The 55,546-nt window shown below is 62.1% G+C and carries 56 protein-coding genes and 1 pseudogene (2 of these 57 running past the window's edge); 30 read left to right on the top strand and 27 right to left on the bottom strand.

What is annotated here, in order from left to right; all coding sequences use genetic code 11:
• On the top strand, positions 1-2,304 hold the 3' portion of the coding sequence (gyrB, locus tag ACN0RJ_RS00960) for a DNA topoisomerase (ATP-hydrolyzing) subunit B (protein ID WP_417723141.1). 114 nt of this gene lie to the left of the window's left edge; 2,304 of the gene's 2,418 nt are visible here — the last part of the coding sequence; the start codon falls outside the window, past its left edge; the stop codon is at positions 2,302-2,304.
• Between the two features lie 246 nt (positions 2,305-2,550).
• Here gyrB and ACN0RJ_RS00965 read toward each other — a convergent pair.
• The 6 genes from ACN0RJ_RS00965 to ACN0RJ_RS00990 all read right to left on the bottom strand — a co-directional run bounded on the left by ACN0RJ_RS00965 (position 2,551) and on the right by ACN0RJ_RS00990 (position 6,784).
• A protein-coding gene (locus ACN0RJ_RS00965) for an IS3 family transposase (protein WP_417723142.1) occupies positions 2,551-3,704 on the bottom strand; the annotation gives its coding sequence in 2 pieces (ribosomal slippage) (positions 2,551-3,452 and positions 3,452-3,704; 1,155 coding nt in all).
• Between the two features lie 94 nt (positions 3,705-3,798).
• Positions 3,799-4,203, bottom strand: a complete 405-nt coding sequence (gene flbT / locus ACN0RJ_RS00970) for a flagellar biosynthesis repressor FlbT (RefSeq protein WP_417718810.1) — start codon at positions 4,201-4,203, stop codon at positions 3,799-3,801.
• Positions 4,200-4,577: a flagellar biosynthesis regulator FlaF gene (flaF, locus tag ACN0RJ_RS00975; RefSeq protein ID WP_417718809.1), complete on the bottom strand. Its 378-nt coding sequence runs from the start codon at positions 4,575-4,577 to the stop codon at positions 4,200-4,202. The genes flbT and flaF overlap by 4 nt, the downstream gene beginning before the upstream one ends.
• An 83-nt stretch (positions 4,578-4,660) precedes the next feature.
• Positions 4,661-5,956: a flagellin gene (locus tag ACN0RJ_RS00980; protein WP_417723143.1), complete on the bottom strand. Its 1,296-nt coding sequence runs from the start codon at positions 5,954-5,956 to the stop codon at positions 4,661-4,663.
• Between the two features lie 209 nt (positions 5,957-6,165).
• Positions 6,166-6,525, bottom strand: coding sequence for a flagellar protein FlgN (locus ACN0RJ_RS00985; RefSeq protein ID WP_417723144.1), 360 nt, complete (start codon positions 6,523-6,525; stop codon positions 6,166-6,168).
• Entirely contained in the window at positions 6,512-6,784 is a 273-nt protein-coding gene (locus tag ACN0RJ_RS00990; protein ID WP_417723145.1) for a rod-binding protein, read from the bottom strand. The genes ACN0RJ_RS00985 and ACN0RJ_RS00990 overlap by 14 nt, the downstream gene beginning before the upstream one ends.
• 108 nt (positions 6,785-6,892) lie before the next feature.
• On the opposite strand from ACN0RJ_RS00990, the gene ACN0RJ_RS00995 reads away from it, so the two are divergent.
• The 14 genes and pseudogenes from ACN0RJ_RS00995 to ACN0RJ_RS01060 all read left to right on the top strand — a co-directional run bounded on the left by ACN0RJ_RS00995 (position 6,893) and on the right by ACN0RJ_RS01060 (position 23,868).
• Positions 6,893-10,447: a flagellar hook-length control protein FliK gene (locus tag ACN0RJ_RS00995; RefSeq protein WP_417723402.1), complete on the top strand. Its 3,555-nt coding sequence runs from the start codon at positions 6,893-6,895 to the stop codon at positions 10,445-10,447.
• Positions 10,448-10,458: 11 nt separating this feature from the next.
• Positions 10,459-11,142, top strand: a complete 684-nt coding sequence (locus ACN0RJ_RS01000) for a flagellar hook capping FlgD N-terminal domain-containing protein (protein WP_417718805.1) — start codon at positions 10,459-10,461, stop codon at positions 11,140-11,142.
• Between the two features lie 136 nt (positions 11,143-11,278).
• Positions 11,279-12,210: pseudogene (locus ACN0RJ_RS01005) on the top strand (IS5 family transposase).
• A gap of 581 nt (positions 12,211-12,791) precedes the next feature.
• The gene (gene dctP / locus ACN0RJ_RS01010) at positions 12,792-13,793 is read left to right on the top strand and encodes a TRAP transporter substrate-binding protein DctP (protein ID WP_417723146.1); all 1,002 of its coding nucleotides are present in this window, start codon (positions 12,792-12,794) and stop codon (positions 13,791-13,793) included.
• Between the two features lie 212 nt (positions 13,794-14,005).
• Positions 14,006-14,515: a TRAP transporter small permease gene (locus ACN0RJ_RS01015; RefSeq protein ID WP_417723147.1), complete on the top strand. Its 510-nt coding sequence runs from the start codon at positions 14,006-14,008 to the stop codon at positions 14,513-14,515.
• Positions 14,512-15,807, top strand: a complete 1,296-nt coding sequence (locus ACN0RJ_RS01020; RefSeq protein WP_417718802.1) for a TRAP transporter large permease — start codon at positions 14,512-14,514, stop codon at positions 15,805-15,807. The genes ACN0RJ_RS01015 and ACN0RJ_RS01020 overlap by 4 nt, the downstream gene beginning before the upstream one ends.
• A gap of 22 nt (positions 15,808-15,829) precedes the next feature.
• Complete coding sequence (locus ACN0RJ_RS01025) at positions 15,830-16,663, top strand: shikimate dehydrogenase family protein (RefSeq protein ID WP_417723148.1); 834 nt, start codon at positions 15,830-15,832, stop codon at positions 16,661-16,663.
• Positions 16,660-17,508 carry an amidohydrolase family protein gene (locus tag ACN0RJ_RS01030; RefSeq protein WP_417723149.1) on the top strand — a complete coding sequence of 283 codons (849 nt, stop codon included), beginning with the start codon at positions 16,660-16,662 and terminating at the stop codon, positions 17,506-17,508. Before ACN0RJ_RS01025 ends, ACN0RJ_RS01030 begins: the two co-directional genes overlap by 4 nt.
• A gap of 409 nt (positions 17,509-17,917) precedes the next feature.
• Complete coding sequence (locus ACN0RJ_RS01035) at positions 17,918-19,132, top strand: mandelate racemase/muconate lactonizing enzyme family protein (RefSeq protein ID WP_417723150.1); 1,215 nt, start codon at positions 17,918-17,920, stop codon at positions 19,130-19,132.
• Positions 19,132-19,899, top strand: a complete 768-nt coding sequence (locus ACN0RJ_RS01040; protein WP_417723151.1) for an SDR family oxidoreductase — start codon at positions 19,132-19,134, stop codon at positions 19,897-19,899. The genes ACN0RJ_RS01035 and ACN0RJ_RS01040 overlap by 1 nt, the downstream gene beginning before the upstream one ends.
• A gap of 74 nt (positions 19,900-19,973) precedes the next feature.
• Positions 19,974-20,990 carry a TRAP transporter substrate-binding protein gene (locus tag ACN0RJ_RS01045; protein WP_417718797.1) on the top strand — a complete coding sequence of 339 codons (1,017 nt, stop codon included), beginning with the start codon at positions 19,974-19,976 and terminating at the stop codon, positions 20,988-20,990.
• An 85-nt stretch (positions 20,991-21,075) separates the two neighbouring features.
• Entirely contained in the window at positions 21,076-21,693 is a 618-nt protein-coding gene (locus ACN0RJ_RS01050; protein ID WP_417723152.1) for a TRAP transporter small permease subunit, read from the top strand.
• On the top strand, positions 21,690-23,006 hold the full coding sequence (locus ACN0RJ_RS01055; RefSeq protein WP_417718795.1) for a TRAP transporter large permease: 1,317 nt from the start codon (positions 21,690-21,692) through the stop codon (positions 23,004-23,006). Before ACN0RJ_RS01050 ends, ACN0RJ_RS01055 begins: the two co-directional genes overlap by 4 nt.
• Before the next feature lie 133 nt (positions 23,007-23,139).
• Positions 23,140-23,868 (top strand): FadR/GntR family transcriptional regulator, encoded by a 729-nt coding sequence (locus ACN0RJ_RS01060; RefSeq protein ID WP_417723153.1) that lies wholly within the window; start codon positions 23,140-23,142, stop codon positions 23,866-23,868.
• Positions 23,869-23,898: 30 nt separating this feature from the next.
• Here the strand turns inward: ACN0RJ_RS01060 and ACN0RJ_RS01065 are convergent, their stop codons facing one another.
• Entirely contained in the window at positions 23,899-25,284 is a 1,386-nt protein-coding gene (locus tag ACN0RJ_RS01065; RefSeq protein WP_417723154.1) for a FliI/YscN family ATPase, read from the bottom strand.
• An 85-nt stretch (positions 25,285-25,369) separates the two neighbouring features.
• Here ACN0RJ_RS01065 and ACN0RJ_RS01070 point away from each other — a divergent pair, with 85 nt between their 5' ends.
• Genes ACN0RJ_RS01070 through ACN0RJ_RS01110 form a run of 9 tightly spaced genes read left to right on the top strand, consistent with a single transcriptional unit; the run spans position 25,370 to position 29,953 of the window.
• A complete protein-coding gene (locus tag ACN0RJ_RS01070) occupies positions 25,370-25,747 on the top strand; it encodes a FlgB family protein (RefSeq protein WP_417718792.1) in 378 nt (125 codons plus the stop codon).
• A 17-nt stretch (positions 25,748-25,764) separates the two neighbouring features.
• Positions 25,765-26,157 (top strand): flagellar basal body rod protein FlgC, encoded by a 393-nt coding sequence (gene flgC, locus ACN0RJ_RS01075; RefSeq protein ID WP_417718791.1) that lies wholly within the window; start codon positions 25,765-25,767, stop codon positions 26,155-26,157.
• 21 nt (positions 26,158-26,178) lie between these two features.
• A complete protein-coding gene (gene fliE / locus ACN0RJ_RS01080) occupies positions 26,179-26,469 on the top strand; it encodes a flagellar hook-basal body complex protein FliE (RefSeq protein WP_417718790.1) in 291 nt (96 codons plus the stop codon).
• Positions 26,470-26,472: 3 nt separating this feature from the next.
• Positions 26,473-26,742 carry a flagellar biosynthetic protein FliQ gene (locus ACN0RJ_RS01085; RefSeq protein WP_417723155.1) on the top strand — a complete coding sequence of 90 codons (270 nt, stop codon included), beginning with the start codon at positions 26,473-26,475 and terminating at the stop codon, positions 26,740-26,742.
• A 1-nt stretch (position 26,743) separates the two neighbouring features.
• Positions 26,744-27,454 (top strand): flagellar hook-basal body complex protein, encoded by a 711-nt coding sequence (locus ACN0RJ_RS01090; protein ID WP_417718788.1) that lies wholly within the window; start codon positions 26,744-26,746, stop codon positions 27,452-27,454.
• An 11-nt stretch (positions 27,455-27,465) separates the two neighbouring features.
• Positions 27,466-28,251: a flagellar basal-body rod protein FlgG gene (flgG, locus tag ACN0RJ_RS01095; protein WP_417718787.1), complete on the top strand. Its 786-nt coding sequence runs from the start codon at positions 27,466-27,468 to the stop codon at positions 28,249-28,251.
• Positions 28,251-28,676 carry a flagellar basal body P-ring formation chaperone FlgA gene (flgA, locus tag ACN0RJ_RS01100; protein ID WP_417723156.1) on the top strand — a complete coding sequence of 142 codons (426 nt, stop codon included), beginning with the start codon at positions 28,251-28,253 and terminating at the stop codon, positions 28,674-28,676. The genes flgG and flgA overlap by 1 nt, the downstream gene beginning before the upstream one ends.
• A 3-nt stretch (positions 28,677-28,679) precedes the next feature.
• Entirely contained in the window at positions 28,680-29,405 is a 726-nt protein-coding gene (gene flgH, locus ACN0RJ_RS01105; protein WP_417723157.1) for a flagellar basal body L-ring protein FlgH, read from the top strand.
• Positions 29,406-29,416: 11 nt separating this feature from the next.
• Entirely contained in the window at positions 29,417-29,953 is a 537-nt protein-coding gene (locus ACN0RJ_RS01110) for a flagellar basal body-associated FliL family protein (protein ID WP_417723158.1), read from the top strand.
• A gap of 15 nt (positions 29,954-29,968) precedes the next feature.
• Here the strand turns inward: ACN0RJ_RS01110 and ACN0RJ_RS01115 are convergent, their stop codons facing one another.
• The 11 genes from ACN0RJ_RS01115 to ACN0RJ_RS01165 form a co-directional block, all read right to left on the bottom strand.
• A complete protein-coding gene (locus ACN0RJ_RS01115; protein WP_417723159.1) occupies positions 29,969-30,391 on the bottom strand; it encodes a hypothetical protein in 423 nt (140 codons plus the stop codon).
• An 8-nt stretch (positions 30,392-30,399) separates the two neighbouring features.
• On the bottom strand, positions 30,400-31,494 hold the full coding sequence (locus tag ACN0RJ_RS01120; protein WP_417723160.1) for an EscU/YscU/HrcU family type III secretion system export apparatus switch protein: 1,095 nt from the start codon (positions 31,492-31,494) through the stop codon (positions 30,400-30,402).
• A gap of 6 nt (positions 31,495-31,500) precedes the next feature.
• Complete coding sequence (locus ACN0RJ_RS01125; protein ID WP_417718781.1) at positions 31,501-32,268, bottom strand: flagellar biosynthetic protein FliR; 768 nt, start codon at positions 32,266-32,268, stop codon at positions 31,501-31,503.
• Positions 32,265-34,289, bottom strand: coding sequence for a flagellar biosynthesis protein FlhA (gene flhA / locus ACN0RJ_RS01130; RefSeq protein ID WP_417718780.1), 2,025 nt, complete (start codon positions 34,287-34,289; stop codon positions 32,265-32,267). Before flhA ends, ACN0RJ_RS01125 begins: the two co-directional genes overlap by 4 nt.
• A 269-nt stretch (positions 34,290-34,558) precedes the next feature.
• On the bottom strand, positions 34,559-36,793 hold the full coding sequence (locus tag ACN0RJ_RS01135) for a tetratricopeptide repeat protein (protein WP_417723161.1): 2,235 nt from the start codon (positions 36,791-36,793) through the stop codon (positions 34,559-34,561).
• Entirely contained in the window at positions 36,790-37,659 is an 870-nt protein-coding gene (gene motA / locus ACN0RJ_RS01140) for a flagellar motor stator protein MotA (protein WP_417718778.1), read from the bottom strand. The genes ACN0RJ_RS01135 and motA overlap by 4 nt, the downstream gene beginning before the upstream one ends.
• Positions 37,660-37,743: 84 nt before the next feature.
• Entirely contained in the window at positions 37,744-38,820 is a 1,077-nt protein-coding gene (locus ACN0RJ_RS01145) for a flagellar basal body P-ring protein FlgI (RefSeq protein WP_417718827.1), read from the bottom strand.
• Positions 38,821-38,852: 32 nt separating this feature from the next.
• A complete protein-coding gene (locus tag ACN0RJ_RS01150) occupies positions 38,853-39,860 on the bottom strand; it encodes a flagellin (protein WP_417718777.1) in 1,008 nt (335 codons plus the stop codon).
• A 4-nt stretch (positions 39,861-39,864) separates the two neighbouring features.
• Complete coding sequence (flgK, locus tag ACN0RJ_RS01155) at positions 39,865-41,325, bottom strand: flagellar hook-associated protein FlgK (RefSeq protein ID WP_417718776.1); 1,461 nt, start codon at positions 41,323-41,325, stop codon at positions 39,865-39,867.
• A gap of 34 nt (positions 41,326-41,359) precedes the next feature.
• Positions 41,360-42,661, bottom strand: a complete 1,302-nt coding sequence (locus ACN0RJ_RS01160) for a flagellar hook protein FlgE (protein WP_417718775.1) — start codon at positions 42,659-42,661, stop codon at positions 41,360-41,362.
• 102 nt (positions 42,662-42,763) lie between these two features.
• Entirely contained in the window at positions 42,764-43,603 is an 840-nt protein-coding gene (locus ACN0RJ_RS01165) for a flagellar motor protein MotB (RefSeq protein ID WP_417723162.1), read from the bottom strand.
• Positions 43,604-43,816: 213 nt separating this feature from the next.
• Here ACN0RJ_RS01165 and ACN0RJ_RS01170 point away from each other — a divergent pair, with 213 nt between their 5' ends.
• Entirely contained in the window at positions 43,817-46,003 is a 2,187-nt protein-coding gene (locus ACN0RJ_RS01170; protein ID WP_417718773.1) for a YjbH domain-containing protein, read from the top strand.
• Complete coding sequence (locus ACN0RJ_RS01175) at positions 46,000-46,671, top strand: YjbF family lipoprotein (protein ID WP_417723163.1); 672 nt, start codon at positions 46,000-46,002, stop codon at positions 46,669-46,671. The genes ACN0RJ_RS01170 and ACN0RJ_RS01175 overlap by 4 nt, the downstream gene beginning before the upstream one ends.
• Positions 46,672-46,698: 27 nt before the next feature.
• Here ACN0RJ_RS01175 and ACN0RJ_RS01180 read toward each other — a convergent pair whose 3' ends face one another.
• On the bottom strand, positions 46,699-47,310 hold the full coding sequence (locus ACN0RJ_RS01180; protein WP_417723164.1) for a sugar transferase: 612 nt from the start codon (positions 47,308-47,310) through the stop codon (positions 46,699-46,701).
• Positions 47,311-47,652: 342 nt separating this feature from the next.
• On the opposite strand from ACN0RJ_RS01180, the gene ACN0RJ_RS01185 reads away from it, so the two are divergent.
• On the top strand, positions 47,653-48,744 hold the full coding sequence (locus tag ACN0RJ_RS01185) for a polysaccharide biosynthesis/export family protein (RefSeq protein ID WP_417718770.1): 1,092 nt from the start codon (positions 47,653-47,655) through the stop codon (positions 48,742-48,744).
• A gap of 79 nt (positions 48,745-48,823) precedes the next feature.
• Here ACN0RJ_RS01185 and ACN0RJ_RS01190 read toward each other — a convergent pair whose 3' ends face one another.
• A complete protein-coding gene (locus ACN0RJ_RS01190) occupies positions 48,824-49,258 on the bottom strand; it encodes a c-type cytochrome (protein ID WP_417723165.1) in 435 nt (144 codons plus the stop codon).
• Positions 49,259-49,413: 155 nt separating this feature from the next.
• Here ACN0RJ_RS01190 and idi point away from each other — a divergent pair, with 155 nt between their 5' ends.
• Positions 49,414-49,935, top strand: coding sequence for an isopentenyl-diphosphate Delta-isomerase (idi, locus tag ACN0RJ_RS01195; protein ID WP_417723166.1), 522 nt, complete (start codon positions 49,414-49,416; stop codon positions 49,933-49,935).
• Between the two features lie 6 nt (positions 49,936-49,941).
• Here idi and ACN0RJ_RS01200 read toward each other — a convergent pair whose 3' ends face one another.
• Genes ACN0RJ_RS01200 through ACN0RJ_RS01210 form a run of 3 tightly spaced genes read right to left on the bottom strand, consistent with a single transcriptional unit; the run spans position 49,942 to position 52,225 of the window.
• The gene (locus tag ACN0RJ_RS01200) at positions 49,942-50,529 is read right to left on the bottom strand and encodes a Smr/MutS family protein (protein ID WP_417723167.1); all 588 of its coding nucleotides are present in this window, start codon (positions 50,527-50,529) and stop codon (positions 49,942-49,944) included.
• Positions 50,526-51,569, bottom strand: a complete 1,044-nt coding sequence (locus ACN0RJ_RS01205; protein WP_417723168.1) for a murein transglycosylase A — start codon at positions 51,567-51,569, stop codon at positions 50,526-50,528. Before ACN0RJ_RS01205 ends, ACN0RJ_RS01200 begins: the two co-directional genes overlap by 4 nt.
• Positions 51,566-52,225: a Tim44/TimA family putative adaptor protein gene (locus ACN0RJ_RS01210; protein WP_417718765.1), complete on the bottom strand. Its 660-nt coding sequence runs from the start codon at positions 52,223-52,225 to the stop codon at positions 51,566-51,568. The genes ACN0RJ_RS01205 and ACN0RJ_RS01210 overlap by 4 nt, the downstream gene beginning before the upstream one ends.
• Positions 52,226-52,331: 106 nt before the next feature.
• On the opposite strand from ACN0RJ_RS01210, the gene ACN0RJ_RS01215 reads away from it, so the two are divergent.
• Positions 52,332-52,826, top strand: a complete 495-nt coding sequence (locus tag ACN0RJ_RS01215; RefSeq protein ID WP_417718826.1) for an FxsA family protein — start codon at positions 52,332-52,334, stop codon at positions 52,824-52,826.
• Positions 52,827-52,881: 55 nt separating this feature from the next.
• Complete coding sequence (gene secB / locus ACN0RJ_RS01220) at positions 52,882-53,403, top strand: protein-export chaperone SecB (protein WP_417718764.1); 522 nt, start codon at positions 52,882-52,884, stop codon at positions 53,401-53,403.
• Positions 53,404-53,415: 12 nt separating this feature from the next.
• On the opposite strand, the gene dnaQ is transcribed toward secB, so the two are convergent.
• The 4 genes in view from dnaQ to ACN0RJ_RS01240 are tightly spaced (each overlapping or abutting the next) and all read right to left on the bottom strand, a layout consistent with a single transcriptional unit that may run on beyond the window.
• On the bottom strand, positions 53,416-54,105 hold the full coding sequence (gene dnaQ, locus ACN0RJ_RS01225) for a DNA polymerase III subunit epsilon (RefSeq protein ID WP_417723169.1): 690 nt from the start codon (positions 54,103-54,105) through the stop codon (positions 53,416-53,418).
• Positions 54,098-54,688, bottom strand: coding sequence for a dephospho-CoA kinase (gene coaE, locus ACN0RJ_RS01230; RefSeq protein WP_417723170.1), 591 nt, complete (start codon positions 54,686-54,688; stop codon positions 54,098-54,100). The genes dnaQ and coaE overlap by 8 nt, the downstream gene beginning before the upstream one ends.
• Entirely contained in the window at positions 54,685-55,518 is an 834-nt protein-coding gene (locus ACN0RJ_RS01235) for a shikimate dehydrogenase (RefSeq protein WP_417718761.1), read from the bottom strand. The genes coaE and ACN0RJ_RS01235 overlap by 4 nt, the downstream gene beginning before the upstream one ends.
• On the bottom strand, positions 55,515-55,546 hold the final stretch of the coding sequence (locus ACN0RJ_RS01240; RefSeq protein ID WP_417718760.1) for a Maf family protein. 568 nt of this gene lie beyond the right edge of the window; the window shows 32 of its 600 coding nt (coding positions 569-600); its start codon lies beyond the right edge, outside the window; the stop codon is at positions 55,515-55,517. The genes ACN0RJ_RS01235 and ACN0RJ_RS01240 overlap by 4 nt, the downstream gene beginning before the upstream one ends.

Here is a 55,546-nt window from a genome sequence, read left to right on the forward strand (position 1 = left end):
GGCTCCGGCCTGCACCACATGGTGTACGAAGTCGTGGACAACGGCATCGACGAGGCACTGGCCGGTCATGCCGACGCCGTGAACGTCAAGATCCATGCCGACAACAGCGTCTCGGTGCGCGACAACGGCCGCGGCATCCCCGTCGACATGCACACCGAAGAAGGCGTTTCCGCGGCCGAAGTCATCATGACCCAGCTACACGCGGGCGGGAAATTCGATCAGAATTCCTACAAGGTCTCCGGCGGTCTGCACGGCGTCGGAGTCTCGGTCGTGAACGCGCTGTCGGTCTGGCTGGAATTGCGCATCTGGCGCAACGGCAAGGAGCACTACGCCCGTTTCGAGCATGGAAACACGGTCGAGCATCTGCGCGTCGTGGGCGATGCCGTGGGCGAAAAGGGGACCGAAGTGCGGTTCCTCGCCTCCACCGGGACCTTTTCCAACCTCGACTACAGCTTCGAGACCCTGGAGAAGCGCCTGCGCGAGCTGGCCTTCCTGAATTCCGGCGTGCGGATCATCCTGGAGGACGAGCGCCCCGCGGAACCGCTGCGCTCGGAGCTGCACTACGATGGCGGCGTCCGGGAGTTCGTGAAATATCTCGACCGCTCCAAGCATTCGGTGATGCCGGAACCGATCTACATGACCGGGGAGCGGGACGGCATCGGCGTCGAGGTGGCGATGTGGTGGAACGACAGCTACCACGAGAACGTCCTGCCCTTCACCAACAACATCCCGCAGCGGGACGGCGGCACCCATATGGCCGGATTCCGGGGCGCGCTGACGCGGACCCTGACCCGCTACGCCACCGACAGCGGCATCGCCAAGCGCGAGAAGGTCACCTTCACCGGAGACGACGCCCGCGAGGGTCTGACCTGCGTTCTGTCGGTCAAGGTGCCCGATCCGAAGTTCTCATCCCAGACCAAGGACAAGCTCGTTTCGTCCGAGGTGAGGCCTGCGGTCGAGAACCTCGTGAACGAGAAGCTGACCGAATGGTTCGAGGAGCACCCGGGCGAAGCCAAGATCATCGTCGGCAAGATCGTGGAGGCCGCGCTTGCGCGCGAAGCCGCCCGCAAGGCCCGCGAACTGACCCGGCGCAAGACCGCGATGGATGTGAATTACCTGGCCGGCAAGCTCAAGGATTGTTCCGAGAAGGATCCGTCCAAGACCGAACTGTTCCTGGTCGAGGGGGACTCCGCCGGAGGTTCGGCCCAAACCGGCCGCGATCGCGGCACCCAGGCTGTTCTCCCGCTTCGGGGAAAGATTCTCAACGTGGAACGGGCGCGCTTCGACCGCATGCTCGGCAGCCAGGAGATCGGCAACCTCGTGATGGCGCTCGGCACCGGCATCGGCCGGGACGAGTTCAACATCTCCAAGCTGCGCTACCACAAGATCGTCATCATGACCGACGCCGACGTCGACGGCGCCCATATCCGAACGCTGCTTCTGACCTTCTTCTACCGGCAGATGCCGCAGCTCATCGAAGGGGGCTTCCTCTACATCGCACAGCCGCCGCTGTTCAAGGTGACCCGCGGCAAGTCCGAAGTCTACGTGAAGGACCAGACGGCGCTGGACGACTACCTGATCCAGCAGGGCACCGACGGGGCGCAGCTTGCGCTCGGCAACGGTGAAGTCATCACCGGCCAGGATCTGGTACGGGTGATCGAAGAGGCTCGGCAGCTCAAGCGCGTGCTCGATGCCTTCCCGACCCACTATCCCCGCCATATCCTCGAACAGGCGGCGATTGCCGGGGCTTTCACTCCGGGGGCCGTCGACCAGGATCTGCAGGGCGTGGCCGACAAGGTCGCGACCCGCCTCGATCTGATCGCCGTGGAATATGAAAAGGGCTGGCAGGGCCGCATCACCCAGGATCGCGGCATGCGTCTGGCGCGGATCCTGCGCGGCGTGGAAGAGGTCCGCACCCTTGACGGTCCGATGCTCCGCTCCGGCGAGGCGCGCAAGACCGGCAGTTTCACGAAGGCGCTGCAGGCGATCTACGAAACGCCGGTCGTCCTGGAACGCAAGGACCGGCGCCAGGCGGTGCACGGGCCACTCGGACTGCTCGCCGCGGTCCTCGAAGAGGGCGAGAAAGGCCTCGCGCTGCAACGCTACAAGGGTCTGGGAGAGATGAACCCCGGCCAGCTCTGGGAAACCACGCTGGACCCGGACGCGAGAACCCTGCTTCAGGTGCGCATCGACGACATGGCCGAAGCGGACGACCTCTTCACCAAACTGATGGGAGACGTGGTCGAACCGCGCCGGGAATTCATCCAGCAGAACGCGCTAAGTGTCGAAAATCTGGACTTTTGAGGGGCTGTAGGTGCGCGCAAAGTTTTTCGCGTGCCGCGGTCGGGATGTGACCGCGCTTTATATATTTTTCAAGTGGTTAGCGCGAAATCCAGACCTTCGCGGTTTTTTGGACTGCTTCGCGCAGGGCACGTAAGTTAGCCTCTGAAAAACGAACGAGCTTTGCGTTTCTGTCTCGGTTGATGCGCATTGCCCATCAACCGAGCCAGCTGAGCTACTCCCCATCTCTTGGACAGGATCTGGCGTAAATTAAGCTACTCGTTGCACCTGCTGATCGGGTTGGTTGATATCATTTCTCTGCCAGTAGACCAGCGCCGGGGGCTGGCCGCCCAAGGCTGAATGCGGGCGCTGGTGGTTGTAGAAGGTCATCCATTTCCGGATCGCCGCTTTCGTCTCCGATCCGGTCTCCCAGGCATGCAGGTAAACGCACTCGTATTTCAGGGTGCGCCACAGCCTCTCGATGAAGATATTGTCGAGGAAACGGCCCTTCCCATCCATCGATATGCGCACGCTGGACCGGCGGAGCCGATCCGTCCAGGCAAAGGACGTGAACTGGGATCCCTGATCCGTATTCATTATCTCTGGCGGGCCGAACTTGTGGATGGCCTCGTTCAGCGCCTCGACACAGAAGTCGGCCTCCAGCGTGTTCGAGATCCGCCAGGACAGGACCTTGCGGGTATGCCAGTCCATGATCGCCACGAGGTATAGGAACCCGCGCCGCATGGGCAGGTAGGTGATATCCGAGCACCAGACCTGGTTCGGGCGTTCCACCCGTAGACCTCTGAGCAGGTAGGGATAGGTCTTGTGGCCCTTCGTCGGCCTGCTCGTGTTGGGCTTCTGGTAAATCGGCACTAGCCCCATCAGGCGCATCAGCCGCCGGATGCGCTTCTCGTTCACTAGGTGGCCGTCGTTGCGCAGGTGCCAGGTCATTTGCCGGACACCGAAGAACGGCGTCTCCAAGAACTGCTCGTCGATCCGCCGCATCAGGCCGAGGTTCTGTTCGGTCTCGCCCTTGGGCGTGTAGTAGAAAGACGAACGCGCGATCGACAGCAACTTGCACTGCTGGCCGATCGACAGATCCAGGTGGTCAGGCTCGATCATGCCGCGCCTCACTTCCCGCCCCAGGGCTTCAGCTTTCGTTCCAAAAAAGAGTTGGCCACCGCCAGCTCCCCGATCTTGGCGTGGAGCTCCTTCACCTGCTCCTCGTCAATCTCCGGCTTCTTGCGGCCCCCGCGTTCGAACACACCGGAGGCGCCTTCGAGCAGGGCTCGCTTCCATTGATGGATCATCGTCGGATGCACCCCGAACCGGCTTGCCAGTTCGGCAGCCGTCTCCTCGCCTTTCAGGGCTTCCAGCGCGACCTTCGCCTTGAACTCAGGCGCGTGCTGCTTCCGTTTCGACATCTCTGATCTCCTTCTCGTCGAAGATCAGCAGACTGCAAATCGTAGCTTATGTCAGTGTCCGAATTTCGGGGGGTAGCTCAGTTCAGAGCGCCAGCTATTGCCTCGTTGCAGCAAACAGGCGATCTTCTCGTGGAATGAGTGAACGGAGTGCCTTCAAGCTTTGATAGTATTGTCCATCCAGCACTGCATCAGTGGCACTGGTAAGTAGCTTGCGGCTGTCTGGATCTGTCAGGATACGACTGAGCTCTTCGATGTTGCGCAAGAGTTGTGGGCGTGCATCTTCGGGCACCACGTCGCCAGTGAGGATCAGTTGGGCAGCGTAGCAAATTCTTCGTACTGGCGTGCGCGCTTCTTCGGGATGGATGGCGTCCCTCAACCTTAGAATATGTGCATTCGGCGTCACGATCGACAACCGGCTGCGCCGGTCTCCATTCTCGATGACAGCACCGTTTATCAGTACCCGCTCTCGAGGGCCGAGTTTGAGAACCAGTCCACTCATCTTTCCGATCTCCTTCCGCTCAATCCTCGCAGAATTGCGGCATTCACTTCCAGAATTGGCGCAAGGCGTGCCTTCCGTGCCAGCACCTTTCCGGTCTGAACCTGAATGAATTCAGAAAGATAGAAGATCTGCGCGCGCAGTTCACTCGGAAGCTGGTTGTTCTTGTCGGCAACGTCGACAGCCAATGTCGTCCACAGCCGACGATTATCGTACAGGGCTTGAACTAGTTGAGGATACGCAGTCGGGCCGGCCTCCGCCGCAGATTTGATGCGGTAGGTGATCTTGGCGATCATGTCGTATTCGATCGCGCGATCTGTACGCGTGCTTGCTGCGGATTGTGAGTAGGCTTTTTGAGCCATCGTTTGGGCGTTCACGGCAGAACCTTCTGACTCTGTGGGATTTACGTTCAGGTCTCAAAGCCCGGAGGCCGGGGTTGCCGGCCTCCGGAAAATCCGCTTCAGCGGAAGAGCGACAGAAGCGACTGCGGGGCCTGGTTCGCAATAGAGAGCGCTTGGACACCCAACTGCTGCTGAACCTGAAGCGCCTGCAGTCGAGCCGATGCTTCTTCCATATCTGCATCCACGAGGGTGCCGATGCCGGACTTGAGTGAGTCGGTCAGGCTGGAGATGAAGTTGGTCTGCGTTTCAATCCGGCCCTGAACGGAACCGAAATTCGATGCCGAATCGATGGCAGTCTGGATCAGACCCTCAATCTCGGTGAGCGCGCTGTCGACACCCGATTGCGTAGTGACGTCGATTTCGGACAGTGCTTCGAGGCGACCACCGACGGTGTTACCGGTGGCAGCATAGGTATCACCACGCACTGTGACGTTGTTGCCGGTTGTCGTGGAGCCGGTGACGGTAACCGCGCCAGTCGACGAATTGAACGCCATGGAAAGTTCGGAGGAGTCGATTCCGTTGGCTTCCAAGTGCTTGGTCAGATCGGCGTTGAGGCCGTCGAAAACATCCTGTGCGGTGTCGCCGTCACGAGCTACGTACATGATTTCCGACGGCTTGCCGGTCGACGATGACGTATTCGCGTCTGCCAGTCCTGCGGCACCGGCAGACAACGTGATCGTATAGCCGACGCCTGCGGCGACTTCGGTCGGAACGATGGTGAAGGTCGTGGTCGGAGCGGTACCAGCGCCGGTGAGAACGACTGCCGTGCCGGCTGCCGCGCCGGACATTTGCGTACCGCCGGTGGCTTGTGCCGTCCCGGTAATGGCGGAAGCTGCTGTACCGAGATCCTGCTTGCCGACGCTGATGTCACTGGCAGTGACGCCGGTGCCGGAGCGGTCAAGAGATGCAAGGACATTGATGCTGCCGGTTCCTGCCGTCTTGTCCGTGTTGGAAAGCAGATTGAGGCCGTTGAATTGCGCAGCTCCGACAACAGCCGAGATCTGGTCACGAAGAGCGTTGATATCCGTTTGTATCTTGGCGCGATCCACGTTCTCTTCTTGGGCCGCGACGACCTTGCCCTTGATGTCGGTCAGAAGCTCCGTCACCGTTTCGGACGCGGAACGCGCGACGGAAACGGTGGACTGACCGAGGTTGAGGCTGTCCGAGATGCCCTTGAAGCCCTTCACGTCGGCTTCCATGACCTTGGAAATCGCCCAGACGGCCGCGTTGTCCTTTGCACTTGCCACCGATTTGCCTGTGGAAATCTCGCTCTGCGTCGTGGCGAGATTGGAGTTGATCGACTTGAGAGTCTGAAGCGCCACCATGGCGCCATTGTTCGTCAGGATGCTAGACATCGTTCTTTTCGTCCTTACATTCATGCAGCGCTTTGCGCCGGATTTGAATTGCCGCCACGCGGCTTTCTTGAACGTCTTTCTGACGAATGCAGGTCAGGCGTCCCACCCGCTGCGCCATCCTCTGGGGATGCGTGGCACACCATGCACTTGGGATCCTAACGGAGTCCTAACTCGAGCGATTGCGGTGCCACGCATTTTAAGGAAAGCCATCAGGCCTTCTTCTCGAGGCGCCTTTCCTGAAGCTCGGCGATGACTTCTCGACGACCTTGCGCATCATATACATTCATGGAGCGCCGAATCTCGCGCAAGATGCCCAGGCGATCCGCGACATTCCGAATTCCGGCGAGAGCCTGATCAAACAGCTCCTGATTGCGCTTCAGCTTGGCCTGGACCGGCTGAAGACCGTCCCCAGAGTCGGCATTCTGGTTCGCCAACTGTCCGACCAACACCGACTTTTCCTCGAGCAAGATTCCGATCGTCTTGAGGTCACCCACAAGCAGGGCCTGACGTTCAAGATCAAGCAAATTACTCAGCGCTTCCGAAACCGCAGCAGAATTATCCTTGGTCATCGCTTCTCTCCTTCAATGCTCTATAGATGGCTTCGGCCAAACCGATCCCGCCGTTCTCAGCCAATGACCGCGCATGTTCCTCACGCAAGAAGGATGAGAACCGCTCCTCCCCGAGCCCACCCCCGAACGCATCCCTGCTCTCACCAAAGCCGGCGGACTTCAGCATTTCGGCAAGAAAAGTAGCCTCGAGGCGAACTGCAGACGCTCGCAATCGATCGGGGCTTCCGGCTACTACGGGCGATCGTTGTGAAATTTCCATCGTTTACTCCAATTCGACTCATCTCCTGTCTTCTAGATCCAACGCGGTAAAGAAGTAGTAACGATGTTGCGGATACATACTCCGAACGGAAGAATTCCCGGAGTGACCATGCTGAACCAACTATCCGGCGGCGCGATAGGCCCCCTGCAGATCCGAAACGGAGCCAAGGCATTGGAACCGGACGGACAAGCAGACTTCCAAACCATCCTCAGCGCACTCAAGAATGGAACAAGTTCGCACCCTGGCCCACAAAAGGGACCCACGTCTGCATTTGATGAATCAGAGTCTGTTCGCATTCCACCTCAACAGAAGCGAACTGACGAAAAAGTAGGTGCCAAAACTGAAACGTGCGAAACCGTGCAGAATTGCGAAACTGACAGGGAGCAACCCGAGGAAATAACTATCGACAGAGATATTTCCGATGAATCAATTCATTCGAGCGAAGTACTGGCGCACACACCGAAAATATCATACAATAGAGGAGAATTTCAAAACACCCTAGGATATCAAGATCTTATATTAAACCACTGTGGCGGACACAGTAGAAGCCAAAATACTCCACAAGAACTTAGTGGCGAAAGCAAAGAGAAGGCGATAGACGAAAAGGTTTGCGCCACGGAAATATTGGCAAATGCCAAATTGATCGGCGAAACTCAACCTATCTCAAATCAAGCGGATGCAAGCTTCAGAGGAGCGAAATACCTCTCAGCGGAAACCTTCGGCATTTCAGAATGCACTCCACTCTGGAAAAAAGATGCAATAGAAAGTGATGTACCGCCATCAAATCGATGGTCGAGAACAGATGGAGCACCTTCCAAAGGTTTATCAGAAATTTCAAAAAATGTGCTCCCTGGAAGCCTCACTACCGCTATTATGCGCGAAACGAAAGAAACGTCTCATTTAATGAATGAGCTGAAGAGCGGTGTTATGCAGATATTACAGAACTTTCACAACACAGATACGAAGGAAATAGCTCAATCGACGCTGTCAAGACTGCAGACACAGAGCCTAGATGTAGCGCCGGCCAATAGGAAACTAATAGGTAATGGACTGAAATTAACTAAACCTGATAGTGAGAACAAAATTGCGCTCAAACAAAGCCGGGCCGATGGGATAGATTCCGAACGACATACCGGCGTCTACGAAAAAATTGCAGACTCCAAAATGTATACTCCACTTGCAGTGAAAGTGAAGAGTGCGGCCGAACATTCACGACTGATAATAGATGCAAAGCCCGGTGCGACTATTGATCCACACCACCTTTCTAGAGATGAGCTGAATTCAGAAAGCAGAGATACCACCGAAGGTTCGAAGTATAGGTCAAATATAAAGAGATCGGTTAGTCTACATCACAACAGGTTATTGACTTTCCAAAGCGCTCCGAGAGATGAACGCCACGACAGACCGAGGAATTCTATAGAGAGCTCCTTTGAAAGGCGGATGAATAGTAAGGAAGAATGGAGAAACTATTTCAAGCCGACGATCAGTGCCAAGAATTCCGAGCCAAGCAACTACGTCAGACCTCAGAGTATATGGCAGAGTGCCGAAGTTAAGGATGCCAACTTGGAATTATTGAAGCCACCAAGGACAGTTGCACCCTACAAACCGAACTCTGTGACTAAATGGTCAGTTGGCCAAACCTCTGACCGAAAAGCGGATCTTGGAAATTTGCCTATCAATCTTCTTTCGGAGTTTACTCTCACCCAGAGGGGGCGGAATAAAGTCTCCACTCAAATGGCTAGCAATTCGAGGATAGAATTGGCTCCCCGCTTGCAATACACTGCTGGCAATCAACACACTCAAGTTTCTGAGGAGAGTTCCGAAGCATGTCCTTCGAAGCCTATGGGTACTGAAAGATTTTCTCAACGCACAAGTCGCGTAAATTTAGGTTATTTGCCGAGTGTAAATGGGCGGCGTGAGCAGTCTGTCCTTTCTTGGGAAGGTTCACGGAATTACTCACGGAAGGTAAAATATAATCCCCTTGTCTCTGGTCCGGTTGCGCAAAAGGTGATAAACGGAGTGCTTGCAATCTATCGCAGCCATCGGGAGGAGCCTCGTCCCGCTAAATCCGAAATTGCCGATGAATTTGTGATGTCCGGCGGATTGACCGCGATTAACGAAATTGAGCGTGACAGTAGCAGAACGGCACCTAACTGGGTTGTTCAACCCAAAACTGACCCAAACCGACATATTTTCTCTACAGGTGTAATTGCAGAGTTTTCGCAAGGGTATGTTACCGATTACACTCATCGGGAACGCGAAAATTTGCCCGGAATGGAAAAACCGCAGTTCGATCTTTATTATATGTCAACTGAAAATATACGCCCTCACAAGATATCGACAGCTGGGGCAGCTCCATTTAATGGAAATTTGGATCAAAAACAGCACTATGGCGAAGTCCTCATCATAGGTCTAAATGAGGAAGTTTCGGACCCCCAGCATAAGGAAAATTTCAACTCACAAGCGCATTTTTCTAATACCGATGGCGTAGGATCAATTTCTAATCCCTCGAATATGTCGATCAAATTGACGTCGATTTCTGCATCCCTACGATTTCATCAAACCCAGCAGCTCACACATATAGATCCATCATTTGGGAGAGCCGTCGAACTTCGAATCTCGACTATTGGAAACTTAATCGGACAAGCCACTTCACCGTCAATGCACTATCCGTATTTAGAAACTTCGCGTACTGATACTGCGGGCTCAAAAACCCTGTCCATAAATATCCTTCCCAATACGACCTCATCATTGCAACCTACACCGGCAAAGCCACCTGAAGTCGGGTGTGGAGTAGAACTTTATGTTCCTCGGAAGTCCTATGTCATTAAGTCATCGACAAGTGCTCTATATGGACACATACAAGATGAAGGTGTTGATGAAATGTCGTCAGAGAGCCTATCCTCAGGAAAGTCCGGCACAGCTTCCAGAGGGCTTGTTCCGTTGCTAGCAGATATCCTCACCCTGCCTCAAAAGGACAAACTACTGGCCCTGGTTAACCTTTGGTCACTAGCTATCAACCCTCCAGAATATGAAGGTCTTTCAAATGCATTGTCACCATTTTCGGAGGTGAATAGTTCGCATGAATATTCACCTACGAATGTTCTCCCAGGTCCGCCTGTGCCTTATTCATCACCGTCAACTATGACACCTGAGTTCGTAGAGTCAGGATCCCAACCTCCCATGTGCTCCGATTTCTCGGATCCTGTACTGGCTGTTCTCAGTCGGGTAGATGTTCAAAGTTTGGTGCGTATTCCAATCGGCGCTGATATCCATTCGAATGTTCGGCCCTCAATTTCTTCAGAAAAATCTCGAACATTCTCTTCCGAGCTGGAGGTTGACCTTAAGCCCGTGGAACTTGGCCGAGTTCGATTTACTTTATCGCAGAGTGACGGGGGATTGATGGTAGCGATTTCGGCCGATAGGCCGGAAACTATCGACATGTTCAAACGGAACATTATTCAGCTTTCCAGCTACCTATCTGAGATGGGATATGAGTCTTCCAGCTTCAGTTTTTCCGAAGGAGAATACAAACAGGGGGCTTCGGAGATGGATCAATCTGCACTCGTTGACGTAGACGCCGACGAGGTACATCTAGAACCGAATTCGCATGTAAACGGGCGCAACGAAATCGCTGCTGATGGGTTGGATCTTCGCCTTTGAAAGGAACCGTGATGACCGAAATTTCGACGTTTTCAAAACCTCTTCCCTCCAGGGAGGCTTTCTCCTCAAAAGCGGCTTTGGCAAGTGGAGACGGCGTTCTCAGTTCAGACTTCGAGACCTTCCTCAGAATGCTCACCACTCAGATGCAGAACCAGGATCCGTTGAATCCGGTTGACGCTACGGACTATGCGACACAACTGGCGACTTTCTCTTCGGTCGAACAACAAGTTCTGACCAATGACCTCTTGGCACAGCTTTCAACGCAGTTGGTTGGAAGTGCGTTTCAGCAGATGGCGTCATGGGTAGGAATGGAGGCGTTGTCCAGAGCACCTGTTGAATTTGGCGGTACTGCCATCGAGATCAGGCCCGACGTGGCGTCGTCAGCGGATAGCGCCCGTATCGTCGTGCGCAATGAGAGTGGCGATGAAATATATTCCCAGCAACTCGACATTATGGATCCATTCTATTCCTGGGACGGAGCGACCAACTCTGGTGACCCTGCGCCTTCCGGCATCTATAATTTCGAGATCGAGAGTTACGATGATGGTGAACTTTTGGCGACTCATACTGCGCTTGCCTACAATCGAATTGTCGAAGTAAGAGGAGAGTCAGGTTTTGTTTATCTTACTCTTTCGGACGGATCCCTGATCGAAGCGTCGACTGTGACAGGGTTGAGAAACCCATCGGATGGGTAGTGTCATTCTATTTGTGTTCGCTGGCGCTTGATTTCGAAGCTGGGTGTCACTGAAATGTTCCGGGCAATTGTTTCAGGGAGATCTATCATTGATGGCGACCTTGTTGCACAATTCGACTGAGGGATTCACTTTGTGAATCCAGAATGATAGCTGGAGGGCATGGGCATCTGGGCACTGGTCGGCTTACAATGAAGCGTTGAAGCGGCGTGGATCAGTGTCGATCAGGTTTGATCAAGAGATGGCGTGGCGACCACCACCGAGCGGCAAGCCTGACCGACAACCGAACTTCAGCGACGCGGCGATCCAGACTTGTCTGACTATGAAGATGTTGTTCGGCATGCCGTTGCGGTAAACGACGGGGTTCGTGCAAAGCCTGCTGAAGCTAGTTGGCTTGGACTGGACGGTGCCGGACTTCACTACCCTGTGCCGCCGCCAACGAACGCTGTATGTGAGCATCCCCTATCGTGGCGGCGCGGGTCCGCTGAACCTGCTCATCGACAGCACCGGCATCAAGGCCGAAGGTGAAGGCGAGTGGAACGCCCGCAAGCACGGTGGCTCCAAACGCCGCATCTGGCGCAAGATACATATCGGCATCGACAATGAAACGTTGGAGGTCCGGGCCGGCGAGAGCACAGGCAGCCACATTGGTGACGCGCCTACGTTGCCTGAAGAGCTGGACCAAATGCCGCCTGATCAGGAGATTGGTCGCGTTACCGCCGACGGCGCTTATACACCCGTAAGTGCCACGAACCAATTGCCGCTCGAAACGCCACCGCTGTCATACCGCCTCGTAAAAACGCCAAGCCATGGAAGCCGACGAGCCTGGGCACCGTCGCGCACAACGGCGCTCCAAGGACCTCAAGGTACCGGGGCCGCGCAAACTGGCGACGATGGAGCGGTTATCACCGCCGGAGCCGTGTCGAGTCCAAGATGTACTGCATCAAACTGCTTGGTCATCCATTGATGGCTCGAGACTTCGATCGCCAGATCGCGGAACTGCAAGTCGGCATCGCCGTACTGAACGGCTACACCGCTCCTGGCATACCCGCCACTGTGCGCGTAGAGTAAATCTGCCCGGGGAAAGGGGAACTGCGCTCAGCCCCCGATTTCTGCAACTAGGCCCACCTGGGATGAAATCGTCTTCAGTATCGTCGTTACCGCCGCGCTGTTAGGTCGGGGCGTGGGTCAGAGCGTTCCTCATCCAGTCAATGTGGCACCTGTGGCGAGTGGCGTCGAAGACCCTGCGCGCGGCCGTCCGCTGATCCTTGTTGTCTTCCATTGCCCGGCAGGCGATTTGGCTCGGCCAAATCTTCCGTGAGGGGGAATCACCACCGGTGACATCGCTCAACGGATCAGTTCGGAGCAGCGCCTCACCATGAAGACTCTGACGCTGAACAGGTCATTTCCCGCCGTGTATCGGAGCAGAGAGGTTGGCCAATCGGCCAGCCCCCACTGACGCCGGAACGCAACGGGTGATGGTTGTAGCGCGACCGCGGACCGCCTCCGCAGGCTCCCGTTAAGCGCAGGAAATCCATCACCTTTCGGAAAATCGGTGTTTCTTCCAGTAGCGCTTCCGGCATCTCGGGGATAAGGTCGGTGTGGACCGAGAGGGAACATTTCGGACCACATGCCGATATAGGGAGGATTACATGACCATTTCTTTGACCCGCCGGGTCCTGCTCGGGGCGAGCGCGTCGCTGGCCCTTCTGGGAACCAGTGCCATGGCGCAGGACAAGATCCAGCTGCGTCTATCGAGCGTGAGCTCGGAGACCGACCAGCGTTCGGTCGCGATGACCGAGGTGTTCGGGCCGGCAGTTTCGGACTTTGCCTCGTTCGAGCCGCACTGGAACGGGACGCTCTTCGGTCAGGGCACGGAGCTCGAGGCGATCGCGTCCGGGGATCTCGAGATGTCGATCACCTCGGCGCAGGAACTCGCGACGTTCTTTCCGGAATGGTCGATCTTTGCCGCCGGCTACGTTCTTCAGGATGCCGAGCACCAGGTCGCGGTCTTCAATGACGCGCTGATGGATCCGTTCAAGAAGACCGTCGAGGACGAGCTGGGCGTGCGGCTCCTGGCGCCGATGTACCTCGGCCGCCGCCAGGTGAACCTGCGTCAGAGCCGTGCGGAGCTTGACGTAAAGACGCCGGACGACCTGAGCGGCGTGAACCTGCGGATGCCCGGGTCGGACGCATGGCAGTTCCTCGGCCGCGCCCTGGGCGCCAACCCGACGCCGATGGCCTTCACCGAAGTCTATACCGCGCTTCAGACCGGGGCCGTCGATGGCCAGGACAACCCCCTGCCGACCGTCGTGGACGCCAAGTTCTACGAGGTCACCAAGCAGATCGCCCTGACCTCGCACCTGGTGGACTGGAACTTCATCGCGCTGTCCTCCGAGGTTTACAACAGCATGACCCCCGAGCAGCAGGAAGCGGTGACCGCCGCTGCCGTCGCCGCCGCGGACAGCGGTCGTGCTGCCCAGCTCGCCAAGGAAGAGGAACTGGTCGCCTTCCTTCAGGACAAGGGGCTCGACGTCTACGAACCCGACGTCGCCGCCTTCCGCAGCCACGTTCAGGAGGCCTACCTCGGCAGCGAATTCGCCGCGAGCTGGCCCGAGGGCACGCTCGAAGCGATCAACGCGCTCGGCAAGTAACCCGGACCTCCGGTGCGGCGCGATTCGCGTCGCACCGGGATCGGACCGGCCGTCCGGTACGATACCGCAACGTGAACAACGGACCGGGAATGGCGACTCCGGGCGGCTTCCGCCGGAAGCGATCGACACTCCCGGAGGCACAGGGGGACTAGGGCATGACAGGTCCGGTAAAGGCTTTCAGGATTCTGACGGAAGGGATCGCGGCCGCGATGATGGCAGCGATCTTCTGCACCTTCATCCTGCAGATCGTGGTCCGCTACGCGGTCGGATCGGAGTGGTTCGTCGCGACCTTCGGCAATACCATCGACGCCTCCTACTTCGGCTGGACCGTCGAATTCATCCTGGTGCTCTGGCTGTGGACGATCTTCTGGGGCAATGCCTTCGTGGTGCAGGACCGCGACCACGTCACCTTCGACATTCTCTACAACGGCGCCTCCCGGCAGGTCCGGACCGTCTTCGCGATCCTCGGCGCCGTGATCATCGTGGTCGCCCTGTGGTCCTCGATCGGGCCGACCTATGACCGGATGAAGCTGCTGCGGATCAAGTCCTCGGCCACGCTCCCGATCAAGATGCTGCCCATCTATTCGATCTATTTCGTGTTCCTCGGGGCGGTCGGGCTGCGCTATCTCTGGCGCGCCGTCGAAACGGTGCGGCACGGGGCCGACCGCGAACTCCATGTCCTGCCCGTGGAAGAAGCCGTTCACCAGGAGGACAAGGCATGAGCGTCGAACTCGCGATCATGGTCGGCTCGCTGTTCTTCCTCGCGGGGATCGGCGTGCCCATCGCCTATGCGATCATCGTGGCCTCGATGGCCTACATGGTGGCCGCCGGGTCGTCCATCGGTCTGGTGGGCAAGACGCTGGTCGACGGCATCTACCAGAGCTTCCTTTTGCTGGCCGTGCCGTTGTTCATCGTCGCGGCGAACATCATGAATGCCGGCTCGATCTCGGACCGGCTGCTGACGTTCTGCGTGGCGACGGTCGGCCGGTTCAAGGGCGGGCTCGGCCATGTCAACGTCATGGCATCGCTGATCTTTTCCGGCATGTCCGGGTCTGCCGTTGCGGATGCGGCGGGGATCGGAAAGATCATCATCGACATGATGCGCAAGGACGGGCGGTTTCCGGCCGGCTATGCCGCCGCGATCACCGCGGCCTCGGCCACCATCGGTCCGATCATTCCGCCGTCGATCCCGATGGTGCTGTACGCGCTGATTTCCAACGCCTCCATCGGAGCGCTGTTCCTGGGCGGCATCCTGCCCGGGCTGCTCATGGGCGGGGTGCTCATGGCGATGAACTGGTGGATCTCCCACCGCCGCGGCTTTGCCACGGAGGAACCGGTGGCCCTGCGCGACCTGCCCCGCGTCACCGGCCGCGCCTTCCCGGCGCTGCTGATGCCGGCGATCCTGCTCTACGGTATCTACGGCGGCGTCACGACCCCGACCGAAGCCGCCGCCGTCGCCGCCGCCTATGCGCTGCTGCTGTCGGTGTTCTTCTACCGCTCGTTGAAGCTGCGCACGCTCTACGACATCCTGGTGGAAAGCGCGCGTTCCTCGGCCGCGGTCGGCATCGTCATCGGAGGCGCGCTGATCCTGAACTACATCGTCGCCTCCGAGAACATCCCCTCGGCGCTGGCGGCCTACCTGGTGGACGTGAATGTCTCGCCCATAGTGTTCCTGCTGGCGGTGAACGTGCTGATCCTGGCGCTCGGCTGCCTGCTCGACGCGACGACGATCATCCTGGTGATCGTGCCGCTGTTCATCCCGACCTGCAACCTGCTCGGAATCGACCTCGTGCATTTCGGCGTGGTCATCGTCGTGAACTGCATGATCGGCCTCATCACGCCGCCCTACGGCATCCTGCTCTTCGTCATCAACGCGGTTACCGGCATTTCCCTGCGCGAGATCATCTCCGAGATCCTGCCCTTCCTGCTGGTCCTGGTCGGGGCATTGCTGGCGATGATCTTCTTCCCCTCAATCGTCCTCTTCCTCCCGAGACTGCTCGGATACGAGGGATGACCCCCATCGGAAAGGTGGATCCATGATTTCCGGCAAGACCAAGCTCATCGCGCATCTCGGCTACCCGACCCATTCCTTCAAGGCGCCGATGATCTACAACCCCTGGTTCGAAAAGTCGGGAATCGACGCCGTCGTGATGCCGATGGGTTGCATGGCCGAGGATTACGCCACCTTCCTGCGGCTCGTGTTCCGGCTGTCGAATATCCACGGGGCGCTGGTGACCATGCCGCACAAGGTCACGACCATGGCGCTGCTCGACGAGGCCGCGACCACCGCCCGCGTCGCCGGTTCGTGCAACGCCGTCCGGCTCGACCCGGAGGGCCGGTTGATCGGGGACATGTTCGACGGAGAAGGCTTTGTCCGCGGCGCCATGCGCAAGGGGCAGGTACTGGCCGGTGCGAAGGTGCTTGTCGTCGGCTCGGGCGGGGTCGGGTCGGCCATCGCGGCCTCGCTCGCCAAGGCGGGGGTGGCCGAACTGGCCGTCTTCGACAGCCACACCCCTATGATGGAGGCGCTGGCGGACCGCCTGCGCAGTCACTATCCCGAACTGATCGTCACGACCGGCTCCAAGGATCCGGCCGGCTTCGACGTGGTGGTCAACGCCACGCCGCTCGGCATGAAGGACGACGATCCCCTGCCGATGGACGTGGACCGGATCGACCCCGGAACCTTTGTCGGCGAGGTGGTGATGAGCCGCGAAATCACGCCGTTTCTTGCCGCTGCCGGCGAGAAGGGCTGCGCCTTTCAGGTCGGGACCGACATGCTCTTCGAGCAGATTCCGGCCTATCTCGAATTCTTCGGCTTTCCGACCACGACGCCCGAAGAGCTGCGCGCCGTGGCGAGGATCTCGTATTGAGTCTGGTCGGGAACGCCCTGTTCCGGGACATGCCGAAGGTCGATTGCCATTGTCATGTCTTCGACCCTGCGGGCTTTCCCTACGTGGCGCATTCGCCCTACCATCCGGCGGGGGCCGAGATCGGGACCGCCGACCAGATCGGCCATGTCTTTGCGGCGCACGGGATCGGACACGCCCTGCTGGTCCAGCCCAACTCCGGCTACATGGAGGACAACCGCTGCATGCTGGCGGCCATCGCCGCAAGTGGCGGGCGCTACCGTGGTGTGGCGGTCGTTCCGCATGACATCTCGATCGAGGCGCTGGCGGATCTGAAGGCGCAGGGCATCGTCGGCGTGGCCTTCAACCTGCCCTTCTTTCCGCGCGGTCACTACGCCGGAACCGAGGCGCTGCTGGAAAAGCTCCACGCGCTGGGGATGATCCTGCAGGTCCAGGTCGAGGGCGACATGCTGCTCGACATCCTCCCGATGCTCACCGCGTCGCCGGTGCAACTGGTCTTCGACCACTGCGGGCGCCCGCTTCCGGGACGCGGTCCGGATCAGCCGGGGTTCCGCGAACTGCTCGACCTCGGCAGAACGGGACGGGCCGCGGTGAAGCTCTCCGGGCTCATCAAGTGTTCGGAACAGGCGTTTCCCTTTGCCGATGCCCATGTCCTTGTCGCGGCGCTGCTGGAGGCTTTCGGCCCCGATGCCTGCGTCTGGGGCTCCGACTGGCCCTTCCTGCGCGCCCGTGAACGGCTGGACTACGGCCCCCTCCTGAACCTCTTCGCGCATCTCGTTCCCGAACCCGACACGCAACGCGCGATCCTCTGGAACACGCCCCGCCGCCTGTTCGGGTTCGGCGACTGAGCCACAGTCCCGCGGCGCTGGGGCGTTTTTCGAATCATTTCGTCCGGATTTTCGATGAGGCCGCCCGTTCCGGCGCGGTCCCTGCACCGGCTTTGCCAGGATCCCGCATCGCGCCGCGTCCGAAGCACATGGCGGGACCGGCGGCACACGCATCTGATTATGCTCGTATTTCAGATATTGTAAGATAGGTTTAGCAAATTTAGTAAGTCCAGAATCAACAAAAATGTTGCAATATGGCAAAACCTCTGTTTCTTCTGGCTGCCGGAACAGGGTCCGTGTCGGTCACGACAAGGGCGGGGAGGTGGAGTGGATCCCGGAAACGGAGGTCCGGCCGTTGCAGATGCGACGGGAGCGCCGAGCCGAACTTCGCCGCGTGCGGACCACCGAACGCAAGAGGAACGGCCCAGCCATGAAGATCACCGCCCTGAAAACCTACCGTGTGGAGGAGTTCGCCAACGTCCTCTGGGTGCATGTGGAAACCGACGAAGGCATCACCGGGCTGGGCGAGACCTTTTACGGCGCCGAGGCGGTCGAAGCGCATATCCACAATACGCTGGCCGTGCGGCTCGTCGGGCAGAACCCGCTCAACATCGAAGCACTGCACAAGGAAATGGTGTCGCTGCCCAATGCCCAGGCCTCGACCGGGGTGGAATACCGGGCCGCGTCCGCCGTCGACATCGCGCTTTGGGATCTGTTCGGCAAGGTCTGCAACCAGCCGGTGCATACCATGCTGGGCGGGCAGAGCTGGGACAGGATCCGCGTCTACAATACCTGCGCCGGCACCCGCTACGTGCGCACCAACAAGATCAAGCCGGTCGACACCTGGAACCTCGGCGCGAAGAATGACGAGCCGCCCTCGCCCTACGAAGACCTTGACGGTTTCATGACCCGCGCCGGGGAGCTGGCCGAGGATCTGCTCGACAAGGGCATCACCGCGATGAAGATCTGGCCGTTCGATCCTGCCGGGATCGAGAACAAGGGCATGTTCATCACCGCCGAGCAGATGAAGACCGCGATCAAACCCTTCGAGCTGATCCGCAAGGCGGTCGGCGACAAGATGGAGATCATGGTCGAACTGCACAGCCTGTGGAACCTGCCCGTGGCCAAGGATATCGCCCGCGCGCTGGAGCCCTACACCCCGCGCTGGTTCGAGGATCCGATCCGCATGAACAACGCGCAGGCGCTGGCGGAATTCGCCCGTTCGACCCATGTCTGGACCTGTGCCTCCGAAACGCTGGGCTCGCGCTTTGCCTACAAGGAGTACATGGACCGCGACGCGGCGCATGTGGTCATGGCAGACCTGTGCTGGACCGGCGGGCTGACCGAGGGGCGCAAGATCGCCGCGATGGCCGACACCTACCACCGCCCCTTTGCGCCGCATGACTGCATCGGCCCGGTGGGCTTTGCCGCCGCGATCCACATGAGCTTCAGCCAGCCCAACACGCTGATCCAGGAGTCGGTACGCGCCTTCTACAAGGGCTGGTATCGCGAACTGGTCACCGAGGTGCCGCGCATCGAGGGCGGCTATGTCTACCCGATGGAAGGCCCCGGCCTCGGCACCGAACTCGTCCCGCAATTCTTTGAACGCGCGGATCTGACCGTGCGCGTGTCGGAGGCCGGTTGATGTCCCTGAAATTGTTCGATCTGACCGGAAAAACCGCCCTGATCACCGGATCGTCGCGCGGGCTGGGCCGGGCCTTTGCCGAGGGGTTGGCCGGGGCCGGGGCCCGCGTGATCCTGAACGGCGTCTCCGCCGAGCGGCTGGAAACGGCGGCCGAGGAGATGCGCGCCGAGGGTTTCGACGTGCTGACCGCCGCCTTCGACGTGGCGGACGAGACCGCGATCAAGGCGGCCTTCGACCGGCTTGATGCCGAAGGCGTTGCGGTCGACATCCTGATCAACAACGCCGGCATCCAGTTTCGCAAGCCCATGCTCGACCTCGACACCGCCGATTGGCGCCGGGTGCTGGACATCAACCTCACCGCCTCCTTCGTGGTGGGGCGCGAAGCCGCCAGACGCATGGCCGCCCGCGGTCATGGCAAGATCATCAACATCGGCTCTCTGACCTCGGAACTCGCCCGCGCCACGGTCGCGCCCTACACGGTCGCCAAGGGCGGCATCAAGATGCTGACCAAGGCGATGGCCGCCGAGTGGGGAGAAAAAGGCATTCAAGCCAATTCCATAGGCCCCGGCTACATGGTCACCGACATGAACGAGGCGCTGATCAGCAATCCCGAATTCGACGGATGGGTCAAGGCGCGCACCCCGATGCGCCGCTGGGGCCTGCCCGAGGAACTGGCGGGAACGGCGATCTACCTCGCGTCCGACGCGTCCAACTATGTCTCGGGCCAGATCATCTATGCCGACGGCGGCATGATTTCGGTGCTCTGACACCGGGAACCGTCTCACCGAACCAACCGCCGCGCCCTGACCGGCGCGGAATGTCACTCAAGGGAGGATACACCATGACATTCAAGGCACTACTCATCTCGGTCGCGAGCCTCGGCCTCACGACCCTTGCCGCGCAGGCACAGGATTACAGCTTCCGGTTCCAGTCGTCGGACCCCGCGGGCAACCCGAACTTCGAATTCCAGCAGCAGTGGACGCAGACGGTCAACGAAATGACCGGGGGCCGCGTGGCGATCGAGCTTCTGCCGGTCGGCTCCATCGTCGACTACAAGGAAACGCAGGAGGCCGTCGCCGCCGGTCTCATCGACGGGCACATCACCGACACCTCCTATTTCGCGGGCAAGGATCCGGCCTACGGCCTGATCGCAAACCCCGTGGGCGCCTACGGCTCGCCTGCCGAGATGATCGACTTCGTGGAAAACGGCGGTGGTGCCGAGCTGATGAACGAGCTCAACAATCCGCGCGGGCTGGAGTTCATCGGAGTTTCCACGCCCGGCCTCGAAGCCTTCGTGTCCAAGGTGCCGCTGGACGGGGTCGACGACCTCAAGGGCATCAAGGTGCGCAACCCCGAGGGTCTGATCGCCAACGTCTTCGCCGCCGCAGGCGCTGCGCCGGTGAACCTGCCCGCGTCCGAGGTCTATACCTCGCTCGACAAGGGCGTGATCGACGCGGCCGACTATTCGGTGTTCTCGGTCAACCAGGACGTCGGCATGAACGAGATCGCGCCGCATCCGGTCTATCCCGGCTTCCACTCGCTGCCGCTGATCGAAGTGTCGATGAACAAGACTACGTGGGACGGCCTGCCCGAAGACCTCCAGGCCAACCTCAAGGACTCGATCAAGGTGTTCCAGAAGAACCAGATCGAAACCCTGATGGCCCGCGATCTCGAAGCGGTCGAAGCGGCCAAGGCCACCGGCGACATCACCGTTCACGACTGGTCGGCCGAAGAGCGCGCCAAGTTCCGGGGCATTGCCCGGGGTGAATGGCAGAAGGTCGCCGAGCGTTCGGAGATGGCGCAAAAGGTCTACGACACGCTGACCGCCTACCTCCGCGACAAGGGGCTGATGGAGTAAGCCCCGCAAGTCGCAACGATGTTGCCGGGCCACCCTGTTGGCCCGGCTTCCGTTTCCCGCTCAGTCCAATATTGGGAGCTTCCCGATGACCGAACCCGTTCCGACCGCCGCCGACGACGCGCTCGCCGCCGCGCTGCATGGCGAGGAAAAGAGCGCCATTCCCGAAGCCGGTCTGCTCGGCCGCTGGATCGACGCCGGTGGCTACGTATTCGCGGCGGCCATCGGGCTGTCCGCGCTGATCCTCCTGTCCGAGGTCTTTCTGCGCTACGTGCTGAACGCGCCGACGATCTGGGCGCACGAGACCACGACCTTTCTCTGCGGTGTCAGCTTTCTATACGGCGGTCTGTTCTGCGCCTCGCGCGACAGCCACATCCGCGTTGTGCTGATCTATGATCTGCTGCCGCCACGTGGCCGTCAGGCGATGGACGTGGTGATTTCGGCCGCCTCCGCGCTGGCCGCCGCCTTCTTTGCCTATGCCGCGTGGCTGATGGTGGAAAAGTCGCTCTGGTCCCCCACCGGCGGTTTCCAGATGGAGCGGTCCGGCTCGGCCTGGAACCCGCCGACCCCGGCTCTGGTCAAGACCTTCCTGCTTGGCATGCTGCTGTTGCTGACGCTGCAATTCATCGTCCTGACCTTCAATCATGCCCGCCGGTCGGGGGGCCATACGCCCACCCGCAGCGCGGATGACGGAGCGCCCGAATGACCGCCCTTGTCGATCTTGCCGCGCTGGGAATCGGCCCGGCCACGCTGATGATGTTCGGCCTGATGGTCGTCCTGCTCCTTACCGGAATGCCGCTGGCCTTCGTCACGCTGCTGGTGGCGCTTGTCTTTGCCCTGGTGGGCTACGGCCCCGTCGCGGTGCCGCTCATCACCTCGCGGATCTACACCTTCGTCGAAAGCTTCGTCTTCGTCTCGGTCCCGATGTTCGTGCTGATGGCGGCGCTTCTGGACCGCTCCGGAATTGCCCGCGACCTGTTCGACGCGATGAAACTGGTGGGTGGTCGCATCCGGGGCGGGGTGGCCGTGCAGACCATCTTCGTCTCGGTCATCCTCGCCGCCATGTCGGGGATCATCGGCGGAGAGATCGTTCTGCTCGGCCTGATCGCCCTGCCCCAGATGCTGCGCCAGGGCTATGACCGCAAGCTCGCCATCGGCGTCGTCTGCGCGGGCGGCTCGCTCGGCACCATGGTTCCGCCGTCGATCGTGCTCATCATCTACGGGCTGACCGCGAATGTCTCGATCGGCGATCTGTTCACCGCCGCGTTCGTGCCGGGCTTCATGCTGGCCGGGTTCTACGTGATCTACATCCTCGTTCTCGCCTACACCTCGGACAACATCGCGCCGGCTCCGGACCCCGAACCGATCGCGCGGGCCGAAAAGATACGCCTTCTGAAAGGTTTGATCCTTCCGGTCATGGTCGTGATCTTCGTGCTCGGCTCGATCTACGCCGGTATCGCCAGCGTCACCGAAGCCTCGGCCATCGGGGTGGGCGGTGTGGTGATCTCGATCCTGATCCGGCGCGAGTTCTCCTGGCGGATGATGCGCGACGCCACGATGCAGACGCTGGCCACGGTGGGCATGATCGTCTGGATCGGCATCGGCGCGACGGCTCTGGTGGGGGTCTACAACCTGATGGGCGGCATCCGGTTCATCTCGGCGCTGATGACCGGGATTTCCGACAACCCGACGGTGATCGTGCTGGTGATGATGGCGGTGCTTTTCGTGCTGGGGGCCTTCCTAGACTGGGTCGGGATCGCGCTGCTCACCATGCCGATCTTCGTTCCCATCGTGAAGCAGCTCGGCCTCGATCCGGTGTGGTTCGGCGTTCTCTTCTGCATGAACATGCAGGTGAGCTTCCTGTCGCCCCCCTTCGGCCCCGCCGCCTTCTACCTGAAATCCGTCGCACCGCCGGACATATCCCTCGGCGACATCTTCCGCTCGCTGCTGCCGTTCATCGCGCTGCAACTGCTCGCGGTCGGGCTGCTGGTCGCCTTCCCCGCGATCGCGATCTACTGAGCCTCCGCTGTCCCGTGCCGCCGCGACGCGGTGCGGGACAGTGCAGAATCCGGTCCCGTCCTGTCAGACGAAAATTGCCGAACGCGATGAAAGGCTGTCTAACAGGGTGGATGGGCAGACAGGATACAACGGAATGAAACCGAAACCGGGTGTGGAGAAGACCGCAGGTGCCGAACTCGGCCTGGTGGAGCGTGCCATGCGCGACGTTCGCGCGCTGATCCGCGGCGAAGAGCTGATGCCCGGCGATGTCCTGCCCTCCGAAGCGGCGCTGGCCGAACGGCTCGGGGTGTCGCGTCCCGTCACGCGTGAGGCTCTGCGCGGTCTGGCGACGCTGCGGGTCCTCGACATCGGAAACGGGCGCAAGGCGCGGGTGGCGATGCCCGACGCTTCCTCGCTCAGCGTCATCCTCGACCACACGACCTACTCCGGGCGCCTGTCGATCCAGCAGATCCTCGACGTGCGGCGGACGCTGGAGTTGAGGACCGTCTCGCTTGCCGCGATGCGGCGCAGCGATGCGGATGCGGCCGAGCTTCTGACCATCGTGCAGGCCATGTTCGACGCGCTGGAGGCCGATCAGGGCGCCATCATGGAGCTCGACATCCGGTTCCACGAGATCATCGCGCGCGCCTCGGGCAACCTGTTGTATTCCATCCTGATCGACAGCTTCCGCGTCATCACGCGGCAGACCTGGGCGATCGGATGGCGGTCCCGCGGGAATCTCGAGAACCGGACCGAGAACATCCGCTGCCACGAACGCATCGCCACGGCGATCATGACGCAGGATTCCATCCGTGCCGAAGCGGCCATGAGCGAACATTTCGACAGCGCCGTGACCGTCCTTTTGCGCGCGGGTGTGACCTGAGCCGACGGGACCGGAGTTCGGAACTTCTCCTCACTGACGACCACCGGCGGTGCGCGCCATCGGCCGGTTTCCCGGTCTCTGCGGGGCCGGCGCCGGCGTCTGCGCGCGCCGCAGCAACAGGCGCAGGCGCCCGAAGGCCGCCTCCGATCCATTGGGCGACGGCTCGCCGATGAAGGCATCGAGATCGCCCCAGATGCGGATCGCCCTGTCCAGCACGGGGTCCTCGCCATCCCGATAAAGACCGGCGCGGATCATCGTTTCGGAGCGGGCATAGGCGCCGAGAAGCTGCCGCGCCTGAAGAATCGCGGCATTCTCTTCGTCATTCGCGGCTTCGGGCAGGCTTCGGGAGACGGACCGCAGCACGTCGACGGCCGGAAAGCGGCCCCGTTCCGCGATCTCCCGGCTGAGGACGACGTGCCCGTCGAGAACGCCGCGCAGGATATCCGCCACGGGTTCGTCCATGTCGGAACCTGCGACAAGGACGCTGAACACGGCCGTGATGTTGCCGGTACCGGGCAGGCCGGGGCCCGCCCGCTCGGCCAGGCGCATGATCTGGTGCGCGGTGGAGGGCGGAAAGCCGCGCAGGGCCGGCATTTCGCCCGCCGCGACCGCGACTTCCCGATGCGCTTCGGCAAAACGGGTGATCGAATCCGCGAGGTAGAGCACATGATGACCCTGATCGCGGAAATGCTCCGCGATGGTCATGGCGGCAAGCGGACAGCGCCGCCGTTCCAGCGGCGAGCGGTCCGAAGTCGCGGCGACGACGATGCTCCTCGCCATGCCCTCCGGACCGAGGACCGCATGCACGAAATCATGAACCTCGCGTCCGCGTTCCCCCACGAGGGCGAGCACGACGATATCCGCGCTCATTCCGCGTGCGAGCGACGCCAGCAGCCGCGACTTGCCGACGCCGGAACCGGCGAACAGGCCGACCCGCTGGCCTTCGACGATGGGCAAGAGCGTGTCAAAGACAGCCAGACCGGTTTCGAGACGCTCCCCGAGCCCGCGCCGCTGTGCCGCCGGAGGCGGGCTGGCGCGGAACGGCCGCCTGCGGGGCCCCGGACTGAGCGGCATCCCGTCGAGCGGCTTGCCGTAGGGATCGACGACCCGGCCGATCCAGCTGTCCGCGGGGGCAAGCGTCGGCGCACCGACCAGCGCGACGCGATCGCCCTGCGACACGCCGTCGGCGCCTTCGTCCGGCAGCATGGCGACAAGGTCCTCCCGGATGCGCAGCACCTCACCGTCCAGAATGCCGTCGGCCCGGTACAGGCGCAGCCGGTCGCCGATGCAGGCCAGATGCGCCAGGCCGCGGATCCAGATGACCGTTCCGTCGACCGAGCGGACCCGCCCGACCGCGTGAACCGTCTGGGCCTGCGCGATCCGCGATCTAAGCCCGGTAAAGTCGTTCCTGTCCATCGGACGCCCTCTTCATGGTGTTCAAACCATTTCTAAAGGAATCACCGTTAAGCCTTGATTGAAGCCAATCGAGGGAGAAGCCCCGATGTTCCAGAACCTGGATGTATTCAGGACGGCTATCGCAATGGCCAGACACGCGGGTGAGCAGCAAGCCATCAGCGCGCAGAATATTGCGAACGCGGATACGCCGAAGTATCGCGCGTTGCAGATGCCCGATTTTGCCCGGACGCTGGAAGGCGGTGCCGACGGCATGCGGTCCACGCGACCGCAGCATCTGGGCGCCGGAGCCGGGCCCGAGGGTTATCGCTTTTCTGAACGGCGCGGCGCCGAGGACCCCAACGGCAATACCGTCGAGCTCGAATCCGAGATGGTGGTCGCGGTCGACGCGAAGCGCGCCCACGACCGGGCGCTCGCCATCTACCGATCCAACATCAACATCCTGCGCGCCAGCCTCGGCCGCTGAATGAACGGAGTCCCGCAATGAGTGCCTTTTCCGATGCCCTCAGCGTCACATCGAGCGGCTTGCGTGCGCAGGCGATGCGCCTGCGTGTCGTGTCCGAGAACATCGCCAACGTCGATACGCCCGGATATCACCGCAAGACCATTCCCTTCGAAACCGCCCGATCCGGTGAAGGCAGCCTTCAGGATCTGCGGGTCGGCGATGTCTCTCTCGATCAGTCCGACCTCGAGGATGTCTACGATCCCGGCCACCCGCTTGCCGACGACACGGGCCATTACGCCGGTTCCAACGTCGATCTCATGATCGAACTCGCCGACGCCCGAGAGGCGCAGCGCAGCTACGAAGCCAACCTCAAGATGTTCGATCAGACGCGGCAGATGTCCAGCAATCTCATGGACCTGCTCCGCCGCTAAAGCCCCAGAAGGAGACCCAGAATGGATGTCCGCTCTCTCTTTGCCGCGCAGAAATACGCGGCTTCCCGTCCGGCAACCGAGGCGCAGCCCGGTTCCGAAGGCATGCAGCAGAAATTCATGGATGTCGCGGAGGATTTCGCCGCGACCCTGAAAGAAGGTGAAACGACCGCCAAGGCCTCGATGATCGGAGACGCCGACCCGCATGCGCTTGTTCAGGCCCTGGCCCAGTCGGAACTTGCGGTCGAAACCGTGGTCGCGGTGCGCAACAAGGTCGTCGAAGCCTACCAGGAAATCCTCCGGATGCCGGTCTGAGCAATGCTGAACGAGACCATCTTCTTCGACACGCTCCGGCAGGGCCTCTGGATCGCGACGATCACCTCGGTTCCGATCCTGACCGCCGCGCTGGTGGCGGGCGTCGGCGTCGGGCTGTTCCAGGCCCTCACGTCGATCCAGGAAATGACCCTCACCTTCGTTCCGAAACTGATGGCCATCGTCGTCGTGTTCTGGATGTCGATGAGCTTCATGACCGAAACGCTCGTCGCCTTTTTCCGGGACATGATCGTCCCGATGATAAGCGGAGGCTGACATGGACGTCACCGGATACACCACGCTGTCCCGTCAGCAGGGGCTGATGCGTGAAATGCAACTGATCGCGAACAACATCGCCAACTCGGCCACCACCGGATACCGGCAGCAGGGCATCGTCTTCTCGGAATACATCCGGCAGACCGACGAGGGCAGCGTGTCCATGTCCGCCGCCCATGCAAGGGCGACCTCCTTTGCGCAGGGCACGCTGACCCAGACCGGAGGTCAGTTCGATCTCGCGGTCGAAGGCGACGGGTTCTTCCTGATCCAGACACCTCGCGGCGAGCGCCTGACCCGGTCCGGCGCCTTTGCCGTCGGCAACGAAGGCAACATGGTGACGTCGGACGGTTATACCGTGCTGGATTCCGGAGGCGCCCCGGTCTTCGTGCCCCCCGATGCGACGGATTTCACCGTGGCGCAGGACGGCACGATCAGTTCGCAGGGCCGCCCGATCGGACAGGTCGGCCTGGTCCAGCCGACCGACCCCGGCGCGATGGTGCGCGAGGGCGACATCATGTTCCGCGCGGATGCAGGGTACGATCCGGTCGACGCGCCCCGCATCCGTCAGGGCTTCATCGAGAATTCGAACGTCAATCCGATCCTGCAGATCTCGCGGATGATCGAGGTGCAGCGCGCCTACGAGATGGGCCAGAACTTTCTTGAACGCGAAGACGACCGCATCCGGTCCGCGCTCAAGGCCTTCATGACATAAGGAGACGAACCATGCGTGCCCTGAAAATCGCGGCCACCGGCATGAGCGCCCAGCAGATGCGGGTGGAAGTCATTTCGAACAACCTCTCGAACATGAGCACGACGGGGTACAACGCCCGGCGCGCCGAATTCGCGGATCTGCACTACCAGCAGTTCGCCCGCGCCGGAACCGTCAATGCCGAAGACGGCACCGTCCTTCCCACCGGCATCCAGCTCGGCATGGGGGTGCGGCCGGCGGCGGTCACGATGAAGCTGCAACAGGGGGCCGTGTCCCAGACCGGCGGCGATCTCGATCTTGCCATCGAGGGCCGCGGATACCTCGAGGTCATCCTGCCCTCCGGCCAGGCCGGTTATACCCGCGACGGGGCGCTGAAGCGCAATGGCGAGGGACTCATCGTGACCAATGACGGGCTTCCCGTTTCCCCCGAAATCGTGGTTCCCGAAGAAGCGCGCAGCATTTCCATCAGCCCCGACGGCGAGGTCTATGCCTATTTCGACGGAACCGTCGAGGCGCAGCTTCTCGGTCAGTTCACGCTGGTCGGCTTCATCAACCCCAAGGGGCTGGAGGCGATGGGCTCCAACCTGTTCACCGAAACCGAAGCCTCGGGGCCGCCGCTGCAGACGACTCCGGGACAGGAGGGCCTCGGCACGCTGAGGCAGGGCTATCTCGAGGACAGTTCGGTCGACCCGGTCTACGAGATCACCGAACTGATCGAGGCGCAGCGCGGCTACGAGCTGAATTCCAAGGTGATTTCGGCCGCGGATCAGATGCTGGGCGCGACGGTCCAGGTGCGCTGATGTTTGCCCGGATCGCCGCCGCCCTCCTGTTCGCCCTGCCCTCCTCCGCCATAGCCGGGTCGGTCGTGGCAACGGTGACCATCCGCGCCCAGGAAATCGTGCGCCCCGAGGCCGTCAGGCTGGATCCGATGCAGATCGAGGGTGCCCATGACTCGCTGGACGATGTCGTGGGATACGAGGCGCGCGTGACGATCTATCCCGGGCGTCCCGTGCTGCGGGGGGCCCTCGGCGAACCGGCCCTGATCGACCGCAACCAGATCGTCGAGCTGACCTATGCGCGCGCCGGGTTGCGCATCGTGGCCGAAGGGCGCGCGCTCGGGCGCGGCGCCGTCGGCGAGCGCATCCGCGTCATGAACATGACGTCCCGCACGACATTGTTTGGCACGGTCCTGCCAGACGGAACGGTAACCGTGACATCCGAGTGACTCATGACACCACGTACCCTCTTGCTGATCCTGCTTTCCTGCACGGCCTGTGCCCGCATCGACCACATCGGCAAACCGCCGAGCTTCACGCCTCCGGAGGAGAGCCCCGAGCGTGTGGCCATGGCCTATTCGGCCGTTCCCGACCTTGCGATTCCGCAACGCCGCACCGACGGCGCATCGCTCTGGAGCGGCACCAAGAGCTCCCTTCTCGGGGACCGGCGCGCGATGAAGCGGGGCGATATTCTCACCGTGGTCATCGAGATCGACGAGAAGGCCCAGATCTCCAACAGCACCTCGCGCTCGCGATCGAGCTCGGAAAGTCTCGGGATTCCGCAGCTTTTCGGGGTTCCGCAGCGACACGACCCCAAGCTTCCCGACGGGGCGAGCCTTGCGGATGCCGTCGATCTCTCCGGCAAGAGCAGCTCCGGCGGCGACGGGTCGGTGAAGCGGAGCGAGAAGCTGACCCTGCGGGTTGCGGCGACGATCACGGATGTGATGCCGAACGGAATTCTTGCGATCGAGGGATCGCAGGAGGTCAGGGTGAACTTCGAACTGCGCGAGCTTCTGGTGACGGGGTTCGTCCGGCCCGACGACGTGTCCCGCCAGAATGAGATCACCTACGACAAGATCGCTTCCGCACGCATTTCCTACGGCGGACGCGGACAGATCACCGACATGCAGCAGCCGCGGCTCGGACAGCAAGTTCTGGATGCCATACTGCCTTTCTGAGGATCCCGCCGATGAAGAAGCTTCTCCCCATTCTGCTTGCCCTGATCGGGACCGGCGCCGGCGTCGGTGCGGGCATCTTCCTCGGAGCCCCGCCTCCCGCGGAAGCGAATGCCGCCGCCGATCATGGCGATACCGGCGGACATGACACGGCGGAGGCGTCGGGGGAGGCAGGTCACGGCGCGGCAGCGGCGACCGCTGCCGGGTCAGGTGAACACGACGGCACCGAAGCGGCCTTCGTGAAACTGAACAACCAGTTCATCGTTCCCATCCTCGACCACGATCGCGTGCAATCTCTCGTCGTCCTGGCCCTCAGCCTCGAAGTGCCCGCCACCTCGACCGAGGATGTCTACGCAAGGGAGCCGAAATTGCGCGACGGCTTTCTGCGCGTCCTGTTCGATCACGCCAACATCGGCGGCTTCGAAGGAAATTTCACGGAATCGCACAGGATGGACATCCTGCGGCGCGCCCTGCTCGAATCCGCGCGGCGGTCCCTGGGCGATGTCGTCAGAAGCGTTCTCATCACCGAGATCGCCCGACAGGACACCTGACGCGCCCGCGCGCCTTCAGGGGCCCCGATCCTCCGCCTGGAACCGCATCAACCGGCCGAGATCCTCGAGCCGGTCTTCCTCTTCCGCCATCCGGCGGCGCTTCGTCTCCCGCTGCGTCGACTCCGCGACGTCACGCGCGGCCTTGTCGCGGGCAAAGGCATATTGCGCGGCGGTGACCCCGTGCGCCTGCTTGACCCGCGCCATGATGATCGCCTGGTTCAGTTCGGAACGCTTGCGTGACAACCACCCCTGCCAGAGCACATCTGCCCCGACCATCCGCCCTGCCCCGAAATTGGCCGCCTCCGATCTGGCGGCCTCCCTCATGGCGTCGATCTGATCACGCTCGGCTTTCAGTTGCGCTTCCTCGGCAAGCAGCTTCCGGTAACTTTCGAGAGTCCTGTCCTTGAGAAGTTCCGTCACCGTCAGGAGATGCTTCATGTCGTCTTTCAAGGTTTCAACCCTTTCTTTTCCCGCACCTTCTTGCGCATGTCTTCGGAGAACCTGATGGCAGCGGCAACGGGCCGGAAATGGTCGGACTTGATCTGCTCGCCGATCTCCGTCGTTGCATAGAGCGCCCGCGCCGTCGGCGGATCGGAGAGAATGGGAATGTCGTGCTCCTGCGCGATTTCCCGGATACGGAGCGCGATCTGGTCGACCCCTTTCGCAACGCAGACCGGCGCCTCCCCGGGCTTCCGGCTCCACTTCAGCGCGACGGAATAGTGGGTCGGGTTCACGATCACCACGTCCGAATCGGGCACATCCGCCATCATCTGGTTCATGGCGATTTCCTGGGCCCGCGCCCGGCGATGCTGCTTGAACATCGGGTCGCCCTCGGCCTCCTTGTATTCGTCGCGCAGTTCCTTCTGCGACATCCGGTTCCGGCGCATGTGCTCTCCGCGCTGCCAGAGATAGTCGATCGCCCCGAGAGAAATCGCGATCACGACGACAATGCTCAGCAGGCGCAGCATCAGCTCGCTCATCAGCATCACGGCTTCGCGCGGATCCGCCCGGAGCACGCCGATGATCTCGTCCAGCCGGGACGCGATGAACATGCACAGCACGACGGAATAGAGGATCAGCTTGGAGAAACTCTTGACGAACTCGAACAGGCCACGGCGCCCGTACTTGTTCTTGGCATTCTCGATCAGGGACAATCTGTTGAACTTGAACGCGAGTTTTTCCCCGGAAATGGCAATGCCGCGGCTCGCGAACAGGACGAGCACCACGAGGATCCCCGGCACGACGAGCCAGGGAAGAACCGGCGTGAAGACGCTGAGGAGGAGCGAGGCAAGCTGCGCCGAACCCATCTCGCTGAGCAGGAGGTTGCGGAGCCGATCCGGTTGCTCGATCAACGGAAGAATGGCCAGCCCGAAGGCGGAAATCGTCTGTTGTCCCAAGGCCAGGCCTGTGATCAGTACTCCGAAATAGGAGGCAGCGGTCAGCAGGTCGGGAGAGCGCGGTATTTCCCCCTTCTTGCGCGCGTCGTCCAGTTTTCGCTGTGACGGTTCGTGGGATTTGTCGCTGCTGTCGTCATCCGCCATCGCAGGTCACCGGAAGGGATTCGACAGGAAGGAATCCACCGCGCCCAACCAGACGGTCAGAAGCAGGGGCGCGGTCATCAGCAGCAGGGCGACGGATCCGAAGGTGATCACCGGCGCGCCGACGAAGGCGACCATGAGCTGCGGCATCGCCTTGTTGATGAAGCCGAGCGTGAGGTTGTAGAGCACCGACAGGATCACGAAAGGCGCGGACAGGGCGAAGGCGAGCGCGAAGCTTTTCGTGACCTCTTCACGACCGGCCTCTGCCACTGCCGCCGGGTCCGGGATACTGAACGGCGGCAGAATGTCATAGGACAGGATCAGATAGGCGGTTGCCTTCACGTGAAACCCGGTCAGCATCAGCAAGGCAAGACCGGCGGTCATCAGGATATGCCCCAATGCGGGCATGGGATCGGTTCCCGCGTTTCCGACCAATTGCGACAGGGATGTGGATTGCGCCGCGATGCTGCCGGCGGTCTGCAAGGCGAAGACGAACATGCGCAGCGCAAGACCCAGGACCAGGCCGTTCAGGGTTTCGGTCATGACTCCGCGCAGCATGAGCGCGACGTCCGGCTCCTCCCGCGGGAGAAGGTCGGCGACGGCCGGCAGCACCGCGACTGTCAGGATCAGCGCGAGGACCAGACGGACGCGGACGGACAGCATCTGCTCTCCGACCGCGGGCAGGACGGCCATCGCCGCGCCGACCCGGAAGAACACGAACACGCCCAGCCAAAGCCCGGTGACCGCCAATCCCGCAAGGTCGGCAATCTGGGTCATGCCGCCACGACACCGACGAGGGCCGGCCTCGCCTCGATCCCGATTTCCTCGAAGGACAGGACCGGGTTGTTCATGCCTTTCGCCGACATCACCGTCCGCAGGAACCGGCGGCGGCGGGATGAGGTCACGAGCGCCGGGAAGATGCCGCGGTTTCCGGCCTGCCCGATCTCCTGCGCGAGGCCGGTTGTCAGGCTCTCGAAGGATGCGGGGGGCAGCGCCACGTCGAGCGCGCCGCGACTCCCCTCGATCTGGTAGGTGTTGAACGTTTCCTCCCATTCGGGCGCAAGCTGAATCAGCGGAATGGTCCCGTCATCCCGCCGCATGGCCGCGACCAACTGAAAGCCGAGCCGTTGGCGGACATGTTCGCAGATCGTCTCGGGCGAGGTCGACTGACCGCGCATCTCTGCCACCGCTTCCAGGATCAAGGGCAGGTTGCGGATGCTCACCTGTTCCTCCAGCAGCAGGCGCAGGACCTGATGCAGAATGTCGATCTGAACCTTCTCGGGAACAAGTTCGTCGAGCAGGCGCCGGTTCGCCTCGGACCGCGCATCGTCACTGAGCGACACCATTTCATCCAGGATCCTTCGCAGGGATTTCAGCGTCAGAAGTCTGCCGAAATTGCGCTTGATCACTTCCAGGAGATGGGTTGCCAGGACCTCGGTCGGCGTGACGATCGTCGCGCCGGTCATCGCGGCGCGATCCTGATCGGTCGGCCTGATCCAGCGCGCGGGCGCCCCGTAGACCGGCTCCGTCACGTCGCGGCCTTCGGGCAGCTTTCCCTTGCCGTCGGGAACGAGGGCGAGAACCAGATCGGGGTTGAGCTCGCCGCGCGCCACTTCGACGCCATGGATGCGAACGATGTAGGTGCCGGTCTGCAGCGACGCGGCATCGGTGAGCCTGATTTCCGGCAGGATCAGTCCGAAGCTGGAGGCGATGTGATTGCGCATGTTCGAGATCCGCACATCGAGGCCGGTGCCGGGATCCAGCACCATGTTCACCAGGTCGGGCGCAAATTCGACATGAATTTCATCGACATCGAGGACATCGCCGATGCGGCGTTTTCGGGGTGCCTCCTGTTCGACCGCGGGGGTCTCCTCGTCCGGGACGTCCTGCGGATGGTTTGCAGCGTGAAAGGCCATCGCTCCGAGCACCCCAGCCCCGAGAATGAAGGGAACGAAGGGCAGACCGGGCACCAGGGCGAAGAGCGCCATGAGAAGACCGACCGTCCCGAGGGCGGCCGGGTGCCGCGACAGTTGCTTGACGATGGCCGCGTCGGTCGAGCCGGTCGCCCCGCCGCGTGCCAGCAAAAGGCCCGAGGCGATGGAGATGATGACGGCCGGGATCTGGGAAACCAGACCGTCCCCGACCGTGAGGATGGCGTAGGTTTCAAAGGCGTCGGACAGAGCCATGCCGTGCCCGAAAATGCCCATAATCATGCCCATGACGATATTGAGCATCGTGATGAGAAGACCGGCGACAGCATCGCCCTTCACGAATTTCGATGCACCGTCGAGCGAGCCGAAAAAGGTGGTCTCCTGCTGCTCCCTTTCCCGGCGGGCCTTGGCTTCGGCGTGATCGATCGCTCCGGCCGACATGTCGCTGTCGATGGCGAGCTGCTTGCCGGGCATTCCGTCAAGCGCAAATCGCGCACCGACTTCGGCCATGCGGGCGGCGCCCTTGGTGATCACCGCGAAGTTCACGATCATCAGCACGCCGAAGACAACGAGGCCGAGGAAGACGCTGCCCCCCATGACGAAATTGGCAAATCCTTCGATGACGTTGCCGGCCGCGGACGTTCCGGTGTGGCCCTGACCGATGATGAGTTTTGTCGAGCTGACGTTCAGCGACAGCCTCAGCATGAGGGATGCGAGGAGAATCGTGGGGAAGGCCGAGAAATCCAGCGGGCGTTCGATGAACAGGGTCACGGTGAAGATCAGGATCGCCAGCCCGAAGGAGGCGGCAAGGCCGACATCCAGCACCCACGACGGGACCGGGAGGATCATCATCACGATGACTGCCATCAGAGCGACTGCCAACAGTATTGTCGGCGACAGAAACCTGACCCGGACTCTTTCAGTCATGGGCGGAAATCCGTTGGCCGTGGCATGTCGGCCGTCCGAACAGGGTATCACCGGCTGAGTGCGGTTGATGGCCCGGCCGGTCGAATAGACGGGTGTCGGTTCCTGCGTCTTGCATGTGAAGGCTGACCATTCTGCTCTGGTGGCGACATTGCCGTTCTCTCAATGCCTAGAGCAGCTTGGTTTATTTTTCGTATCCGTAAGACGGTGGATCACTGATCCGTCAACCGCGTCGTTGCCAGCAATTCTTCGAGGGTTGCTCGGGTCTGGCTGCTCTCGCCTGCAATAGTCTCCGCAAGCTGGAGACTGGGCCGAGCATCGGCGAACACGGCATCTTCGGACTCGGCCAAAGCCGCTGCCGACGAAAGGGCCCCCGCCTCCCCGTTCGCGACCGTCGTCCAATCTCCGGCCAACCATGCCGCCGAGCGGGCACCATCCTCCTGACCCAACCTTTCATAGGCTGTCTGGACGTAACTGAAATCACCCATCTGCCGCCGGGCTTCAGCCCTGAGTTGCAAGACGTCATCGCCCTGCAGGCCGATCAGGGCAATCTCGGCCTCTTCCGGTTTTGCCAATGCCACAAGCGTTCGGGCCTTGGACATCCTGTAGGGTCGCGACGCCGTGGAAATGCCGGTTTCCGTCAGCCATCGCTCGGCCTGCTCCGGCATGCCCAGAGCGATCAGGCGATCGGCAATCGAGATCACGGTTTCAGGTGGCAAGCCGCGCGAGGGACCCCTTCCGACGATCCGTTTCAGAAAGCTGACATCGTCGCCGATCCGGGAAACCGCCGACATGGCTTCTCCCAGTGCTGACTCCAAAACCTCAGGCGGAATGTCGCGGCTGCTGTCTATGCTCGCGAAGGCCTCGTCATACCTCCGGTTTGAGAGCAGGGCGCGCGCATGCGCCAACCACATCTTCGGTCCCTCGTCCGTCTTTCGCAATTCGGTGGCGTATGCGGCCGTCAGTTCCACCATTCGCGGTGAAATGTCCGAACCGTTTTCCGATGAAAGCTCGATGGATTCGATGGTTGCCTCCACGGCATTTGGTCCATCCTTTCCGGCGATCTCATTCAGCACGTGGCGGGCTTCGTCCACAGCGCCGTCGATCCGATCTACCCGCGCTCTTCCGAGAATCATGTCCTCGGTCATGTCCCCGGTCGCACGTTCCAACCGGGCGAGGACACTTCGGGCCGCATTGACATCCCCCTCTCGGGCGAAACGCGTCGAGAGTTCAGGTCCGATCAGATTCCGAAGGAGGAGAGGCAGTTCCTCGAATGTCCGGAGAATGGCCGGAACGTTGATCGGGGTGGCATTCGGCAATTCGCGCGACCCCAGGAGAGACCACAAGGCGGCACGTCCGTCACATGCGGTCTGTCCGGCGAAAACACCCGAACCGTCGGGAAGTCCATCGACCATCCCCGCGAGAGCCGTGATTACGCGATCGCCTGATTCGGCATCAAGCTCCAGGATGGCCCGCGCTTCGGCTCCGAAGCCGATCCTAACGTAGGCTCTCGCAATTTCTTTCAGAGCAGTTTCGTCGATCCTGTCGAATTCCCCGTAAAGCTTGACCCTCAATGAGGGAATCAAGGTTTCCAGAGCATCGTCTTCCCCCCAGGAATTGAAATCCAGTTCATCATCATCCACGCACGCCTGTCCGCTAATTCGGATCCTGGCCTCAGGATTCGTCGGGTCGTCCGAACTCAACGCGGCCTCGAGAGAATCCTGAATGGAACGCATATCACTCCCTTCGCGATGATGTGTTTCGCGGCCCATGTCATCTTCCAGGTCATGAGGTTTCGCCGCAGGAACATGGCGAAGAGCAGGACGCAAGAGACCCCCGGTTGCTGCAGAGGCTATCTGTTCGGCAAGATCTCTTTCGAATTCCAAAGTGCTTTCGGCGGGAACGTTTCGCGGCTTTCTATCCGTGTGATGCTGCTCGGAAAGAAATGACGGCAATAGGACGTTCATTCGTTGCATCGGTCCGATTCCGGGCGCGGCACCGAGCCTTATCTCGGAGAGGGCATTCGCTCCGGATGAAAGACCCGTCGATTTCGGTTCGGACGCAACCGGATCGGTCGGCTTCGAGCCCTGGCGAACGTCGACGACAACCATTTCCTCTTGATGCAGGAACCCGGTCGCGACGCAATCGCAGGAAAGCTCGAAGCGGAGGTTGGAACCACCAGGTTCAGCATTCAACGCGGAAATGCGGGATCGATCGATCCGATCGAACACGGTGGATGTATCGAATGATATGCCGTCCGCGCCCACGTCGAGTCGATAGGTTCGCGGCTCTTGTCCCCTGGCCAAAGACCATGATGCTCCGTCCGGAATGGTCACCACGATGCGCGTGAAGTCACCGTGCTCACCCGATTTCACCGGCAAGGACTGCGCGGAAAGCGAGCCGGGCAGGATCAGCCCCAGGAAAATCAGCCAGCCGAGCCGGATCATGCGGCCTCCTGCTTCACCGATTTCAGCGACTCTTCAAGGTCCACAAAGCTCGGTCTGAAATGGGCCGGCGTATTCTGGCGACCGACCTCGATACAGATGTTCGTCGCATGATTGTGGAGGTTTGCAACAAGAACCTCCCGGATCAGATGGTAGAAGTGCAAATCCTCTTCGACGACAGCCTTCACCTTCAGTGCAAAGGGGCCGGCGAAACCGTATGCCAGAAACACGCCAAGGAACGTGCCCACCAAGGCGCCCCCGATCATCTTGCCCAGAACTTCCGGGGGTTGATCGATCGAACCCATCGTCTTGATGACCCCCAGCACGGCCGCGACGATCCCCAGCGCGGGGAGGGAGTCCGCCATGCTTTGAAGAGCGTGGCTCGAGTGCATGCGGTGGTGTTCGAGCCCCTCGAGCCGCTTGTCCAGAACCTCTTCGACCTGGTGAGGATCGTCGTAGTTCATCGACATGGAACGCATCGTATCGCAAATCAGCTCCACCGCGATCTTGTCACCCTGGATCTTGGGATATTTCGAGAAGATGGAGGATTCCGCGGGGGATTCGACATGTTCCTCAATGGCCACCGGACTTTGTCGCGCAAGTCGGATGAGCTCGAATAGCAGGCAAAGCAGATCGCGGTAGTCCCCGGGCTTCCACTTGGCGCCCTTGAAGACCTTGCCGATGTCCATGAGCGTGTGTTTCACGACCGAGCCGTCATTGCCGATGAGGAATGATCCGACAGCGGCCCCGCCGATCATCATCATCTCGAACGGAAGCGATTTCAGGATGATCGACATCTGGCCGCCGGCCAGGATGTAGCCACCGAACACCATACCGAAAATCACGACGATCCCGATGATCCCGAACATTTGGTCGACTCCTTCACCAGCGTCTTTCGGAATGTACCCGAGCAGGCATTAACAAAGCTTCAGCACGGCAAGGCGGCGAGACCGTCACATCACGACGAACTCGGCATGCAGTGCGCCGGCAGCCTTGATGCTTTTGAGAATGTCGATCATGTCGCGCGGCGACACGCCCAGCGCATTGAGTCCCGCGATCACCTCGGACAGGGACGTACCGCCCGGGACCTCGGCCAGCCCTATGCCGGGCTCTTCGGTAATGCCGGCCGCCGTTCTAGGCACGACGACGGTTTCACCCTCTGCAAACGGGTTCGGTTGCACGGCAATCGGCGTGTCTTCGATCCTCAGCGTCAGGTTCCCCTGGGATACGGCAACGCGCGATATCCGGACATCTTCCCCCATCACGATCGTTCCGGAGCGCTGGTCGACGACAACTCTTGCGCGGCGCTCCGGCTGGATCGGCAAATTCTCGATCGCCACGATCGCGCGGGCCGGTGTGGCGGCGCCGGTTTTCGAGAGATCCACCGTGACCGTGCCCGAATCCTGCATTTGCGCTGCCTGGCGGCCCACCGTGCGGTTGATCGCATTTTCGATCCGCGCGGCCGTCGTGAAGTCGGGCTCCCGCAATGCGAGACGGAGGCTCGACAATTCGGCGAAATCGAAATCCACCTCCCGTTCGATCCGCGCACCCGAGGGAATGACACCGGAGGTCGGCACACCCTGAACAACCGTCGCGGCCTGTCCGTCCGCCGAGACTCCGCCGGCGATGACCGTCCCCTGCGCGACGGCATAGATCTGCCCGTCCGCCGCGTTGAGCGGCGTCATGATCAGCGTCCCCCCGAGTAGGCTCTTCGCATCGCCGATTGCGGACACGGTAACGTCGATCTGACCACCGGCACGACCGAATGGCGGGAGCTTTCCGGTCACGAAGACCGCAGCGACGTTGCGAGGGCGGAATTGCTCGCCCGTCACGTTGACACCCAGGCGCTCCAGGATGTTCTGCATGATCTCTTCGGTGAAAGGCGCGTTGCGAAGGCCGTCGCCCGTCCCGTTCAACCCGACGACCAGCCCGTATCCGACAAGGTCGTTGGACCTGACGCCATCGACCTCGACAAGATCCTTGATCCGGACATTTTGCGCGGTGGCCGGGAGGCAGATCAAGGCCAGCATGATCGCGGTCGCAAGCGGCAGAATGCGGGGCATCACAGGAACTCCGTCAGGCTCATGCGCGACGAGCGCACCGTGATCGCGTAGAGGCTTTCCAGTTGCGCACGCGTGTTTTCATAGCGTGACGCGGTTTCGAAATCGTCGATCCCGACGAGGTCCAGGCGTGCGATGCTGGTCGCCGTACGCTCGGCCGAGTTCCGGGTTGTCGTCTCCTCGATGCGGGCCTCCAGCGTTCCGAGGCTGGCGCGAAGTTCGACCATGGATTCCTGGCTGGTGATCAGATCCTGACCCGCTTCGGCCAGAAGATCGACCTTGACGTCGGTAGAAAGCGCGAGCGTCGGATCCGAAGCAAGCACGGCCTTCGCCGTGGCCTTCAGGATATCGCGGAAGACCTGATCATTGGCCCGAATGTCGATCCCGGCCGTTTCGGTCCTGCTGAGCTGGAACGGCGACAGGGATGTTCCCGAGCCGAGATAGGCATTGGTGTCGAACCCGCCTCCGACGCCATCGAACCAGGTATCCAACGCCGCGTTGACGCCCGCCGCCGTGGTCTGACCGGTCAGGGCGGTCCTCAGGCCGGTGAGCATGGCGTCTGCACCGATGATGGCGGGGCGATCGGTTGCTGCACCGGAAAAGAGGAACCGCCCGCCGACATTGCGGTTGAGTCCGTTCAACACCTGGCCCAGCGCATTTTCCGCCTCGGACGACATGGTCTGGAGCATGTCATCGGTGGGCGTGAGCTCCGATGAGAGCAGGACCTGGGACAGGTGTTCGGACCTGTTCTGCATTTCCTCCAGCGCGGTCTGCATCGAGCTGGTCAGAAAACCCGCTTCCGTCGTGTTGACGCGATAGGTTTCCAATTGCGCAAGGGTCCGGTCGATCGCGAGGAGACCGTTCACGTCGCCGCCGAGATGCGCGGTGGGATCCCGGACGAAGCCTGTGGCAATTTCGACACCGAGCCGATCGAGGTCGCGGTTGAGGCGGGTATGATGCGTCCGCAAGATCAGAGTGCGGGCGAGGTCGCCGACGGTATCCATGGCCATATCCTCAAATTCTCATCAAAGTTTGCATCAGTTCGTCCACGACGGTCATCACGCGGGCATTCGCGGCGTAGTGCTGTTCGATCAACATAAGGTTCTGCAATTCGGCATCGGTATCGACGCCGTCCGACAGTTCGAGTTCCTTCAGCGCGGTATGCTGCGCCGAACTGAAGGACACCTCCGAATCCGATCTGACCCGCGCATAGGAGACGGCGGCATGAAAGTCGGCGACGTGTTGCCCGAAGCTGCTGGCTCCGGTGGCGAGGCTGGTCGAACCCGGCACCGTCAATTCCTCGAGCGCGCCGGAATAGGCCTGCAGCAGGCCCGCATTTCCAACGTCACCCTGCGCCACGGCACCCAGACCGTCGCGCAGGCGCCATTGACCGTTGCCGGAGGGCGCAACGAGGTCGTTTATCCGGATGCGCGCCGCAATGCCGGTTTCATTCAGGGGATCGAAGGTCGCGCCTTCGTCGGTGAAGAGCCCGGGATCGCCCACGGCAATGGTCGCATCCGGGCCCCCTGCCGAGAATCTGTCGATCAGGTCGCGCGCCAGACCGTCCAGAGTGGATTGCATCTCGACCGCGACGGTATCGCGGATCTGCAACTGCGCCCCGAGCGTGCCGCCGCCGAGAGGTCCGCCATTGGTGCTGTTGACCGGAGTGCCGTTGATCTCGATCCCGGAAAGCAGACCGTTTCCGAGCGACATATCCGCGGTGATGATGGCGCTGCGGGAAAAACTGATGACCGCGGGTTCGCTATGGATCGTGTTGTCGAGAAGGACCGCACCGGACGCGGTATGGATGGCCAGCGCACCATTCTCGCGCTCCATGATGCGGAGGGGCACGATGTCCGACACGCCGTCGATCACCCTTTGCCGTTCGTCCATGAGGGAGGAGGCATCGCTGCCGCGAAGGGTTGCTTCGGCGATGGCGGTGTTCAGCGAATCCACCTGCGTCAGCGCGGCATTCAGTGCATCGACCTGCGAGGAGATCGACCTGTCGGCATCGGTTCGCGCGGACTGAATGCCGTTGCTGAGCGTGTTCAGCGTCGTGGCGAAATCATTCGCCGTCTGCGAAACAGCCTGGAGCCGCTGCACGGACGACGGATCTGAGGCGGCCGACAGAAGCGCGTTCTCGAAGGCGGAGAACCGTTGCGTCAGCGACCCGGCTTCGCCGCTGGCGCCGACGATGTTTTCCACGCGGGAGGCAAAGGCCTGCATGTTGTTGGCAAAGCCGGACTGGGCGTCCGACAACCGGCGATCCGCGAGGATGACCGTGTTGACGCTTCGGACGACCCCGTTGATCATCACGCCGCCCGACGTCCCGCTGGCGCGCGACGACAGGGAGAGGATACGCCGACCGTAGCTTTCGGTGGTTGCGTTCGCGATATTCGACGCGACGAGGCTTGCGGCGCGGCTGTTGGCGGTGAGGCCGCTCAACGCGTTGGACAAAGCTCCGGAAAGTGACATTCAGCGGCCTCCTGCTAGAGGCTGACCACGGGGATCAGCGCTTGATGTTGGTGGTTTCCTGCAGCATCTCGTCGACGGTCTGGATGACCTTGGCGTTGGACGAGTAGGCACGCTGGGTGGAAATCATGTCGGTCAGTTCCTGCGCCACGTCGGTCGCGGATTCCTCGCGGGCGTAGGACTTGATGTCACCGGTCGGACCGTCACCGGCATCCCAGAGGAAATAGGGACCGCTGTCCGGCGAGGGTTTGAACGTCTGGTTATCCATCGCGATCATACCGTTCGGGTTCGGCAGATCGACCAGGGGGACCTGAAACAGGACCTGGCTCACGCCGGTGTCATAGAGCGCGCTGACGTAACCGTTCGCGTCCACCTCGACCGAGATCATGTTGCCGACGGGCGATCCGTCCTTGGTGATGGAGATCGGTGCGAAGCTGTCGGAGAGCTGGGAAAGACCGGTGTTCTGACCGATGGCGCCGATGTCGAATTCGATGGGTCCGCCGGCCACATCTACGGAAAGCAGCCCGGTCACGTCATCATAGGCACCGCCGCTCACCGTGGTGACGCTGGCAATGGTTCCGCCATTGGTGCGCGAGTCGTCGAAGGTGATGACGTATTCGCCGATCACGGCCCCGTCCTGCGCCGAATCAGCCATGACGACGGTCCATTCGTTGGACATGGGCGCGCCGGCCGCGGGGACGGTCGGGGTGAAGGTCAGCGAAATGCTCTGCGAGACGCCGAGATTGTCGAAATATTCCACCGAGAGGTTGTACGGGTCGCCGTCGCTGCCGGCGATGGTATCGACCGCAGGCAGGTTCAGCGCCATCGACACGGCCGTTGTCGGATCGCCGACCAGGCTCTGGCTGAAGCGGACCGGCTGCAGGCCGTCCGTGGTATCGCGCGGGAAGGAGGGGATCGACCCGTCGAGATTGGCCGGCCAGCCCATGAGGTAATACCCGGCCTCGTTCGCGAGATAGCCGTTTTCATCGAGCCGGAAGGAGCCGGTGGAAGTCAGCAGAAGCTCCGGCTCCCCTGTGGCATTGAGCTGCGACTGGGACACCACGGGCAACATGCCGCGACCGCGCACGGCAAGGTCCGTCGCATTGTTGGTCGTGACGAGCGATCCGCGCTGGTCGATCAGCCGGATGCTGTTCGACGTGACCCCCCCGGCGGTGTACGAGCGCCCTCCCGACGCCATCACCAGGGAGTTGAACTCCGTCACCGCGCGTCGATACCCGTAGGTCGAGGCGTTGGCGATATTGTCGGAAATCGACGCGAGGCGACTCGCATTCGCCCGCAACCCCGAGACACCCGCGTTGAGAGATGAGGAAATGGTCATGACATGCCTTTCTGCTGTCCCGTTTAACTCTTCGGGAGAACAGATAGGCGCGGCGGCTTAACGTGACGCTAACAGGTAAAATATGAGCCATTCCCCCCGAGGTCAGTGCTGCCTCAGGAAGATCACCTCGATCCGGTTGTTGCGGCGGTCCATCGGGTTGTCCTGGGAGGGTTCGCGATCCGCATGGGCGGTCACGCGCGAGATGCGGGTGTTCTTCAGCCCTTCCGCACGGAGCAGTTCGCGAAACATGTCGGCACGGGCCGCAGAAACATCCCAGGACGGATCCCTTGCCAGAACAAGGGGATAGGCGCTCACATGACCCTCGATGGCGAGCGGGTTCGACACAATGGCCGACACTCTCTCGATCACGCCGGCAAGCGATTCCAGCAGCGGTGTCGCCCGCCCCGTATCGTCGAAGAGCCGGGAGTTGTCGGTTTCGAAAAGTTCGACCACCAGACCCTCGTCGGTCACGCGAGTCACGATGTGGCGCATCAGGCCGTCGTCGATCATGCTTTCCCCGCTGCGCGCGGTCAGCATGTCCTCGACCTCCTGGAGCTTGGCGCTTTCCGCCTCCGATTCCCTGTCCGACTCGCCCTGCGTGAAATTCCCGCGGGCGGCATCGGATTCGGTGGGCCGCAGGCTGGTCGCCCCGGTGCCGACCCGCGGCATCACCATCTCGGACATGAGAGAGTTGCCGTTGAGACTGTCCTCTCCGCCGCCCGAGATCCGGCTGATCGCAACCGTCGGGTTGAAGAAGTCGGCAAGCCCCTTGCGCTGTTTTTCCGTCGTCGCGTTCAGCAGCCACATCAGCAGGAAAAAGGCCATCATAGCCGTCACGAAGTCGGCATATGCCACCTTCCAGGCGCCGCCATGATGACCGCCGCCGCCCGAAACCTTTTTCCGTTTGATGATGACTGGCGCGACATTGCTGTCGACGCTCATAATCCACCACCTGATTTTACACCCCGCAGAAGTCATACAGGCCCGGACGTTACACTTCGCTTAACGATTCAAAATGTCCGGTTAAAGCCGCGGTCCGCCGCAGCCCCGTGCGGAAATCCCACAACCGGGACCCGTCGTCGGGCGGCCGAATGGACAGGCGGGACATTTGCGAATAGCTCTGGTCCCGACACGCGATTTGCAGGGGTGGGATCGATGCCGTACGGAGGTGCTAATCAGCCGGGAAGGATCCGCCGGGGTCTGGCGATCTCCGGCGTCAGCGTGACCGCGATCCTGCTGACCGGCACCGTTCTTGCCGAAGCCGTGCCGAGCTTCAACCTCTACGGTTTGCCCGGCCTGGTCGACATGCCCACGGCGGAAATGGCGCCCGACGGCACGCTCGGCTTTACCTACGGGCGGATCGGCGACAGCCATCGCGGCACCATGATGTTCCAGATCACGCCCAAGCTGATCGGTGCCTTCCGCTATTCCGGGATCGACCAGTACACCGGGCTCGGAGAGGTTGGCGGCGTCTATTACGACCGCAGCTTCGACCTTCGCTACCAGCTCTGGAACGAAGGCGCCATCCGCCCGGCCGTCGCCGTGGGCCTGCAGGATTTCATCGGCACCGGCGCCTATTCCGCGGAATACGTGGTGGCGACGAAGACGATCGCGCCCGGCCTGAAAGTGACCGGCGGCCTCGGCTGGGGCAGGCTCGCGACGCACAACCCGGTTGCCACCTTCGGCGCCCGCCCGCCGATCCTCGGGGCGGGCAACATCTTCAACGCGGCGAATTCCACCGGCGGCACGCTGTCCTACGACAACTGGTTCCGCGGCGATGTCGCGCCCTTTGCCGGGATCAGCTATGCGCCGAACGACCGCCTGACCTTCACGCTGGAATATTCCTCGGACGACTATCCGGTCGAAACCACGAACGCGAATTTCGATTACGCCTCCTCGATCAACCTCGGCGTGGACTACCGGCTCAAGAACGGCACCCAGCTTTCGGCCTATTACGCCTACGGTAGCGCGCTCGGTTTCCAGGTGACTTACCCGCTCAACCCGAAGACGCTGGGCATGCCCGGCGGCATCGAACCTGCGGGCGTCCCGGTCAAACCGCGCCAGCCGAGCGACATCGGCGATCTCGGCTGGACCACCGAAATGGCGAGCGCCAAGGCGGTGACCAAGGATCGGCTCGTGAAGAGCCTGCAGAAGGAAAGCCTCGAAATCGAGGGGATGACGCTGGAGCCACGCCGCGCCACCATCCGCCTGCGCAACCCGATCTACGGCGCGCCGTCGCAGGCCATCGGCCGCGCCGCGCGCGTGATGACGCGGGTCCTGCCCGCTTCGGTCGAGGAATTCACCATCGTCCCGGTCGAGAACGGCATGGCGATGTCGGCAGTCACCATGCGCCGTTCCGACCTCGAACGGCTCGAGAACGATGCGGCCGTGGAAATGCTCGCCCGGACCAGCATCACCGACGCCTTCGGCAAGGCGCCCCCGACGGACCTCGACAATTTCCCCAAGTTCATCTGGGCGCTCGAACCCTACTATTCCTACAGCACCTTCGATCCGCAAAGCCCGCTCCGCCTCGACGTCGGCGCCAAGCTGTCCGGGACGGTGCAGTTCACGCCCAACATCATCCTGACCGGCGCCATCAAGAAGCGGTTCCTGGGCAACCTCGACGATATTTCCCGCCTGGACGAATCCAAGCTGCCGCGCGTGCGGACCGACTATGCCGCCTACAACCGCGAAGGCGATCCCGCGATCGACCAGCTCACGCTGTCCTTCTTCGGCCGTCCGGGGCGCGATCTCTACAGCCGCTTCACCGTGGGCTACCTCGAACAGATGTATGCCGGCGCCTCCGCCGAGTTGCTCTGGAAGCCGGTGGACAGCCGCCTCGGTCTCGGGGTCGAGGTCAACTACGTCCAGCGCCGCGACTACGACCAGCTCTTCGGTCTGCAGGAAAACGTCACGACCGATCCCATCTCCGGCGCGCAGATGACCATTCCGCACGTGAACGGCCATGTCTCGGCCTATTACGACTTCGGCAAGGGCTATCACGGTCAGCTCGATGTCGGCCGCTACCTGGCCGGCGACTACGGTGGCACGCTCACCCTGCAGCGGGAATTCGCCAACGGCTGGAAGGTCGGCGCCTTTGCCACGCTGACCGACGTCTCCTCCGAGGATTTCGGCGAAGGCTCCTTCGACAAGGGCATCATGATCACCGTGCCGCTGTCGGTCGGTCTCGGGACACCGTCGCGCACCACCTCGACGACCGTCCTGCGCTCGGTCCAGCGTGACGGTGGCGCGCGGGTCTTCGTGCCGGATCGCCTCTACGAAAAGGTCCGGACCTGGCACGAGCCACAAGTCGAGGATTCCTGGGGAAGGTTCTGGCGATGAACGGAAAGACGATCCTCCGCACGGCAGCTGTCCTTGCCTCCTGCCTCGTTCTGGGGGCCTGCGGCAACGATCCCTACCGGGGCAATTCCTTCGAGGTCCTCTACGACTCCCTGTTCAAGGGCGACGCCGCGCCGCAACCCGTGACCGCCGCGCAGATCGCGCAGGTCATGGCGGCGACGGATCTGCCGATGGCCTTCGTCAACATCGAGGAACGCAAGGCCCAGACGGTGCTGATCCGGATCGAGACGAACGGCCCCTACGGCACCTACGCCACGGCGGACCGCAAGAACATGGTGCTGCGCAACGGCATGATCACTTCGACCCGGGGCCTGGGCGACGACCTCATGTCGACCGACGTCGATGCCGTGCTGTCGCTGGTGCGCAAGCGCACCACCGGGAACGCGGTCTACATCCAGCGCTTCCTGCGGTCGGACGACGCGACGCGGGTGCTCACCTATCGCTGCGGAGTCGAACCGGACAAGTCGGTGGATGTGGCCATGGGCCTGGTCCGCGGGCGTGCGACAGAAGTCATCGTCGCCTGCGAAAGCGAGGACGGGCCGCCGTTCGTGGATTACTACGTGGTCGACGGCAGCGGAGAGATCCTCGCCTCGCGCCAGTGGCTCGGGGTGACGACCGGCTATGTCGCGATGCACCGCCTGCGTCTCTGACCCGCGCGGCGCCCCGCAACACCGGGCCTAGTGAAGCGACACGCTCCGCACGACCGTCGAAAGCATCAGTCGCAGATCGTAGCAAAGGCTTCGCCGCGACGCATATATGAGATCCAGCCGTGCCTTGCGGGGCACGCAGCGCCGACAATAGACCTCTTCCGTCTCGTCCTTGGTCCGGCAGCTCGCCAGAAGCCGTTCCTCGGTCCGGTGAAAGGCCAGCGTGGCAAGCCCGGTCACGCCCGGCCGGGATTCCAGCACCCGCGCGTAAAGCTCGGGGAACAGCTCTGTATAGCGCCGCAGCGGAGGCCGGGGCCCGACGAAACTGATGTCTCCGCGCAGGATGTTCCAGAGCTGCGGCAGCTCGTCCAGCCGGTAGCGGCGCAGGACCCTGCCCGTGCGGGTGATCCTGTCGGTCTTGTCGCCGCCCGACACGCCCCGGTCGGTATCGTCGGGCCGCATCGTCCGGAATTTCCAGAGCATGAACCCCTCATCCGGCGTCTTCATCCGCTCGGAGCGGTAGAGAACCGGCCCGCCGTCGCGGACGAGGATTGCCGCCGCGATGAGCAGGATGAACGGCGCGAGCAGCACCGCGAGCGCCAGCGCCAGCGCGATATCAAGGGTTCGTTTGCCTGTCGTCACTCCAACGCTCCGTTCCGGACCACGCCGATCCCCCCGTTCGGGCCCCCAGTTGCGCGGAAACCTGCCGCGCCGGCAACCCGGATCTTCGGCCGTTCCGACGGGCGCGAATAGCGCGGCTTCCGGCCGATTTGTGCTGTATTTGAAGGGAATCCCCGAGTCCATCGCCATGACAGGCCGCGGGAGCGCAGATTCCGGCCGTGTCCTTGCGGTGACATGCTCAAATCGGATTCTCTTGTGCAATTGATCTGTAAGTTACTCGCGCGTACCCGTTATGTTGGCTGGGAATCCGATACGGTGTTGGACGGGGGACGTGTTTTGACGACGACACAAAGATTGCTTGCGATGCTGGCTGCGCTGGTCCTGGTGGCCGCCTGCAGCCTTCCGCGCGGCGCGGCCCTCCAGTCCGAAGTGCTGAAGGAATCGAACGCCGAGATCCCGACCTTCCAGGTCGTGCAGGTCACGCGCGCCAACATGCCGATGATCGCCTCCTGGCCGACGACCGGCTGGAACCGCGGCTACAACTGGCCGGGGGCTTCCTCCGGGTCGAATTCCAACGTGATCCAGACCGGCGACCTTGTCGACATCACGATCTGGGACAACCAGGAAAACTCGCTCCTGACCAATACCGCCGAGAAATCCACCGTGCTTTCCGGGGTCGAGGTCGGACCCAACGGCGCGGTCTTCATCCCTTACGTGGACGAGGTCTATATCCGCGGCCTCACCCCGGCGAGCGCGCGCGCCCGCATCCAGTCCCGACTCGAACCGATCGTGCCCTCGGCGCAGGTGCAGGTGCGACTCACCCAGGGCCGCGCGAATTCGGTCGAACTGGTCGGCGGCGTTTCGCGCCCCGGCAGCTTCCCGATGCCGTCGCGCAACTACAAGATCCTCGGGCTGATCGCCGACGGCGGCGGGATCATGAACAGCCTGCGGAACCCGCGCGTGCGCCTGATCCGCGGCGGCTCCACCTACGAGATATCCGCCGATCAGCTGCTCGACAGCGGTGCGAACAACGCCCTTCTCTATCCCGGCGACACGGTCATCGTGGAAGAGGACGATCACAGCTTCACCGCCCTGGGCGCCGCCGGGTCCGAAGACCTGATCTATTTCCCCAAGGACGACCTGTCCGCGCTCGAAGCCGTGTCGCTGATGGGCGGCCTTTCCGACAGCCGGGCCGATCCCAAGGGCGTCCTCGTTCTGCGGGAATACCGCGTGAAGCACCTGCGCTCGGACGGCACGGCACCGCGCATGCAGCAGGTGGTGTTCACCTTCGATCTGACCTCGGCCGACGGGCTGTTCGCCGCGCGCAAGTTCCTCGTCAATCCGGGCGACACCGTCCTGGCCACGGAATCGCCGGTGACCAGCGCGCAGGTCGTGTTCGGACTGGTGGGCAGCGCCTTCGGTCTCGGCCGTCAGATCACCTCGCTCAGCAACTGATTCTGCCGGGCACCCGGAACGGCAAAGGGCGCGCCACCGCGGCGCGCCCTTTTTCCGTTCCCGTGTCGGGTCGGGCGGATTACATCTCCGGTCCGACCGAGAGCAGGTAGGCGTAGACGTCTTCCATACCCTTGCGAAGCCGGAACGACATGCCGGACCGTGCGCCGGAATCGCCGGTAAACTCCTTCAGGAAACCGCTCGGGTCCTGAAGGTAGGCGACGAAATTCGCCTCGTCCCAGACCAACCCCTTTTCCGCGGCTTCGAGGATGCCGGCCTTGTAGCGATAGCCGTCCTCGGCCGCCGCCGGGCGCCCGAGAACGCCGTAGAGGTTGGGGCCGGTCTTGCCGCCCTTGACGACGACCGTGCCGTCTTCGGCGACCACCGCGTGGCAGCTCAGGCATTTCTTGAATGCCTTCTCGCCCGCCTCGACATCACCTCCGCCACCATGGCTTTCCGCAAGCGCGGTCGTCGCAAGGCCCAAAGCCGCGATAGCCGTCAAAAGGGTCGTTCTCATCGCCTCGTCTCCCGTTGTGCGTCGTCGCACCGGACCCTAGCCGAAGGTCTGTATTTGCAACAATACGCCCTTGGTCGATCTGCGACCTATTGCCAGTGTCCGCGCCAGACCGTCCGCCGCTTGACCTTCCGGGCCGCATTGGGGACAGAGACGGCATGGACCACATGATTCCGGCATGGATCGACGGAACGCTCGTACCGCTCGACAAACTCGAAGTTCACCGCAGAGGCCTGAAGCACAAGGCCGTTTCCGTCTTTGTCTTGCACGGGGATGCGGTGCTGCTGCAACGCCGGGCGCTGTGCAAGTACCACACGCCCGGGCTCTGGGCGAACACCTGCTGCACGCATCCGCACTGGGACGAAAGTGCCGAAGCCTGCGTGACCCGTCGGCTGCGGCAGGAACTCGGTATCACCGGATTGACGCAGGACCATCGGGGCCAGGTCGAATATCGCGCCGATGTCGGGGGGGGCATGATCGAACACGAGGTGGTCGAGATCTTTGTCAGCCGCGTCGCGACCCCGCCCGTCCTGCAGCCCGACCCGAACGAGGTCATGGACACCGCCTGGATGCCGCGCGAGAAGCTGGACCGCGCCATCGCCGAAAATCCGGACTCCTTCACGCCCTGGCTCAGGATCTACCTGAGCGATCACGCGGAGCAGATTTTCGACCAGCCCTGAGCGGGATCAGCCCCGCCGCGTGAGATAGACGTAATAGGCCCCGCTGCCGCCGTGGCGCTGATGCGCCTCGCTCACCTGAAGCACCGCCTGCGACAGGGGCGGTAGCGCCAGCCAGCGCGGCGCCTGCGTCTTGAGTACGCCCCGCCGTCGCGGCGCCGGGTCGTAGGGCTCTTCGCGGCTGCCCTTGCCGGTGATGACGAGGACCAGCCTCAACCCCTTGGCATGTGCCGACAGGATGAACCGCATCAGCGCCGGATGCGCCTGGTCCAGGGTCATGCCATGCAGGTCGATGCGCGCCTCGGGCGCCAGCTTGCCGCGTTTCAGCCGGCCGTGAACCTTTGCATCCATCCGCAGCGGCGCCTTTTTCAGGCGTTCCGCCGTCGTACCCGAAAAGTCGTGCGTTTCCGTCCGGGGCAGGGTGGCCGACCCCAGCGCAAAGGACGGGATCGTTTCGCGAACCACGACAGGCTTGCCGGGGCGCTGGGGGATGTCCTCCTCGCGGAACTGGGTCTTGCGGCCGGGCAGGCGCTCCGCACTGCGGGCGACCTGTTGCCAGAGATCCAGCTCTTCGGGCCGCAACCGGCGGCGGCTCACAGCAGCGACTCCGGCAGAAGCGCATAGGCGCGCTGGATGGGCAGCAGGACCACCAGCCGTCCGGGGTCCTTCAGCCGCCCGGCCAGACGTCCGGCCTGATCGCCCATGCCGAAAAAGATGTCGGCACGTTGGGCACCCTTGATCGCGGCGCCCGTGTCCTGCGCGATCATCAGCCGATGCATCGGGCCGTTGCCGCCCTTTTCGATCCAGACGGGTGCACCGAGGGGCGTGTAGGCCGGATCGACAGCGATAGAGCGCAGCGGCGTGATCGACCGGTTCATCGCCCCGAGCGGACCCTTTTCCGGCGGCACCTCGTTCACCTCGCGGAAGAAGACGTAGGAAGGATTGCGGAACAACAGTTCCTCGCCTTCCAGCGGGTTGGTCCGGACCCAGGACTTGATCCGCTGTGCCGAAACCTCGTGGGGCTGGAACGTGCCCTGCTCGATCAATTCCTTGCCGATCGAGCGATAGGGCTGGCCGTTCGCCCCGCCGTATCCCACGCGCAGATGCCGCCCGTCGGGCAGCCGGATGCGCCCCGACCCCTGGATCTGGAGAAAGAACAACTCGACGGGATCGTCGACCCAGGCAATCTCGAGTCCGCGCCCCTCCATCACTCCGGTGGTGAGAATGTCGCGGCGCGTCAGCCAGGGGCGAATATCGCGCGCCTCTTCCGGCATCCGGTAGAGCGGATAGCGAAATCGCGGCGTGGGGTAGGTGGAGCCTTCGAGCTCCGGTTCGAAATAGCCGGTGAACAGGCCATCGGCGCCGTCCCCGATCAGCACCGGGCGAAAGAACAGCTCGAAAAAGGCGCGCGCATCGGATGTTTCACGTGCAACCGAACAGAGCGACGCCCAGTCCGGATCGCGCAGGTCGCCGCAGGTTTCCAGAAAGGCGGCAAGCGCCGCGCCGTGATCGTCCCTTTCCCAACCGTCGAGGTCGGAAAAGGAAAGAATGTCGTACGTGGTTTCCGTATCGGCCGCGCTCATGGTGCCTGCCATTGCCAGAAGCGTCAGAATGGCCGCACGGAACGCCTGCTTCATTCGTCCGTTGCGACCAGTTGCCAGTTCGGATCGTCGCTGCCCATGTTGCGCCCGAAGGTCCAGACGTCCTTTTGCCGCTTGACCGAAGTCGCGCTGCCTTCGATCAGCTCGCCCTCGGCGTTCTTCACGACCGAGGTCAGCTCACCGACGTAACGCACGGTGATTTCCGCAAGCTTGTCCGCTTCGTCAAATGTCGCTTCGACCAGGGCCAGTTCGCGCACGCCGACAAATTCCGCTTCGATGGTAATGCCCTGATCATGCCGTGCCTCGACGACTTCGGCAAAGGTCTCGTAGACATCATCCGCAAGAAACGGCTTCAGGGCCTCGATATCGCCCCGTTCGAAGCCCATGAGGATCATCTCGTAGGCACCACGGGCGCCGGAAAGGAATTCGCCGACGCTGAAGGACGGCTCGATCCGCTTCATCTTGGCCAGCGCCTCGGCCGAAGGGCTGCCTTCGGGGACGTGGTCGATGATGTCGTGATCCGGGCCGCCTTCGATGACCTCGAACCCTCGGCGCTGTTCGGGGGACTGTCCCGGACCGGGAACCGGCGGTTTTTCAAAGCCGTCACGACTGCCCAGCACGCTGCGAAGGCGCAGGATCAGGAAAATCGCGATCCCTGCAAGGACCAGCAACTGGACGATCGGCATGTTCATCAGCACCTCATGGGGGTGGGGAATGGAAGTTTTACGGTCGCAGACCTATGTAGGTGCTGCACGCGCCCAAGTCTACCGGTGCGCGTCCGAACGTAGGAGAAGCATGATGTGGTTGTTCCTGGCATTTCTTGCAGTGCCCCTGATCGAGATCGCCCTGTTCATTCAGGTCGGCGGGCTGATCGGCCTCTGGCCGACCCTCGCCATCGTCATCCTGACCGCGATCCTGGGCACCTGGCTGGTGCGGACGCAGGGGCTGAAGGCGCTCGGAGATCTTCAGGGCGCGTTCTCGCGGCTCGAGGATCCGGGCACGCCCCTGGCGCACGGCGCGATGATCCTGCTGTCGGGGGCGCTGCTGCTGACACCGGGCTTCTTCACCGATGCCGTCGGCTTTGCGCTGCTGTCGCCGCCGATCCGGGTCTGGCTGATGAAATATCTCTCGCGCCGGGTCACGGTCGCACGGTTTCAGATGGGCAGCGGCCCGCGACCGTCGCCGTCGCATCCGCACCCGACCGAGGATGCGGATGTGATCGACGGCGATTTCACGGAGATTCCAACCGGCAAACGCCCCAATCACCCCGGTTCCGGCTGGACGAAGCATTGAGGACGTCCGACTTGGCTGCTATGCCAAGTCAACGTCATTGCGAGGAGAAGAAAACATGTCGGAAGTCTCCGATAACGGTGCGGCGGGTCCCGCCGCGGCAGGCGCGACCCCCGCGCCGGTCAAGATGAACGTGCTGGCACAGTTCGTGCGGGATATGTCCTTCGAGAATATCCTGGCGCAAAAGGGCGTCTCGGGCGAAGTGCAGCCCGACGTTCAGGTGCAGGTGAACCTCGACGCCAAGAAGCGTTCGGCCGATCACCAGTTCGAAGTGGTGCTGAAGCTCAACGTCACGTCGAAATCCAAGACCACCTCGGACACCCTGTTCCTGCTCGAGATGGATTACGCCGGCGTCTTCCACATCGAAAACGTCCCCGAAGAGCAGATGCATCCGTTTCTGCTGATCGAATGCCCGCGGATGCTTTTCCCGTTCGCGCGCCGGATCATCTCCGACGTGACCCGCGACGGAGGCTTCCCGCCGCTGAACCTCGAGATGATCGATTTCGTCGCGCTCTACCGCGCGGAAATCGCCCGTCGCCAGCAGGCCGCGACCGACGAAGGCCGCAAGCTCGACGCCTGATCCCTCAGGCCGTCAGGCGCGCTTCCAGAGCGCGCCTTCTCCGAGTTTCTCTACAAAGGCGGCGTGAGCCGCCTTTTCGTCATCCGTGATCCGGGAGGGCAGGGCCGTCACGCGACGGGACGGACGCCAATTCTCGTCGACCGTGGTGCCGGTGCTGCTGTTTCCGCCCTGGGCCAGCGCGAAATCCGGCTGCTTGCCCCCGATCAGTTCCAGGTAGACCTCGGCGAGAATCTCGCTGTCCAGAAGTGCGCCGTGCAGCGTGCGCGACGAATTGTCGATAGAGAAACGACGGCAAAGCGCGTCGAGCGAGGCGGGAGAGCCGGGAAACCGCCGGCGCGCGATGTCGAGCGTGTCGATTGCGCAATCCGGCGGGAGGAGCGGGCGCCTGGACCAGCCGAGCTCGGCGTTCAGGAATTTGACGTCGAAGGCCGCGTTGTGGATGACCAGCTTCGAATCCCCGATGAAGGCGAGAAAGTCGTCGACGATCTGCGCGAACAGCGGCTTGTCCCTCAGGAAATCGTCGCCCAGCCCGTGAACGGCAAACGCCTCCTGCGGCATGGACCGTTCGGGATTGATGTACTGATGGTACGTCTTGCCCGTTGCCACGTGGTTCCACAGCTCGACCGCGCCGATTTCGACGATGCGGTCGCCCTGTTCCGGTTTGAACCCGGTGGTTTCGGTGTCGAGCACGATCTCACGCATTGATCCGCCTTTCGATGTCTTCCAGCACTGTCTGAACCTGCGCGGCGGCATGCTCAAGGGTGTCGGTCCGGATTACATAGTCCGACCGCACGCATTTTTCGTCATTCGGCATCTGGCGCGACAGGATCCTGTCGAGGTCGGCTTCGGTCATGGTTCCCCGCGCCAGAACCCGCTCTCGCTGGAGTTCGGGTGAAATGGTGACACATGCGGTCGCGTCCATCTCCGATTCCGCGCCCGTTTCGAACAGCAGCGGGATGTCGAAAACGCCGATGGCCCCGGGGTGCCGGCGGGCCTGATCCTCGCGGTCGGCCCGCACCAGCGGATGAACCGCGGCTTCGATCCGGGGCAGGGCGGTCGGGTCGGAGGCAATGATGTCCCGCAGCCTCGCACGCGAGACGGCGCCGTCCTCGATCGCATCCGGGAAGAGGGCGCCGATCGGCGCAACCGCCGCTCCCGAGGCGGAATAGAGACGATGTACCGCCGCATCCGCATCCCAGACAACGCAGCCCCGCTCCGCGAAAAGCCGCGCCGTCGTGGATTTTCCCATGCCGATGGAGCCCGTCAGGCCGAGGCGGAATTTCATCTCAGGACGGCGGCGCGCGTCGCTTCGTCGACCTCGGGGCGATGCCCGAACCAGCGCTCGAACCCGGGAACCGCCTGATGCAGCAACATGCCGAGCCCGTCGACGCAGATGCAGCCCTGTTCCGCCGCCACGCGTAGCAGCCGCGTCTGAAGCGGCGCATAAACCAGATCCGTGACCAGCGCGCCCGGCCGCAACCCGTCGAGCGGCACACGAAGTTCTGGCTTGCCGACCATGCCGAGCGACGTCGAATTGACCACGGTCATCGCGTCTTCGAGCATGTTGCCAGCCTTGACCCATTCGAAGACCTGGACCCGGTGCCCGAAGTCGTTGCGAAGCTGTTCGGCGCGCATGCGCGTGCGGTTGGAAATGCGGACTTCGGGCACGCCCACCTCCAGCAGGGATGCCAGCACCGCGCGCGCGGCCCCCCCGGCGCCGAGCACCGCAGCCGGCCCCGCCGCCGGGTTCCAGTTCGGCACGGCCTGGCGCAGGTTCTCGATAAAGCCGTAGCCATCGGTGTTGTCCGCGTGAATGCGACCGTCCTTACGGAAGATCAGCGTGTTCGACGCCCCGATGAGCGTCGCGCGATCCGACACGAGGTCCGCGATCTCCATCACCTTTTCCTTGTAGGGAATGGTCACGTTCACCCCGACGAAACCAAGCTGCGGCAGCATCCGCAGAGCGGCTTCGAGGTTGTCAGGCGCGATGTCCATGGGAACGTAATGCCCGGACAGGCCGTATTTTCGCAGCCAGTGGGCATGCAGGCGCGGAGAGCGGCTGTGCGCGATGGGAGAGCCGATGACCCCGGCCAGAGGAATTTTGTCCATACTCATGTCTCTATGATCCCCCGGGTGGAGAGAA

The sequence above is a fragment of the Salipiger sp. genome (assembly GCF_048261495.1).
Taxonomy (GTDB): Bacteria; Pseudomonadota; Alphaproteobacteria; order Rhodobacterales; family Rhodobacteraceae; genus Salipiger.

Bases quoted from the DNA above. Each gene is read 5' to 3' on its own strand.
- flbT (WP_417718810.1), bottom strand. From the start codon at position 4,203: ATGAGTGGACTGGTTCTCAAACTCGGCCCTCGAGAGCGGGTACTGATA.
- ACN0RJ_RS00980 (WP_417723143.1), bottom strand. From the start codon at position 5,956: ATGTCTAGCATCCTGACGAACAATGGCGCCATGGTGGCGCTTCAGACT.
- ACN0RJ_RS00985 (WP_417723144.1), bottom strand. From the start codon at position 6,525: ATGACCAAGGATAATTCTGCTGCGGTTTCGGAAGCGCTGAGTAATTTG.
- ACN0RJ_RS00990 (WP_417723145.1), bottom strand. From the start codon at position 6,784: ATGGAAATTTCACAACGATCGCCCGTAGTAGCCGGAAGCCCCGATCGA.
- ACN0RJ_RS00995 (WP_417723402.1), top strand. From the start codon at position 6,893: ATGCTGAACCAACTATCCGGCGGCGCGATAGGCCCCCTGCAGATCCGA.
- ACN0RJ_RS01000 (WP_417718805.1), top strand. From the start codon at position 10,459: ATGACCGAAATTTCGACGTTTTCAAAACCTCTTCCCTCCAGGGAGGCT.
- dctP (WP_417723146.1), top strand. From the start codon at position 12,792: ATGACCATTTCTTTGACCCGCCGGGTCCTGCTCGGGGCGAGCGCGTCG.
- ACN0RJ_RS01015 (WP_417723147.1), top strand. From the start codon at position 14,006: ATGGCAGCGATCTTCTGCACCTTCATCCTGCAGATCGTGGTCCGCTAC.
- ACN0RJ_RS01020 (WP_417718802.1), top strand. From the start codon at position 14,512: ATGAGCGTCGAACTCGCGATCATGGTCGGCTCGCTGTTCTTCCTCGCG.
- ACN0RJ_RS01025 (WP_417723148.1), top strand. From the start codon at position 15,830: ATGATTTCCGGCAAGACCAAGCTCATCGCGCATCTCGGCTACCCGACC.
- ACN0RJ_RS01035 (WP_417723150.1), top strand. From the start codon at position 17,918: ATGAAGATCACCGCCCTGAAAACCTACCGTGTGGAGGAGTTCGCCAAC.
- ACN0RJ_RS01040 (WP_417723151.1), top strand. From the start codon at position 19,132: ATGTCCCTGAAATTGTTCGATCTGACCGGAAAAACCGCCCTGATCACC.
- ACN0RJ_RS01045 (WP_417718797.1), top strand. From the start codon at position 19,974: ATGACATTCAAGGCACTACTCATCTCGGTCGCGAGCCTCGGCCTCACG.
- ACN0RJ_RS01050 (WP_417723152.1), top strand. From the start codon at position 21,076: ATGACCGAACCCGTTCCGACCGCCGCCGACGACGCGCTCGCCGCCGCG.
- ACN0RJ_RS01055 (WP_417718795.1), top strand. From the start codon at position 21,690: ATGACCGCCCTTGTCGATCTTGCCGCGCTGGGAATCGGCCCGGCCACG.
- ACN0RJ_RS01060 (WP_417723153.1), top strand. From the start codon at position 23,140: ATGAAACCGAAACCGGGTGTGGAGAAGACCGCAGGTGCCGAACTCGGC.
- ACN0RJ_RS01065 (WP_417723154.1), bottom strand. From the start codon at position 25,284: ATGGACAGGAACGACTTTACCGGGCTTAGATCGCGGATCGCGCAGGCC.
- ACN0RJ_RS01070 (WP_417718792.1), top strand. From the start codon at position 25,370: ATGTTCCAGAACCTGGATGTATTCAGGACGGCTATCGCAATGGCCAGA.
- flgC (WP_417718791.1), top strand. From the start codon at position 25,765: ATGAGTGCCTTTTCCGATGCCCTCAGCGTCACATCGAGCGGCTTGCGT.
- fliE (WP_417718790.1), top strand. From the start codon at position 26,179: ATGGATGTCCGCTCTCTCTTTGCCGCGCAGAAATACGCGGCTTCCCGT.
- ACN0RJ_RS01085 (WP_417723155.1), top strand. From the start codon at position 26,473: ATGCTGAACGAGACCATCTTCTTCGACACGCTCCGGCAGGGCCTCTGG.
- ACN0RJ_RS01090 (WP_417718788.1), top strand. From the start codon at position 26,744: ATGGACGTCACCGGATACACCACGCTGTCCCGTCAGCAGGGGCTGATG.
- flgG (WP_417718787.1), top strand. From the start codon at position 27,466: ATGCGTGCCCTGAAAATCGCGGCCACCGGCATGAGCGCCCAGCAGATG.
- flgA (WP_417723156.1), top strand. From the start codon at position 28,251: ATGTTTGCCCGGATCGCCGCCGCCCTCCTGTTCGCCCTGCCCTCCTCC.
- flgH (WP_417723157.1), top strand. From the start codon at position 28,680: ATGACACCACGTACCCTCTTGCTGATCCTGCTTTCCTGCACGGCCTGT.
- ACN0RJ_RS01110 (WP_417723158.1), top strand. From the start codon at position 29,417: ATGAAGAAGCTTCTCCCCATTCTGCTTGCCCTGATCGGGACCGGCGCC.
- ACN0RJ_RS01115 (WP_417723159.1), bottom strand. From the start codon at position 30,391: ATGAAGCATCTCCTGACGGTGACGGAACTTCTCAAGGACAGGACTCTC.
- ACN0RJ_RS01120 (WP_417723160.1), bottom strand. From the start codon at position 31,494: ATGGCGGATGACGACAGCAGCGACAAATCCCACGAACCGTCACAGCGA.
- ACN0RJ_RS01125 (WP_417718781.1), bottom strand. From the start codon at position 32,268: ATGACCCAGATTGCCGACCTTGCGGGATTGGCGGTCACCGGGCTTTGG.
- flhA (WP_417718780.1), bottom strand. From the start codon at position 34,289: ATGGCAGTCATCGTGATGATGATCCTCCCGGTCCCGTCGTGGGTGCTG.
- ACN0RJ_RS01135 (WP_417723161.1), bottom strand. From the start codon at position 36,793: ATGATCCGGCTCGGCTGGCTGATTTTCCTGGGGCTGATCCTGCCCGGC.
- motA (WP_417718778.1), bottom strand. From the start codon at position 37,659: ATGTTCGGGATCATCGGGATCGTCGTGATTTTCGGTATGGTGTTCGGT.
- ACN0RJ_RS01145 (WP_417718827.1), bottom strand. From the start codon at position 38,820: ATGCTGGCCTTGATCTGCCTCCCGGCCACCGCGCAAAATGTCCGGATC.
- ACN0RJ_RS01150 (WP_417718777.1), bottom strand. From the start codon at position 39,860: ATGGCCATGGATACCGTCGGCGACCTCGCCCGCACTCTGATCTTGCGG.
- flgK (WP_417718776.1), bottom strand. From the start codon at position 41,325: ATGTCACTTTCCGGAGCTTTGTCCAACGCGTTGAGCGGCCTCACCGCC.
- ACN0RJ_RS01160 (WP_417718775.1), bottom strand. From the start codon at position 42,661: ATGACCATTTCCTCATCTCTCAACGCGGGTGTCTCGGGGTTGCGGGCG.
- ACN0RJ_RS01165 (WP_417723162.1), bottom strand. From the start codon at position 43,603: ATGAGCGTCGACAGCAATGTCGCGCCAGTCATCATCAAACGGAAAAAG.
- ACN0RJ_RS01170 (WP_417718773.1), top strand. From the start codon at position 43,817: ATGCCGTACGGAGGTGCTAATCAGCCGGGAAGGATCCGCCGGGGTCTG.
- ACN0RJ_RS01175 (WP_417723163.1), top strand. From the start codon at position 46,000: ATGAACGGAAAGACGATCCTCCGCACGGCAGCTGTCCTTGCCTCCTGC.
- ACN0RJ_RS01185 (WP_417718770.1), top strand. From the start codon at position 47,653: ATGCTGGCTGCGCTGGTCCTGGTGGCCGCCTGCAGCCTTCCGCGCGGC.
- ACN0RJ_RS01190 (WP_417723165.1), bottom strand. From the start codon at position 49,258: ATGAGAACGACCCTTTTGACGGCTATCGCGGCTTTGGGCCTTGCGACG.
- idi (WP_417723166.1), top strand. From the start codon at position 49,414: ATGGACCACATGATTCCGGCATGGATCGACGGAACGCTCGTACCGCTC.
- ACN0RJ_RS01205 (WP_417723168.1), bottom strand. From the start codon at position 51,569: ATGAAGCAGGCGTTCCGTGCGGCCATTCTGACGCTTCTGGCAATGGCA.
- ACN0RJ_RS01210 (WP_417718765.1), bottom strand. From the start codon at position 52,225: ATGAACATGCCGATCGTCCAGTTGCTGGTCCTTGCAGGGATCGCGATT.
- ACN0RJ_RS01215 (WP_417718826.1), top strand. From the start codon at position 52,332: ATGTGGTTGTTCCTGGCATTTCTTGCAGTGCCCCTGATCGAGATCGCC.
- secB (WP_417718764.1), top strand. From the start codon at position 52,882: ATGTCGGAAGTCTCCGATAACGGTGCGGCGGGTCCCGCCGCGGCAGGC.
- dnaQ (WP_417723169.1), bottom strand. From the start codon at position 54,105: ATGCGTGAGATCGTGCTCGACACCGAAACCACCGGGTTCAAACCGGAA.
- coaE (WP_417723170.1), bottom strand. From the start codon at position 54,688: ATGAAATTCCGCCTCGGCCTGACGGGCTCCATCGGCATGGGAAAATCC.
- ACN0RJ_RS01235 (WP_417718761.1), bottom strand. From the start codon at position 55,518: ATGAGTATGGACAAAATTCCTCTGGCCGGGGTCATCGGCTCTCCCATC.